The organism is Agrobacterium sp. MCAB5 (assembly GCF_052114365.1).
Taxonomy (GTDB): Bacteria; Pseudomonadota; Alphaproteobacteria; order Rhizobiales; family Rhizobiaceae; genus Agrobacterium; species Agrobacterium tumefaciens.
Genome location: NZ_JBFREP010000003.1, coordinates 509,246 through 564,996 on the forward strand (window position 1 = coordinate 509,246; position 55,751 = coordinate 564,996).

At 59.1% G+C, this 55,751-nt stretch carries 53 protein-coding genes and 1 other RNA gene; 28 read left to right on the top strand and 26 right to left on the bottom strand.

What is annotated here, in order from left to right; all coding sequences use genetic code 11:
- Positions 1-344 precede the first annotated feature (344 nt).
- Positions 345-1,631 carry a DUF2778 domain-containing protein gene (locus AB4Z23_RS10140; RefSeq protein ID WP_421477187.1) on the top strand — a complete coding sequence of 429 codons (1,287 nt, stop codon included), beginning with the start codon at positions 345-347 and terminating at the stop codon, positions 1,629-1,631.
- Positions 1,632-1,683: 52 nt separating this feature from the next.
- Here AB4Z23_RS10140 and AB4Z23_RS10145 read toward each other — a convergent pair whose 3' ends face one another.
- The 4 genes from AB4Z23_RS10145 to AB4Z23_RS10160 form a co-directional block, all read right to left on the bottom strand.
- Positions 1,684-2,109, bottom strand: coding sequence for a DMT family transporter (locus tag AB4Z23_RS10145; protein ID WP_003513163.1), 426 nt, complete (start codon positions 2,107-2,109; stop codon positions 1,684-1,686).
- Positions 2,106-2,588: a DMT family transporter gene (locus AB4Z23_RS10150; RefSeq protein ID WP_003513161.1), complete on the bottom strand. Its 483-nt coding sequence runs from the start codon at positions 2,586-2,588 to the stop codon at positions 2,106-2,108. The genes AB4Z23_RS10145 and AB4Z23_RS10150 overlap by 4 nt, the downstream gene beginning before the upstream one ends.
- Positions 2,589-2,698: 110 nt before the next feature.
- Positions 2,699-3,529, bottom strand: coding sequence for an alpha/beta fold hydrolase (locus AB4Z23_RS10155; protein WP_421477189.1), 831 nt, complete (start codon positions 3,527-3,529; stop codon positions 2,699-2,701).
- Positions 3,526-4,464, bottom strand: coding sequence for a choline ABC transporter substrate-binding protein (locus AB4Z23_RS10160; RefSeq protein ID WP_421477191.1), 939 nt, complete (start codon positions 4,462-4,464; stop codon positions 3,526-3,528). Before AB4Z23_RS10160 ends, AB4Z23_RS10155 begins: the two co-directional genes overlap by 4 nt.
- A 101-nt stretch (positions 4,465-4,565) precedes the next feature.
- On the opposite strand from AB4Z23_RS10160, the gene betI reads away from it, so the two are divergent.
- Entirely contained in the window at positions 4,566-5,162 is a 597-nt protein-coding gene (betI, locus tag AB4Z23_RS10165) for a choline-binding transcriptional repressor BetI (RefSeq protein WP_421477193.1), read from the top strand.
- A gap of 163 nt (positions 5,163-5,325) precedes the next feature.
- Here the strand turns inward: betI and AB4Z23_RS10170 are convergent, their stop codons facing one another.
- The 3 genes from AB4Z23_RS10170 to AB4Z23_RS10180 form a co-directional block, all read right to left on the bottom strand.
- Positions 5,326-6,138, bottom strand: coding sequence for a glycosyltransferase family 25 protein (locus AB4Z23_RS10170; protein ID WP_441360077.1), 813 nt, complete (start codon positions 6,136-6,138; stop codon positions 5,326-5,328).
- A gap of 103 nt (positions 6,139-6,241) precedes the next feature.
- Positions 6,242-8,716 (bottom strand): ATP-dependent helicase, encoded by a 2,475-nt coding sequence (locus AB4Z23_RS10175; RefSeq protein WP_025594016.1) that lies wholly within the window; start codon positions 8,714-8,716, stop codon positions 6,242-6,244.
- Positions 8,717-8,817: 101 nt separating this feature from the next.
- Complete coding sequence (locus AB4Z23_RS10180; protein ID WP_421477195.1) at positions 8,818-9,228, bottom strand: carboxymuconolactone decarboxylase family protein; 411 nt, start codon at positions 9,226-9,228, stop codon at positions 8,818-8,820.
- A 225-nt stretch (positions 9,229-9,453) separates the two neighbouring features.
- Between AB4Z23_RS10180 and AB4Z23_RS10185 the strand changes: the two genes are divergently transcribed.
- A complete protein-coding gene (locus tag AB4Z23_RS10185) occupies positions 9,454-10,620 on the top strand; it encodes an efflux RND transporter periplasmic adaptor subunit (protein ID WP_112673595.1) in 1,167 nt (388 codons plus the stop codon).
- Positions 10,617-13,766, top strand: coding sequence for an efflux RND transporter permease subunit (locus AB4Z23_RS10190; protein WP_421477198.1), 3,150 nt, complete (start codon positions 10,617-10,619; stop codon positions 13,764-13,766). Before AB4Z23_RS10185 ends, AB4Z23_RS10190 begins: the two co-directional genes overlap by 4 nt.
- A 54-nt stretch (positions 13,767-13,820) precedes the next feature.
- Here the strand turns inward: AB4Z23_RS10190 and AB4Z23_RS10195 are convergent, their stop codons facing one another.
- The gene (locus AB4Z23_RS10195; RefSeq protein ID WP_139104325.1) at positions 13,821-14,723 is read right to left on the bottom strand and encodes a hypothetical protein; all 903 of its coding nucleotides are present in this window, start codon (positions 14,721-14,723) and stop codon (positions 13,821-13,823) included.
- A gap of 295 nt (positions 14,724-15,018) precedes the next feature.
- On the opposite strand from AB4Z23_RS10195, the gene AB4Z23_RS10200 reads away from it, so the two are divergent.
- Positions 15,019-16,431 carry an FAD-binding oxidoreductase gene (locus AB4Z23_RS10200; RefSeq protein ID WP_038491558.1) on the top strand — a complete coding sequence of 471 codons (1,413 nt, stop codon included), beginning with the start codon at positions 15,019-15,021 and terminating at the stop codon, positions 16,429-16,431.
- A gap of 91 nt (positions 16,432-16,522) precedes the next feature.
- Positions 16,523-20,245 carry an AsmA family protein gene (locus AB4Z23_RS10205; RefSeq protein ID WP_441360078.1) on the top strand — a complete coding sequence of 1,241 codons (3,723 nt, stop codon included), beginning with the start codon at positions 16,523-16,525 and terminating at the stop codon, positions 20,243-20,245.
- Positions 20,246-20,364: 119 nt separating this feature from the next.
- Here AB4Z23_RS10205 and AB4Z23_RS10210 read toward each other — a convergent pair whose 3' ends face one another.
- From AB4Z23_RS10210 to ssrA, 5 genes are all read right to left on the bottom strand, one after another.
- Entirely contained in the window at positions 20,365-20,694 is a 330-nt protein-coding gene (locus AB4Z23_RS10210) for a hypothetical protein (RefSeq protein WP_141193292.1), read from the bottom strand.
- Positions 20,695-20,930: 236 nt separating this feature from the next.
- Positions 20,931-21,140, bottom strand: a complete 210-nt coding sequence (locus AB4Z23_RS10215; RefSeq protein WP_003513131.1) for a ribbon-helix-helix domain-containing protein — start codon at positions 21,138-21,140, stop codon at positions 20,931-20,933.
- Positions 21,141-21,256: 116 nt separating this feature from the next.
- Entirely contained in the window at positions 21,257-21,460 is a 204-nt protein-coding gene (locus AB4Z23_RS10220; protein WP_112682101.1) for a DUF4169 family protein, read from the bottom strand.
- A 44-nt stretch (positions 21,461-21,504) separates the two neighbouring features.
- A complete protein-coding gene (locus tag AB4Z23_RS10225) occupies positions 21,505-22,017 on the bottom strand; it encodes an SspB family protein (protein ID WP_003513127.1) in 513 nt (170 codons plus the stop codon).
- A 229-nt stretch (positions 22,018-22,246) separates the two neighbouring features.
- Positions 22,247-22,619: a transfer-messenger RNA gene (gene ssrA, locus AB4Z23_RS10230) on the bottom strand.
- A gap of 141 nt (positions 22,620-22,760) precedes the next feature.
- Between ssrA and AB4Z23_RS10235 the strand changes: the two genes are divergently transcribed.
- From AB4Z23_RS10235 to AB4Z23_RS10265, 7 genes are all read left to right on the top strand, one after another.
- Positions 22,761-23,069: a DUF2853 family protein gene (locus tag AB4Z23_RS10235; RefSeq protein ID WP_003513125.1), complete on the top strand. Its 309-nt coding sequence runs from the start codon at positions 22,761-22,763 to the stop codon at positions 23,067-23,069.
- Positions 23,070-23,162: 93 nt separating this feature from the next.
- Entirely contained in the window at positions 23,163-23,957 is a 795-nt protein-coding gene (locus tag AB4Z23_RS10240; RefSeq protein ID WP_013636479.1) for a thymidylate synthase, read from the top strand.
- Positions 23,954-24,481: a dihydrofolate reductase gene (locus AB4Z23_RS10245; RefSeq protein WP_019565314.1), complete on the top strand. Its 528-nt coding sequence runs from the start codon at positions 23,954-23,956 to the stop codon at positions 24,479-24,481. The genes AB4Z23_RS10240 and AB4Z23_RS10245 overlap by 4 nt, the downstream gene beginning before the upstream one ends.
- Before the next feature lie 143 nt (positions 24,482-24,624).
- Complete coding sequence (gene hflK, locus AB4Z23_RS10250) at positions 24,625-25,746, top strand: FtsH protease activity modulator HflK (RefSeq protein ID WP_003513120.1); 1,122 nt, start codon at positions 24,625-24,627, stop codon at positions 25,744-25,746.
- 1 nt (position 25,747) lies between these two features.
- Positions 25,748-26,671 carry a protease modulator HflC gene (hflC, locus tag AB4Z23_RS10255; RefSeq protein ID WP_003513118.1) on the top strand — a complete coding sequence of 308 codons (924 nt, stop codon included), beginning with the start codon at positions 25,748-25,750 and terminating at the stop codon, positions 26,669-26,671.
- Positions 26,672-26,933: 262 nt separating this feature from the next.
- Positions 26,934-28,478: a Do family serine endopeptidase gene (locus AB4Z23_RS10260; RefSeq protein WP_003513113.1), complete on the top strand. Its 1,545-nt coding sequence runs from the start codon at positions 26,934-26,936 to the stop codon at positions 28,476-28,478.
- Between the two features lie 89 nt (positions 28,479-28,567).
- Complete coding sequence (locus AB4Z23_RS10265; protein ID WP_441360079.1) at positions 28,568-29,317, top strand: SDR family oxidoreductase; 750 nt, start codon at positions 28,568-28,570, stop codon at positions 29,315-29,317.
- Positions 29,318-29,341: 24 nt separating this feature from the next.
- Here AB4Z23_RS10265 and AB4Z23_RS10270 read toward each other — a convergent pair whose 3' ends face one another.
- The gene (locus AB4Z23_RS10270; protein WP_421477204.1) at positions 29,342-29,914 is read right to left on the bottom strand and encodes a GNAT family N-acetyltransferase; all 573 of its coding nucleotides are present in this window, start codon (positions 29,912-29,914) and stop codon (positions 29,342-29,344) included.
- Complete coding sequence (gene serB / locus AB4Z23_RS10275; RefSeq protein WP_065687203.1) at positions 29,911-30,801, bottom strand: phosphoserine phosphatase SerB; 891 nt, start codon at positions 30,799-30,801, stop codon at positions 29,911-29,913. Before serB ends, AB4Z23_RS10270 begins: the two co-directional genes overlap by 4 nt.
- On the opposite strand from serB, the gene miaA reads away from it, so the two are divergent.
- Positions 30,800-31,696, top strand: coding sequence for a tRNA (adenosine(37)-N6)-dimethylallyltransferase MiaA (gene miaA, locus AB4Z23_RS10280; RefSeq protein ID WP_421477206.1), 897 nt, complete (start codon positions 30,800-30,802; stop codon positions 31,694-31,696). The genes serB and miaA overlap by 2 nt on opposite strands.
- Positions 31,697-31,705: 9 nt before the next feature.
- Here miaA and AB4Z23_RS10285 read toward each other — a convergent pair whose 3' ends face one another.
- Positions 31,706-33,712: an ATP-binding protein gene (locus tag AB4Z23_RS10285; protein WP_080580898.1), complete on the bottom strand. Its 2,007-nt coding sequence runs from the start codon at positions 33,710-33,712 to the stop codon at positions 31,706-31,708.
- A gap of 381 nt (positions 33,713-34,093) precedes the next feature.
- On the opposite strand from AB4Z23_RS10285, the gene AB4Z23_RS10290 reads away from it, so the two are divergent.
- From AB4Z23_RS10290 to AB4Z23_RS10305, 4 genes are all read left to right on the top strand, one after another.
- Positions 34,094-35,887, top strand: a complete 1,794-nt coding sequence (locus AB4Z23_RS10290; RefSeq protein ID WP_013636474.1) for an acetolactate synthase 3 large subunit — start codon at positions 34,094-34,096, stop codon at positions 35,885-35,887.
- Positions 35,888-35,906: 19 nt separating this feature from the next.
- Complete coding sequence (gene ilvN / locus AB4Z23_RS10295) at positions 35,907-36,479, top strand: acetolactate synthase small subunit (RefSeq protein WP_003513099.1); 573 nt, start codon at positions 35,907-35,909, stop codon at positions 36,477-36,479.
- Positions 36,480-36,612: 133 nt separating this feature from the next.
- Entirely contained in the window at positions 36,613-36,981 is a 369-nt protein-coding gene (locus AB4Z23_RS10300; RefSeq protein ID WP_003513097.1) for an ArsR/SmtB family transcription factor, read from the top strand.
- Positions 36,974-37,504, top strand: coding sequence for an SRPBCC family protein (locus AB4Z23_RS10305; protein ID WP_003513094.1), 531 nt, complete (start codon positions 36,974-36,976; stop codon positions 37,502-37,504). Before AB4Z23_RS10300 ends, AB4Z23_RS10305 begins: the two co-directional genes overlap by 8 nt.
- Before the next feature lie 154 nt (positions 37,505-37,658).
- Here AB4Z23_RS10305 and AB4Z23_RS10310 read toward each other — a convergent pair whose 3' ends face one another.
- Positions 37,659-38,504 carry an aldo/keto reductase gene (locus AB4Z23_RS10310; RefSeq protein ID WP_065662325.1) on the bottom strand — a complete coding sequence of 282 codons (846 nt, stop codon included), beginning with the start codon at positions 38,502-38,504 and terminating at the stop codon, positions 37,659-37,661.
- Positions 38,505-38,666: 162 nt separating this feature from the next.
- Between AB4Z23_RS10310 and AB4Z23_RS10315 the strand changes: the two genes are divergently transcribed.
- Positions 38,667-39,260: a LysE family translocator gene (locus tag AB4Z23_RS10315; protein ID WP_111783537.1), complete on the top strand. Its 594-nt coding sequence runs from the start codon at positions 38,667-38,669 to the stop codon at positions 39,258-39,260.
- A 62-nt stretch (positions 39,261-39,322) separates the two neighbouring features.
- On the opposite strand, the gene AB4Z23_RS10320 is transcribed toward AB4Z23_RS10315, so the two are convergent.
- From AB4Z23_RS10320 to AB4Z23_RS10330, 3 genes are read right to left on the bottom strand one after another with little or no spacing between them, the layout of a single operon-like run.
- Positions 39,323-40,111, bottom strand: a complete 789-nt coding sequence (locus AB4Z23_RS10320; protein ID WP_038491522.1) for an anti-sigma factor family protein — start codon at positions 40,109-40,111, stop codon at positions 39,323-39,325.
- Positions 40,108-40,665, bottom strand: coding sequence for an RNA polymerase sigma factor (locus tag AB4Z23_RS10325; RefSeq protein WP_162686695.1), 558 nt, complete (start codon positions 40,663-40,665; stop codon positions 40,108-40,110). Before AB4Z23_RS10325 ends, AB4Z23_RS10320 begins: the two co-directional genes overlap by 4 nt.
- Positions 40,649-41,029, bottom strand: a complete 381-nt coding sequence (locus tag AB4Z23_RS10330) for a COG4315 family predicted lipoprotein (RefSeq protein ID WP_080580913.1) — start codon at positions 41,027-41,029, stop codon at positions 40,649-40,651. The genes AB4Z23_RS10325 and AB4Z23_RS10330 overlap by 17 nt, the downstream gene beginning before the upstream one ends.
- Before the next feature lie 132 nt (positions 41,030-41,161).
- Between AB4Z23_RS10330 and AB4Z23_RS10335 the strand changes: the two genes are divergently transcribed.
- Positions 41,162-41,521, top strand: coding sequence for an ArsR/SmtB family transcription factor (locus tag AB4Z23_RS10335; protein ID WP_421477210.1), 360 nt, complete (start codon positions 41,162-41,164; stop codon positions 41,519-41,521).
- The gene (locus AB4Z23_RS10340; protein ID WP_421477212.1) at positions 41,518-42,000 is read left to right on the top strand and encodes an SRPBCC family protein; all 483 of its coding nucleotides are present in this window, start codon (positions 41,518-41,520) and stop codon (positions 41,998-42,000) included. The genes AB4Z23_RS10335 and AB4Z23_RS10340 overlap by 4 nt, the downstream gene beginning before the upstream one ends.
- A 6-nt stretch (positions 42,001-42,006) precedes the next feature.
- Here AB4Z23_RS10340 and AB4Z23_RS10345 read toward each other — a convergent pair whose 3' ends face one another.
- A complete protein-coding gene (locus AB4Z23_RS10345; protein ID WP_421477214.1) occupies positions 42,007-42,489 on the bottom strand; it encodes a DUF2269 family protein in 483 nt (160 codons plus the stop codon).
- Positions 42,489-43,775: an SDR family oxidoreductase gene (locus AB4Z23_RS10350; protein ID WP_421477216.1), complete on the bottom strand. Its 1,287-nt coding sequence runs from the start codon at positions 43,773-43,775 to the stop codon at positions 42,489-42,491. Before AB4Z23_RS10350 ends, AB4Z23_RS10345 begins: the two co-directional genes overlap by 1 nt.
- Before the next feature lie 124 nt (positions 43,776-43,899).
- Here AB4Z23_RS10350 and AB4Z23_RS10355 point away from each other — a divergent pair, with 124 nt between their 5' ends.
- On the top strand, positions 43,900-45,027 hold the full coding sequence (locus AB4Z23_RS10355; protein ID WP_003513075.1) for an ATP-dependent DNA helicase: 1,128 nt from the start codon (positions 43,900-43,902) through the stop codon (positions 45,025-45,027).
- A 106-nt stretch (positions 45,028-45,133) separates the two neighbouring features.
- On the opposite strand, the gene AB4Z23_RS10360 is transcribed toward AB4Z23_RS10355, so the two are convergent.
- Positions 45,134-45,829, bottom strand: a complete 696-nt coding sequence (locus tag AB4Z23_RS10360; RefSeq protein WP_026330785.1) for a MerR family transcriptional regulator — start codon at positions 45,827-45,829, stop codon at positions 45,134-45,136.
- A 233-nt stretch (positions 45,830-46,062) separates the two neighbouring features.
- Here AB4Z23_RS10360 and AB4Z23_RS10365 point away from each other — a divergent pair, with 233 nt between their 5' ends.
- Positions 46,063-46,818 (top strand): pyridoxine 5'-phosphate synthase, encoded by a 756-nt coding sequence (locus tag AB4Z23_RS10365; protein ID WP_003513071.1) that lies wholly within the window; start codon positions 46,063-46,065, stop codon positions 46,816-46,818.
- 71 nt (positions 46,819-46,889) lie between these two features.
- The gene (locus tag AB4Z23_RS10370; RefSeq protein ID WP_441360080.1) at positions 46,890-48,155 is read left to right on the top strand and encodes an NAD(P)/FAD-dependent oxidoreductase; all 1,266 of its coding nucleotides are present in this window, start codon (positions 46,890-46,892) and stop codon (positions 48,153-48,155) included.
- Between the two features lie 144 nt (positions 48,156-48,299).
- Here the strand turns inward: AB4Z23_RS10370 and AB4Z23_RS10375 are convergent, their stop codons facing one another.
- Complete coding sequence (locus tag AB4Z23_RS10375; RefSeq protein WP_003513067.1) at positions 48,300-49,346, bottom strand: NAD(P)-dependent alcohol dehydrogenase; 1,047 nt, start codon at positions 49,344-49,346, stop codon at positions 48,300-48,302.
- Between the two features lie 187 nt (positions 49,347-49,533).
- Here AB4Z23_RS10375 and AB4Z23_RS10380 point away from each other — a divergent pair, with 187 nt between their 5' ends.
- The 3 genes from AB4Z23_RS10380 (at position 49,534) to ilvC (ending at position 52,312) form a co-directional block, all read left to right on the top strand.
- On the top strand, positions 49,534-50,442 hold the full coding sequence (locus AB4Z23_RS10380; protein ID WP_003513064.1) for an AraC family transcriptional regulator: 909 nt from the start codon (positions 49,534-49,536) through the stop codon (positions 50,440-50,442).
- Positions 50,443-50,594: 152 nt separating this feature from the next.
- On the top strand, positions 50,595-51,248 hold the full coding sequence (locus AB4Z23_RS10385; protein WP_003513063.1) for a TetR/AcrR family transcriptional regulator: 654 nt from the start codon (positions 50,595-50,597) through the stop codon (positions 51,246-51,248).
- 44 nt (positions 51,249-51,292) lie between these two features.
- A complete protein-coding gene (ilvC, locus tag AB4Z23_RS10390) occupies positions 51,293-52,312 on the top strand; it encodes a ketol-acid reductoisomerase (protein WP_003507583.1) in 1,020 nt (339 codons plus the stop codon).
- Positions 52,313-52,385: 73 nt separating this feature from the next.
- On the opposite strand, the gene AB4Z23_RS10395 is transcribed toward ilvC, so the two are convergent.
- Positions 52,386-53,417 (bottom strand): endonuclease/exonuclease/phosphatase family protein, encoded by a 1,032-nt coding sequence (locus AB4Z23_RS10395; protein ID WP_112391983.1) that lies wholly within the window; start codon positions 53,415-53,417, stop codon positions 52,386-52,388.
- 109 nt (positions 53,418-53,526) lie between these two features.
- A complete protein-coding gene (locus AB4Z23_RS10400; protein ID WP_026330787.1) occupies positions 53,527-53,979 on the bottom strand; it encodes an RbsD/FucU family protein in 453 nt (150 codons plus the stop codon).
- Between the two features lie 265 nt (positions 53,980-54,244).
- Between AB4Z23_RS10400 and AB4Z23_RS10405 the strand changes: the two genes are divergently transcribed.
- Positions 54,245-55,489, top strand: a complete 1,245-nt coding sequence (locus AB4Z23_RS10405; RefSeq protein WP_421477221.1) for an aminotransferase-like domain-containing protein — start codon at positions 54,245-54,247, stop codon at positions 55,487-55,489.
- Positions 55,490-55,751: the final 262 nt, after the last annotated feature.

The following is a 55,751-nucleotide window of genomic DNA, read 5'->3' on the forward strand; positions in this document are numbered from 1 at the left end:
GTCCTGCCGCATTTACAGCAAATTTCCGGCAAAGTCGGAATTTACCTGACGATGCGGCGACGTAAACTTTAAAGGCCGATGACGCCCTGCGGGGCATTTTCCGGGAAAAGGCGATGCAGATGCATGCCCAGCCCGCGCAAGTCATTGTTTTGCCTTCGCCCGATAATGCGCAGACCTTAACGAATTATTTTTGCAGGGACTCGTAAACACTTTGGTTACCATAATTCGTCATGCTTCGAACCAGTCAGTTCCGAAATCGGCCGGGTGTCCACCCGCTGTTCGGATGCCCCAAAATCCCTCCGGCTTTGCCCGGGTGTGCGTGAACGGTTCGAGTAACGAGTATAATGGCGTATTCTGCTGCGGCTTATAATGGCGCCGGTCTTGCCGGTTCGTCTTGCCTCAAGAGAGGCAGATCCTTTTCTCTTGGCCGAATGTCCGCTCTGCTTGGCGGTGGTGCCTTTGCCGGTCTGTTCGCCTTCGCTGCCTTCGCCTCGCTTCACACGATGGCGGCCGCATCGCATGGTGTCGGGCAGTTTGAGAAGACGCTGGTGGCGAGGCTGGAGTCTGGCGAGGCTGCGATTTCCGGCGCGGCCGCACGCGATATCCACGTCCGCAAATTTTCCCGTCTGAGCGACCACAGCCATGGCCCGCAGAAGGCGGTTCGCCTTGCCGGCATCATGCCCGAAATCGGCGAGAAGGAGTTCCGCGAGCGTTTTGGCGCGGCTGCGAACGCGAAGGGGCAAGCGACAGTCAAGGAACTTGCAGCGCTGCGGCCCTCCGCCATCGTCGATTCGGCGCTTGGACGCACCACAGAGGTCGCCTATCAGAGCGCCGCATCGCAACATCCGGCATTTGAAGTGGCATTAGGGCGCCCGCAGATCGAGGAAGAGGCGAGCAGCCTTCTTCCGGACGACGTCCCTTTGCCAAGCTTCCGGCCCGAGGTTGCGGCTGCCGAAACGGTGGAGCCATCACCCCGCCCCGCCGTTCTAGCGAAGACCGATGAACACCCGGCAGCCGTTGCTTCCGCACCTGCTTTCGATGCGCCGGTGCCTGCGCGTGCACCCCAGCAGCCGCGGCAGGGCACGGCCGGCATGCTCGCCTTTGCAAAACCTGATAATCCGGTGCGCGAGCCGAGCAAGATGGATGCGGTTCCGTGGCCGGATCGCGGCAACGGCACGGCGATCTACGATATTTCCTCCGGCCTGGTTCATATGCCGAACGGCGAGAAGCTCGAGGCACATTCTGGCATCGGCAAGATGCGCGACAACCCGGACTATGTTCATGTGAGAATGCGCGGCTCGACGCCGCCCTCCAGCTATCGTCTGACGATGCGCGAGGCGCGGTTCCATGGCGTCGAAGCAATCCGTCTGACGCCGGAAAATGGCGTCAATCCGCATGGCCGCGACGGTCTTCTCGCCCACACCTACATGCTGGCGAAACGCGGTGAATCGAATGGCTGCGTTGTGTTCCGGGATTACTCCCGGTTCCTTGCGGCCTTCAAACGTGGCGAAGTCAAACGCATGGTCGTGGTGCCGAAGCTGAATGGTGGTCGCCCGACGCTCGCAAGCAGCGGTGGCAAGAGTGGCGGCAAGACCCTGCTCAGCATGTTCTCACGCGATAGCGATACCTGAGTTACGCTTTCCCGGACTAAAAACCGCTGCACATTTTTTCCGGAGAAATGCCCTAGCGGCCGCGTCGCTGGGTCAGCACCATGCCGGCGAGAATCAGCAGAATGCCGAGTGCGCTCGCCCAGAGTTTCGGCGGCTGATCGCTGAAAAAGTCGAGCACGACGCTTGAGACCATCTGGCCGCTGATGACGAGAAGTGCGGTATTGACCGCGCCGATGCGGGGGATGAGCCAGCTTCCCGAAGCGATGAAGACAACACCGATGGGGCCACCGATAAAGGCAAGCCACGGCGCGTCGGCCGCGCCCGGCGGAATGAGGCCGCCGACGATGAGGCCGATGACGGTCAATACCCCGAAACCGACGATATGGTTCCAGAACGAGGCGATCAGCGGTGAGTTCGACAGGCTGAGGCGGCCGTTGACCTGACGGCTCAGTGCCACAAAGACGCCGCCGGTAAACGCCATGGCTATCCAGACGATCATGCCGTTCTCCCGACAAGGATAATAAGTGCGCTGCCACAGAGAATCAGTGCCACCGCCGCCATGTCACGCAAATCCGGCCGCCGTTTGGGCAGGCCAAACAGGCCGAAGAAATCGGCCAGAAGGCTGAAGATCACCTGTCCGCCCAACCCGAGCGCGATGGTGCCGGAGAGGGCAAGCGGCGAATTGACGGCGGTGGAGGTGAGGATGACGATGGCCGCACCAATCACTCCACCGCAATAGGCCCAGAGCGGCGCCTTCGGTTTGGCCAGCGCACCCGCCTCCGTCTTCGGGCGCATGATCGCGAGATAGATCAGCGCCGCCACCGTGCCGGTGCCGTGTGCAGTCCAGGAGGAGAAAAGTGCGTTACCGTAGTGCGCAAGCTGGCCGTTGAAATGAACCATCAATGTCAGAAGACAACCGCTTGCGAAGGCGGCGGCAAGGTGCAACGGGTTCAGGCGGGGATGGGTCGTTTCTGTCATGGCCAGCCAAAATATGATTATTCAGCGAAGCGTTACAACATCGGCACCTGAATCGAAATCGATTTGTCAGTTGTTTCCAGAAACATGTGCAACCAGCGCACTCTACCTTCTTACTTAGCGCAGTCTGACATAACATCTGCGAAAAAATCGGCGATCAGCGTGGATACGCCCTTCGGGTTTTCCCAATGCGGATTGTGGCCATGCCCATCGAGCGTAACGGTTTGAGCCTCGGGAAAGGCGGCGGCCAATTTTCGACGATGCGACGCGCCGAAAAGGGGGTCTTCGAAGCCGGCGAGGCACAGTACCGGTTTTTTTATTCTGGACGCGCTGTGATGCAGGTTTGTATCCGCAAAGCGCTCAACGACGCCATGCCAGACGGCGGCCGGCATGTTGGCGGCATCCTGTTTCATTTTCGACAAAAAATCATCGTCGACTGGCTGGCTGCACGAATACCAGCCGCGCAGAAAGCCGCTATTGGGTCCGATCGGGTCCCGAAGTGCGAGAATATCTCTGGTCAACTGGCTTTCCGCGCCAAAATCCGGCTCAAGCGTTGCCGAGATGAGGGCAAGAGCCCGGATCGTGTCGCCTCGCCGGGCGGCAAGTTCGATAGTGGTCATCGCACCCATGGAGTGGCCGAGTAGAAACAGCCGTGAAATACCCAGGAGCGTTAGAAACCGATCGACCGTTTCGGCGAAATCAGCGACATGCAGGCTCTGTCCCGCCGAGGAAACCCCGTGTCCGGGCAGATCAGGAACGATGAGCCTGTATTCGCTGAAAAAAGGCTCCAGCATGGAGAAGCTGCGGCTGGTGTCCGAAAAACCATGCAGCATCAGCAGGACTGGGCCCGGACCGCCGGTGTCGATGAAAGCCAGCTGGCGACCGCGGGGCAATTCTACATATTGCTTCCGCTTCTCCCAATCATCCTGCAATATTGCCGTCACAGGCCGATCTCCGCCTTTACGGCAGTGAGACCATCCTGCCCGTCGAACGTCGATACGCCCTTCAGCCAAGCGTCCAGTCGTTGCGGCTCATCCTTGATCGCCTGCCTTGCCGCGTCTTCCGGGGACATTCCACCGTTCATGATATGGTCCATGCCCTTGTTCTCATACTCCACGTCGAATGCAAGATTGTCGAGCAGCTTCGCCACATTCGGGCATTCCTGTAGGTAGCCTTTGCGTACCTGCGTATCGACTGTGGCAGCGCCGAAGTCGGGCCCGTAAAATTTATCGCCGCCCGTCAGGTACTTGATGTCGAATTTGCTGTTCATCGGGTGCGGCGCCCACCCCTGGAAAACAATGAAGGACTTGTTGCGGGCGAAACGGGTTACCTGCGAAAGCATGCCCTGTTCGCTGGACTCGACCACTTCCCAATTGTGCAGTCCCAGTGCCGGATCGTTGACGGCATCCAGCATCAACTGGTTGGAGCCCGGTTCGATGCCGTAGAGCTTGCTGTCGAACTTGTCCGCGAATTTTTGCAGGTCGGAGAAATCCCTGACGCCGGCATCCCAAACGTAGGTCGGAACCGCGAAAGTGTATTTGGCGCCTACAAGATTGGTTCGGACTTTTTCGACCGATCCGTCTTCCTTGTAAGGCTTGTAGTAGTTCACCATTGCCGGGTTCCAATAGCCCAGAAAGACGTCGAGATCCTTGCTCTTCAGGCTCGTGTAGATGACGTCGATCCCGAGAAGCTGGCTTTGCGGCTCATATCCCAGTGATTTCAACAGCGACATGGCGATCCCGGTGGTGAAAGCAAGATCGTTCCAGCCCGGCTCGGCCAGTCGCACAACCTTGCAAGTTTCAGCATCCGATGCGAGCGCGGAAGTGCCGACGGTTGTCAAAACCATCGCGGCCGAAAAAACACCTGCCCATTTTTTCATTGTTCCACCTTTTTTGTCTATTGGGTCATTAGATTGACCGGTGGGACAATAATTGATCTTTACGGAAAATTTGTCAATATTGCTCACGCAAGGAGACAAAGATGCGACTGACCAAGATAAGCGATATTCGCCGGGCGGAGCTGAGGCGGGCTGCATTCGAAGTCCTTCAACGTGAGGGAATGTCGGGTGCCACGCTTGAAAGGGTGGCGGCGCAGGCAGGCGCCTCAAAAGGCATCGTGCTGCATTATTTCGCCAACAAGCAGGAACTGTTCGAGCACGCGATGCGCGAAGCCAATGTGAAGCTGAAGGAAGCCGTGGTGGCGCGCCTCAATCGGGCGGTCAGTCCGCGTGAACGGCTCGATGCGATTATCGAGGCGAATTTCGACGAGAGCTTCTTTCAGCCCTCGATCTGCCACGCCTGGCTGTCGCTTTGCGCCGAGGTTCCGCGTGAGCCGCAGCTCGCCAGGATTCAGAAGGTGATCCATGCGCGGATGCGCTCCAATCTTTTGTCGGCTTTGGTGCATCTCGTGCCGAGGCAAGACTGCGCAACTGTCGCGCTTGGGATCACTTCGCTAATCGACGGCCTCTGGTTGCGCTCAGGATTGCAGTCCGGTGGTTTGACGCGCGAGGAGGCAATGGAGCAGATGCGGGATTACCTGTCTCACAGGTTACCGCAGGCAAAAGCTGACAATCCGTAGGGAACCAGTACGCGCGCTTTGCATTATTCCACCATGAAGAAAACGACGCGCAAACCCTTGAACCGGATGACGATTTTCGTCATTTCGATTTTCACTCTCGCAGCAGTGATCGCGGCGGTCTATCTGGTTGGGTTCACGCCCGGCGAAGTGTAGGCCAGCGCAGTCAATTGCCGGTGGGAACGGTCTTGCTCTTGCCGCGCTCCAGCGCAACGGTCAGCTTGGCAACGGCAAACCGGAGGCTGCGCATGAGGAAACGGCTGGTTTCCAGAAAAGTGCGGTAGGGCAGCACGGTGAAGTAGCGCCAACGGGGCAGACGGTATATCCGCAGATTGTTCTGGATCTGGCTTTCCCCGTCCGCATCCTGCGTGGCGCAGAGTGGGTAAATGAAGGCTGCCCTCAGGCCAGCGAGATATTCCAGGTCGAAGGCAATATCGTAGGCAAGCCGCATGGGGATCAGCTTCGAGATCCATTTGCCGGCGCGGCGGTTGACGAGATATGCGCCCGAACCCTTTTCCCGCGTCAACGCAATTGCGAGTGAGCGCCCGCCAACGAGCTTGCGGAACGGAAACTTGCGACCGTTGCTGACCGTGGTCAGCCGAAGCAGATCCCAGTCGCTCCCGTTCACTATCGCCTCGTCGATTGCTTCCAGGAAATCCTTTTCGAAGACGACATCGTCTTCAAGAATGAGCGCGATATCGGCATCGCTGCCCATGAACCTGTTGGCACAGGCGACATGGCTGAGATAGCAGCCGATTTCCGGCGGCGAGGTGCGGCGGCCATGCATGAGCATGTAGGAGAACTCGCTGAATTCCGGGATAGGATAATTCAGTTCGCGGCCATTGACGCCCGGGACCCGCTCTGCCTTCAGCCCGATGGCGTCGAGGCGTGCGTTCATGTCCTCGAGGCGCTTGGTGGCGCTGTCCATATTGATCAGGAAAACGGCAAGCTTGCGCCCGCTTTTCGGTAAAATATGCAAAGCAGTCCTCGCCCGGTTTCTGCACCCTGTTGCAACTCCTTTATTGCAACGGCGTGACGCGGGCTACGGAAAAAGCTGCGTTCGTGCACTCATAGTTGCCGAATTAAACCTTTTCCACAAATCCATCCAGCACACGCTTTTGTCCGGCGCGGTCAAAATCGATGGTCAGTTTGTTACCCTCGATGGCGGAGATGTTGCCATTGCCGAATTTGATATGGAAAACGCGGTCTCCGACCACGAATTTCGACGGTGTGTCGGCAACCGATTTGGCCACCAGTTCGCCGTCGATCGTGCGGGCGCGGGGCCCGCTTTCGCCATAACCAATCCGCTCGACCGCATGGCCGGAGCGTGTGCCCCAGTTATCGCGGGTCGCGTCGGACTTGTTGGCCTGGGCACGTTTCCAGCCGGGGGTGGAGTAGTTGTTAGCGAAGGGCTCCGCCTTGTCGAAACGGGACTGGCCATAACCGCCGCGTCCGCCGTAACCACCGTAATTGCTGTCGGATGCCGCGACATCCACGTGCGCTGGCGGCAGTTCATCGAGAAAACGCGAGGGCAGGGTGGATTGCCACAGACCATGGATACGCCGGTTCGATACGAACCAGATATGGCATAGCTTCTTGGCGCGGGTGATGCCGACGTAGGCGAGGCGACGTTCTTCCTCCAGACCGGAGCGGCCGCCTTCGTCCAGCGCCCGCTGGTGCGGGAACAGACCTTCTTCCCAACCGGGAAGGAAGACGGTGTCGAATTCCAGCCCCTTGGCGGAATGCAGCGTCATGATTGAGACGGCATCGAGATTTTCGTTCTGCTCGGCATCCATGACGAGCGCGACATGCTCGAGGAAACCGCGCAGGCTCTCGAAGGCCTCCATCGAGCGGATGAGTTCCTTCAGGTTTTCCAGTCGGCCGGGCGCTTCCGCCGTCTTGTCGGCCTGCCACATGGCAGTATAGCCGCTTTCGTCAAGGATCTGCTCGGCAAGCGTGGTGTGTTCGGTGTTTTCCAGAAGCCCCTGCCAGCGGCGGAAATCCTGCACCACGTCGAACAGCGCCTTGCGCGCCTTCGGTTTCAGCTCGTCGGTCTCGATGATGTCGGTCGCTGCCGCCAACATCGGAATGTCGCGGGCGCGGGCGTAATCATGCAGATTGCGGATGGTCGTGTCGCCCAGGCCGCGCTTGGGGGTGTTGACGATGCGCTCGAAGGCCAGATCGTCGGCCGGCTGGCAGACAAGGCGGAAATAGGCCATGGCATCGCGGATTTCGAGACGCTCGTAGAAGCGCGGACCGCCGATGACGCGGTAATTGAGGCCTAGCGTGACGAAACGGTCTTCGAACTCGCGCATCTGGAAGGAGGCGCGAACGAGAATGGCCATGTCGTTCAGCTTGTGGTTCTTGCGCTGAAGCTGCTCGATTTCTTCACCGACGGCGCGGGCTTCCTCTTCGGAATCCCAGGCCGCATGCACCACGACCTTCTCATCGTCGGGGCTGCTGCGCTCGGTGAACAGGGTCTTGCCGAGACGCCCTTCATTATGGGCGATCAGATGGCCGGCGGTGCCGAGAATATGCTCGGTGGAGCGGTAGTTGCGCTCCAGCTTGATGACCTTGGCACCGGGAAAATCCTTGTCGAAGCGCAGGATGTTGTCCACTTCGGCGCCGCGCCAGCCATAGATCGACTGGTCGTCGTCGCCGACGCAGCAGACGTTTTGCGGCTCGCCTTTGGGGCGCTGGGCAAGAAGCCTGAGCCACATATATTGCGCCGTATTGGTGTCCTGATACTCGTCCACCAGAATGTAGCGGAATTTCTGGTGGTACTCCTTCAGAATATCGGGATTGCGACGGAAGATGCTGATGGGGTGCAGCAGAAGATCGCCGAAATCGCAGGCGTTCAGCGTTTTCAGCCGGTTCTGATAGGCCGTGTAAAGTTCGCGGCCCTTGCCATTGGCAAAGGCGCGGGAATCGCCCTCGGGAATATCCGGCGGCGTCAGCCCCTTGTTCTTCCAGCCGTCAATCATGCCGGCGAATTGTTTGGCCGGCCAGCGCTTGTCATCAAGACCTTCGGCCTGGATAAGCTGTTTGATCAGCCGCACCACATCGTCGGTGTCGAGAATGGTGAAATCAGACTTCAGGCCGATGAGTTCGGCATGGCGACGCAAGAGCTTGACACCGATGGAGTGGAAGGTGCCGAGCCAGGGCATGCCCTCAACCGCGCCGCCGACCAGAACGCCAATACGTTCCTTCATCTCGCGCGCGGCCTTGTTGGTGAAGGTCACGGCCAGAATCTGGCTGGGATAGGCGCGTCCGGTCGCCAGGATATGGGCGATGCGGGTGGTCAGAACGCGGGTCTTGCCGGTGCCGGCGCCCGCAAGCACCAGAACCGCGCCGTCCAGTGTCTCTACGGCTTCGCGCTGTTCCGGGTTGAGACCGGACAGATAGTCGGGCGTGGGCCGGGCCTGATCGCGTGCCGCCATTGCGCGCGCGGCAATGCCAAGCCCGCCGGCGTTGCCTGCATCGGCATTGTTCGTCGCCTTGCGCGGCGCCTCAGGTTCTTCGTCGAAGAACGGCATATCGTCAAAACTGTTGCTCATGCGGCCCAATGTAGTGATTCGGGATATAAAGGCTAGAACCGTGTTCTGCTTTTATTCCGGTATCATCCGTCAAAACGCCTATTCCAAGACGTTTTTTCGTCTCAGACCCGCCTGTCGGCATCAAAAGCCGTGTCCACCGGCAATTGCAGCGCCACGGCCAGTTGGTTGGTCTTGGCGGCAAGGGCGATGACGCGCATGAGATCGGCATGCTGTTCGCCCGTCATGCCCTTGGCTTTTGCAGCCGCGGTATGGGAGTGGGCGCAGTAGGAGCAGCCATTGGTGACGGAAACGGCGATATAAAGCATTTCCTTCACCAGCGGATCGAGCGCTGAAGGTGTGGCCATCACCGCCTTGACCTCGGCCCAGGTCTTTTCCAGAAGATCGGGGTCGAAGGCGAGGTAGAGCCACATATTGTTGATGAAATCCGATTTCCGCGTTGTGCGGATATCGTCGAACACAGCCTTGACGCGCGGGTTGGCTTCGGCATTTTCGGCTTTCGTTACGGTGCTCATGCATTCCTCCGGTCATGGCTATTTCAGCTGCAGATTACCGTATTGGCGAATGTTTGCGACAGAAATGGCCGTCAGTGCGCTTTCGACGACAATTCATCACAAATTACAATTATGTAAGGAACGGATTTGTGCGTTGCCTTCGTTAAGGCATGCGGGAATACTTCTACCGTTCCGAAAAGCACTTTTCGGGGCGGGTTTATGCTGTGCGGATAATCGGAGAATTGTATGCGGGTGTGGAAACAGGTGGGTGTCTGTCTTGCTGTGGCGGGAGCAGGACTCTGTCTTTGGGGGTTTTATTCACCCGAAGCGCGGAATCTGCTCGCGGGTATCGGCATCGGCAAAACACCTGTTGGCGCGGTCGAGGTTGCCGCATCCGGTGCCAGAACACCCGGTTCGTCATCCGGACAGAATGCCGGCGCCGCACGTCGCGATGGCAATGCGACCCTGGTGGCGATGGCCCCGGTCAAGCAGGGCACGGTCAATGACAGGCTGAACGCCATCGGCAGTGGCGAGGCCATCCAGTCGGTTGTCGTCATGCCGCAGACATCAGGCACGCTTTCGGAAATCCGCATTTCATCCGGCGCCCGTGTCGTAAAGGGGCAGGTGCTCGCGCGGCTCGATGACGAGGAGCAGGTGATCGAGCGGGACAAGGCGCAGGTTGCGCTACGCAGCGCCGTCGAAAAATCGAGTTCCTACAGTAACCTGAAATCCGTATCCCGCCTTGATGTGCTGGACGCGCAGATTGCCGAGGAAGCCGCCAAGCTTGCACTGAGCACCGCCGAGCTGAACCTCAGGCGCCGCGACATCGTCGCACCGATTGAGGGTGTTGTGGGGATCGTGGCCGCCAATATCGGCGACAATGTCACCACGCAATCAACGATCGTCGGCATTGATGACCGTTCTCAAATTCTGGTCAATTTCTGGGCGCCGGAACGGTTCGTAACTGCAATTACCGTCGGAATGCCTGTAGAGGCCACCTCGATTTCACGCCCCGGCGAGACGTTCAAAGGTGAGGTCGAGGCCGTCGACAACCGTGTCGACGCCGCAAGCCGTACCATCCGCATCCGGGCACGGTTTGCTAACGACAAGGATGAGCTTCGGGCCGGTATGTCCTTCGGCGTCACCATGCGTTTTGCCGGAGAGACTTATGCATCCGTCGATCCGCTGGCCGTACAGTGGGATGCCGAAGGTTCCTATGTCTGGCGCGTGGCCGACAATAAATCGGCCAAGGTGCGGGTGCAGATCGTGCAGCGTAACCCCGACGCCGTTCTCGTGAAAGCGGAACTGGCGGAAGGCGATCAGGTCGTGACCGAAGGATTGCAGCGGGTGCGGGAGGGGGGTGCCGTCCGTGTCGCAAGCCAGCCGAAGCCCGAGGAGGTTGCCAGCCAATGACGACTCAGTCGCCTTCGGGTCAGGATTCCAAGCTCGCCTTCACCGCACTGTTCGTTCGCCGGCCCATTCTGGCAGCGGTTCTCAATACGTTGCTTGTGGTTGCCGGCCTTGCCGCGCTGGTTGGCGTTGAGGTGCGCGAGTTGCCGGATGTGGACCGGCCGTCCATCAGCGTCAGGACGACTTATGAAGGTGCGGCGCCCGAAACCATCGATCAGGAAGTGACGCAGACCATCGAGGGGGCTGTTGCGCGCGTCAGCGGCGTCAAATCCATCTCCTCCAATTCGCAATTCGGCACCAGCCGCGTAACGATGGAATTCGGCGACAATGTCGATATGGCCGTCGCCGCAAACGATGTGCGCGATGCCATTGGCCGCGTAACCAACCAGTTGCCTGATGATGCTGACGAGCCGCAGATCATCAAGGCGGATTCCGACAGCCAGCCGATCATGCGTCTTGCCGTCACTTCGTCCACGCTCAGCATGGAAGATCTGACCAAGCTGGTGGATGACGAGGTCATCGACCGCCTTGCCGCCGTCGACGGCGTGGCGGATGTGGAGCTTTACGGCGATCAGGAAAAAGTCTTCCGCGTCGATCTCAATCAGGCCGCACTTGCCAGCCGTGGTCTGACGGTGACGGATATTTCGACCGCGCTGGCCAGTGCCGCGCTGGATGTGCCGGCGGGATCGCTGAAAAGTTCGACGCAGGACATCGTCGTGCGCGCGACCGCGAGCCTTACGAAGCCTGAGGATTTTTCCAACCTTCTGATCAAGGACAATATCCGCCTGCGCGATGTGGCAACCGTGATGCTGGGTGCGGATGACGAATCCACCTCGCTGCGGTCCAATGGTGTGCAGGGCGTGGGTCTCGGCGTCATCCGGCAGGCGCAGTCCAATACGCTCAATATCTCCACCGGCGTGAAGGCTGCCGTCGAGGCCATGTCGGCCAACCTGCCGCAGGGTACGCGCATCGTGGTGACCAGTGACGACGCCGTCTTCATCGAAGGCGCGTTGCACGAGGTGGAACTGGCGCTTGGTCTTTCCGCGCTCATCGTGGTTGTGGTGCTCTACCTGTTCCTGCGTGACTGGCGGGCAACCCTCATTCCGGCGATCACCATGCCGGTGGCTTTGATCGGCACGATCATCGCCATCTACATGGTCGGATTCTCGATCAACATCCTTACGCTGCTCGCCATCGTTCTGGCGACGGGTCTGGTGGTCGATGATGCGATCGTGGTGCTGGAAAATATCGTGCGCCGCCGTGCGGAGGGCATGGGGCCTCGCGCTGCCGCTGTTCTCGGCACGCAGGAAGTGTTCTTCGCGGTGATTGCGACGACGGCGACACTTGCCGCAGTGTTCATTCCGCTCTCCTTCCTGCCGGGCCAGCTGGGTGGCCTTTTCCGTGAATTCGGTTTCGTTCTAGCTTTCGCTGTCGGTCTTTCCTCCATCGTGGCCCTGACGCTTTGTCCGATGCTCGCTTCGCGGATGCTGAAAGACGGATTGAAGGAACCCACGGGACCGCTGGCGTGGTTCGGCAATGTCTTTGCCTCCACCTACAAGAAGACGCTTTCCGCCTGCCTCAACAACCCGCTCATCGTCATCATCGTTGCGCTCGTCTTTTCGGGCCTGTCTTGGATTGCCTTCGGCATGATCCAGAACGAACTGACGCCGCGCGAGGACCGCGCCTCGGTGATGATGCGTGTGACGGCGCCGCAGGGTGTCAGCCTCGACTATACGCGCGACCAGTTGCAGCGGATCGAAGAAAATCTCCAGCCGCTGCGCGACAGTGGCGAAATCCGCAATATTTACTCCATCACCGGCATGAACGGTTCCTCCAACACCGGTTTTCTGGTGCTGACGCTGGCGCCGTGGGCTGATCGCGACCGCACGCAGAACCAGATTGCCGCCGATGTTACCGCTGCCGCCAACAAGGTGCCGGCGCTGCGCGGCAACGCCATGCAGCCGAACAGCCTGCGCATTCGCGGTGCGGGCAACGGCCTGCAGATGGCAATGGTCGGCAGCAATTATCAGGCACTGACGGCTGCGACGCAGAAGCTACTGCTTTCCATGGAGGAAAGCGGCCTGTTCGAAACGCCGCGTTTGGACAACGAGCCCAACCAGGCGCAGCTATCCGTATCCGTCGACCGTGAGCGCGCCTCCGATCTAGGCATTGATATCACCGGCCTGTCACGCGCCATGCAATCGCTGCTGGAAGGACGTTCGGTTGTCGACGTCTTCGTGGATGGGGATGCAATCCCGGTCCGGCTGCTGTCCTCCACCCGGCCGATCAACGACCCGACCGATCTCGAAAACGTCTTCCTGAAAACGGGTGACGGCAAGATCGTGCCGATGTCGGTCATTGCCACCCTGAAGGAAAATGCGGTGGCGCCGCAGCTGAACCGCGAGCAGCAGCTTCCCTCCGTCGGCTTTACCGCCAATCTCAAGGACGGCGTTTCGCTCGGTCAGGCTTTGGAAAAGGTGAACGAGCTATCACAATCCCTCCTGCCGCCCGGCGCCCGCCTTCTGCCGCTCGGCGAGGCGGCGACGCTTGAGGAGAATTCGAGCGGCATGCTGCTGACCTTCGGTTTTGCCATCGCCATCATCTTCCTGGTCCTGGCCGCGCAGTTCGAAAGTGTCCTGAGTTCGATCATCATCATGTCGACGGTGCCGCTCGGTCTTGCCTGCGCCGTCATCGCGCTGCTCGTCACCGGATCGAGCCTCAACGTTTATAGCCAGATCGGGCTTGTGCTTCTGGTCGGCGTGATGGCGAAGAACGGCATTCTCATCGTGGAATTCGCCAACCATCTGCGTGACCAGGGCGCCACCGTGCGCGAAGCCATCGAAAAAGCCACCAGCATTCGCCTGCGCCCGGTGATGATGACAATGATCGCGACCATTTTGGGCGGCGTGCCGCTGGTGCTGGCGCAGGGAGCAGGGGCGGAAGCACGCATCGCGCTCGGCTGGGTCATCGTTGGCGGTCTGGGTTTTGCGACGCTGGTGACGCTTTACATCACCCCGGTCTCCTACCTGCTGATTGCCCGTTTCGCCAAACCGCAAGCCGATGAGGAAATCCGCCTCCACCGCGAACTGGAACTTGCTGCGCGTCGGAAGGCGCTGGAGGAGGACAAGCAGCTGCTTGCGGCGGAATAAAAATTTATGGGCAAGCCCGAGAGCGCGACGTGCTGAGCAGATTGTGGCAGCTGATTAACTCCTGTTTGGGCGATAAATCTGGACGCCTTTATACGATAGTTCAAAGGTGCCGACGCTTACCCTGCCGGTCGTGTCCGTTTCGATCAGATTTCCTGTTCTGCCATAACTATTGAACAGGCTGGAAATCGTCTGGTCGAGTTGGTCTTTAGCGCGCTTTTTCCAATAGTTATTGGTGTCTTCGAGCATTTTCAGAAGCGCCTTCTGTTTCTCCGTTAAAGTTTCCGGGTCGATGCTACTCGTTTCCACTTTGTGTGTGCTGTTATAAAAATCGATTGCATTTTGAAGTGTTTGTATGCTTCCGGGAACGCCCATGGCTGCATAGGCCTGGTTGTCCACAGCGGCAATATAGGCATCGAAATCGACGCCGAAGTATGCCCAACTCTCCTTCTGTTCGCGCTGTGAGGCGTTGTTGTATGCTTTACTTAGCTCAGCCTGATATGCCTCCGGTGTTAGGTCATACACGCTTTCTTTCGTCATGCCCTCGGGAACGAAATTGCGAACAATGTCTTCAGGCCGTACACCTAGGGTATGCATGGCCCGGCCGAACCGCAATTCCTCCCCCAACAAATCCCGAGTGCTGGAGGCCGCTGAAACATTGAGGCTGGTGGTTCGAATAACTTCTGCTGCCCAGTCTATAGCCATCTCGGGGCCTGAGCTGTTCTTTGCTTTGTCAACATCGTCGGCACCTTTCTCCGGCCTCCCGTCGATCCTGCCTCTCATGTCGTAGGTAAGGTCGCCCGTTTCGTTGTCCGCGCTGGAGGCAAGCAGTGCGGTCAGAGGGTCAACACCATTCGTGGCGCCGGAAGGGCTACTTGCCCGGTTTTTTTCGGGAATGTTTTCGGTCAGCAGTCGAAAATAATTCGATCCTGCAAAGGGCTGACTTATAATTGTAGTCATGTTGAAACCCTGATGTTTGAATACGGACCCGTTTCTAGCCCGGCTCCGCATTCCGGTTGTAATTTGTATGCATTTATGAGCATTAATGAAGAAATTCACGTATAGGATGTATACGAGCTGGAGCTTGCTCAGGGCTGGCAGTATGTGCATGCGGAAGGCCGTATGAGAGGAGGTTGTTCCTACCGTTCGGGCGGCTGACCGGCTGGACAAAGCCTCAACCTTATCCCATACCACGCACCGGAATTTCGTAACGGATCGAGTCCGTTACGGCGGTATCTTGCGGTGGAGATGGACGATGGCGCTGAAAGATGTGGTCGCGGGAAAACGCAACGAGGAAGGCATCGCGTCGGTGCTTGCGGCGCTGAAGCAGCAGCTGGGTGACAAGCTCCAGACTGGGCAGGCGTTTCGCGAGCAGCACGGCCATACCACCACCTATCTGACCTTGCAGGCGCCCGACGGTGTCGTTTTTGCCGAGAGCGCCGATGACGTGAAGGCCGTGGTGAAAGCCTGCGCGCTCTATAAGGTGCCGGTCATTCCTTTCGGTACGGGGTCGTCGCTGGAAGGGCAGGTCAATGCGCCTGATGGCGGAATATGCATCGATTTCAGCCGGATGAATCGCATCATTGAGGTAAACGCCGAAGATCTTGACGTGACGGTGGAGCCGGGTGTGACGCGCGAGGACCTTAACGTCTATCTGCGTGATACCGGCCTGTTCTTTCCGATCGATCCGGGTGCCAATGCCTCTATCGGCGGCATGGCCTCGACGCGAGCCTCCGGCACCAATGCCGTGCGTTACGGCACGATGAAGGACAATGTGCTGGCCGTTACCGCCGTTGTTGCCAATGGTGAGGAAATCCGCACTGCTCGCCGTGCCCGCAAGTCGTCGGCCGGTTACGATCTGACGCGGCTTTTCGTCGGCGCCGAGGGCACGCTTGGGGTTCTGACCTCGGTTACGCTGCGGTTGCAGGGCATCCCGGAAAAGATCGCCGGTGGCGTCTGCACCTTCGACAGTATTCAGGCGGCCTGTGACGCTGTTATCATGACGATCCAGATGGGTGTTCCGGTTGCGCGCATCGAACTGCTTGATGAAGTGCAGGTGCGGGCCTGCAATGCCTATTCCGGCCTGAACTACGCGGAAAAACCGACGCTGTTCGTGGAGTTCCACGGCACCGAAGAGACGGCGGCCCTTCAATCGCAGCAATTTGCAGAGATCGCGGCGGAATGCGGCAGCGTCGATTTCCGCTGGACCAGCGATGCGGCCGAGCGCAACAAGCTGTGGAAGGCCCGGCATGACGCTTATTGGGCCTCGCGGGCGCTCGCGCCGCATCTCGACGGTTTGTCCACCGATGTCTGCGTGCCGATTTCGCGGCTGGCGGACTGCGTGGTGGAAACGCAACGGGATATCAAGGAAAACGGCTTTCTGGCGCCGATCGTCGGTCATGCCGGCGACGGCAATTTCCATGTACTCATCCTGTTCGATGGCAAGGACGCCGAAAGTGTCGCCAAAACCGAAGCTTTCGTTGCGCGTCTCAATCGCCGGGCCATCGCCATGGACGGCACCTGCACCGGAGAACACGGCATCGGCCAAGGCAAGATGAGTTTTCTGGCCGAAGAAGCGGGAAATGCGCTGGATGTGATGCGCGCCATCAAAACGTCGCTCGACCCGGATAACATCTTCAATCCAGGCAAACTGTTCCGTCTTGTCTGATCATTCTCACAATTGATTGGTACAAAAGGCTGCTTGCCGTTAAGGCAAATAAGAATAGGTTTGCAGCGTTCGCGAAGGGAGAAGCAGTTCAGTGCTCGGGCGTATTCTGGTTTTTCTGGGCGGACTGCTGGCCGTGGTGCTGTTTTCAGCGCTGCTCATTCCCTATTTCGTTGACTGGACGGATTTCCGCCGCGATTTCGAAGATCAGGCAAGCCGCATTCTGGGCAAGAAGGTGGTGGTGCACGGTCGCGTCGAAGCCCGGCTTCTGCCTTTTCCTTCGGTGACGCTGCATGACGTGCGCGCCGGAACGGATGCGGACGGATCGCCGCTCATTCAGGTGGCGCGTTTTTCCATGGATGCCGAGCTGGCGCCTTTCCTTTCCGGTGAAGCGCGTATCTTCGACATGCGCATCGAGGAACCCAAGGCCAAGATCCGGCTTTTGAAGGACGGCACTCTGGACTGGATGCGCGGCAGCCGGGCGGAAATTCCAGCCCGCACCGTGGTTCTGGAAAGTGTGCAGATCGAAGGCGGGCAGATCGAATTCATCGATGAGCAATCCGGCCGCAACCGTGTTGTGACGGGTCTTAACGCCGACATGTCCGCCAATTCGCTGGCCGGACCATGGAAGGCGGAAGGGCGCGCCGCCGTTGACGGGCATCCAGGCTCGTTCTCGCTGTCGAGCAGCGAGCCGGATTACGCCAATGGGCGCATGGGCCTGCGGATTCGCGTGGTGCCGGATGAACATCCGGTCGAGGTCGATCTGGACGGTGCGATTGCCGCGACTGCGGGAAAACCCGCCTATAGCGGTTCCTTCGCCTTCAGTTTCCGTGAAGACCAAAAACAGAAGCAGCAGGCCGGGCAATCGCTGTTCTCGTCGCCGCGCACCCGCGGCAGCTTCGAACTGACGAATGAAAGCGTGCGCATACCGAGCTACCGCATGGAGCTCGGCGGCAACGAAAATCCTTACGTTGTGACCGGCGAGGCAACGCTGGATACCGGGGCCAAGCCGGAATTTCTGCTCACGGCGGATGGCCAGCAGATCGACGTCAATCGTTTCGCACCGCCAGTCGTGCAGACCGGCAAGACCTCGCGCCAGCCCACCGCCTCCGTGCGCCAGCGCATCGAGGCATTTGCCGCCATGGTCGCCCGCATTCCGGTTCCGCCGGTCCCGGGCAAGGCCAGCATCAGCCTACCGGCGCTGGTTTCCGACGACACGACCATTCGTGACATCCGGCTGGACGTGCGCCCTGATGGCAGCGGCTGGCAGGTGGTTAACGCCGTGGCAACGCTGCCCGGCAGGACGCAGCTGGAAGCCAAAGGTTCCCTGACGCTGCTGGATGGTCCCGCTTTCAACGGCAATCTGCTCGTTGCCTCCAACCAGCCATCCGGGCTGGCAAACTGGCTTTCCGGTTCTGTCGATCCGGCGATCCGCCAGCTCAATGCCGCCGGTTTTTCCGCCGACGTCTCGTTGACGACGCTGAACCAGCGTTTCGACAATCTCGAGCTTGCCATTGGCGATGCCTCTCTGAAGGGGAAGCTGGAACGGCGCTCTGACGGCAAGGCCTCCAATCTTTCGATCGATCTTGCCGGTAACGAGATCGATCTCGACGCCCTGAAGGCGCTTGGCAGCCTGGCGCTCGGCGATCAGGTCGGAAGTTCTGTTCTCGACCATCGCATCGACGCCAAGTTCAAGGCCGACCGGTTCAACATGGCCGGTGTGACTGCAAATCATGTGGAAACCGCCTTCACCATGGCGGGCGGCGTTCTCTCGCTTGAAAAGATGACGGCTGGCGATATCGCCGGTGCCGAAGTCAAGGCGAAAGGGCAGTTGCAGGGGTCGTTGCTGAAATATGCGGGCAAGGGCACGGTGAACCTGCATGCGACGGACATGCAGCCGTTCTTCGCTATGCTGCAGCAGAAATTGCCTGGTCATCCGTTCCTCAGCCGTCTGGCGGCGAGTTCGCCGTGGTACGCCAATTCCGACCTTGCCATGGATGTTTCGGTCAACAGCGAAAATGGCGGCGCCAATGTCGCCGTTTCCGGCACAGTCAACGGCAGCCGTCTGTCTGCCGTGGCTAAGATGCCGGATTTCCTGTCCATCACCGATGATACGGCGATGTCGCTGGAAGGGGTTTTGAAAAACCAGTCGACGGCGATCCTGTTCGGGCAGGCAGGGCTTGATCCCCTGCCGTTCGATGCCGACGGCGAAGGGCTGCTTTCCGTCAAGCTCAACGGCACGCTCGGTTCTCCCGTCCAGACCGATATCCGTTTCTCGACGGAGCGCACGCATTTCTCGATGATCGGATCCTTTGCCGTTGCCGCCGCCAATTTCGGCGAGGGTAGTGCGGATCTGGCGCTCGAAAGCGCTGATATCGAGCCCTATCTCATCATGAACGCCGTTGGCCTGCCGCAGCTTGGTGGTGGCATGGCGCTGAAGGCGAACGGAAAAATGGCGGTGGATGCGCAGAAGATTGCGTTTTCCGCCCTCGGCGGGCAGGCGGGCGGCAACCCCTTCTCGGGCAGTCTGGCGTTCCAGCGCGCGGCCCCCCATTCCGTCACCGGTGATCTTGCCCTTCGGACCGTCGATCTTGCCTGGCTCGGAGATGCGATCTACGGACCGGTGATCGACCCGGAAACGGGCGCGCTCAACGCCAAGCCGCTGGCCATGCCGGCTTTCCCGCAACTCAAGGCCGCGCTGTCGCTGAAAGCGGAAAGTTTCGAGGCCGGTCCCTTCGGTACGGTCACGGGTCTTTCGACCAAGGTCACGCATGATGATGGCAATCTCGCGCTTGATGATGTCGCCGGCACCTTCATGGGCGGAAAGCTGACCGGGCGGCTTGCCATGTCCACAGGCGAGGGAGCGGGCATTTTCCGCACCAAGATCGCGGTGAACGACGCCAATCCCGAGTCGATATTGTGGGCGAATGCCAACGGCCCGGTCGCGACGGGCCGGGTGGCGATCGATCTGACCGCCGAATCGACGGGCAAAAGCGTTGGTGAAATTTTGAAATCGGCAGGTGGCTCCGGGGAAGTGCGCGCCAGCGGGCTTGTGCTCAAAGGGCTTAATCCCGGCGCCTTTCCGCCGATCCTGCAGGCGGCGGAAGGCTTGCAGCAGCCGATCGACGCGCCAAAGGTTCGGCCGCTGGTGGATCAGAGCCTGTGGCAGGGCGAAATACCGCTCGGCAACGTAGCCCTGCCATTCACCCTGAATGGCGGCGCGCTGCACTTCCAGAATTTGCGCGCCGGGATCGATCCGGTGACGCTTACCGGAGATGCGACGGTCGATATTGCAGCATCGACCGTGAATGGCGATCTCGATCTTATCTTCAATCCCGGCACCGAAGTGGTTGCTGGCGCCGAACCGTCGCTGCGTCTCAACTATAACGGTCCGCTCGCCGCACCTGCTTTGACGACCGATGTTTCGGCGCTCGGCAATTATCTGTCACTTCGGGCTTTCGAAAAGGAACGCCGTCGCGTCGAGGCCATGCAGGCCAGCGTTCTCGAAAAGCAGCGCCTGCGTCGTGAAACGGCGCTTTATCGTTCTCAGGCGGCTGAACGTCAGGCTGAAAAGGAACGGGTGGAGGCGGAAGCCAAGGCCAAGGCCGAAGAGGAGGCGCGCCTTAAGGCGGCGGCAGAGGAGCGTCTGCGGCAGGAAAAGGAACAGCAGGAGCGGTTGCAGCAACAGCAGCAGCAGCAGCAGCAGCAGCAGCAGCAACCTGTTCCCGAGCGGCAATCAACGCCGGCCCTGACGGTGCCTCCAACGGAAGATGCGATCAGGCAACTGGCGCCCGAAAACGCTCCGGCCAATCCGTAAGTTTGCTGCGACGACGGCGCGTTTTGGGGAGAGGTTAGAGCCCGTGTCTCAGGGCGAATTTTGACGCGGTCCGGACAGCTGCCGCTTCGACCACTTTGCCAAAATTATCCGTTAGCCTGTTAAATCCAGGCTTCACGCTCGCCGAAGGGCGTGTCGGCATCAAAATTCTTGGTACCGATCCTGCTGCTTTCCCCCGACAGGCTGGACTTGTCCGCGCTGTTGCTTGAGGAAGCCGATTTGTCGGAGCTGTTTTCGAGTGCCTCGAGCTGCGCTTGCAGCGATGCAATAGTACTCTTCAGTTCTTCCTGTGCTTTCGCTTCCGAGGTCTGGGCGAGTTCTGACTGCTTTTCGGCAATCTGCGATTTCAGTTCGGCAACGCTTGAGGACGAGGTGGATGAAGAGGAGAGGACGGAAACAGCGATGCTCGTTCCCGAAGCGGCGGAAACCATGGGTCGCCTCGTGGCGTGCGGATGGAAAGGAAAAGCTTGAAATACAAATCTGGAAGCAAGGCTACGCAGTACTGAAGCGCCTTGCAGTACAAATTAGCGCGCTAATGTTTAATGAATGCTTTCACGACATTATGAGTTTTCGGCAAGAATGTTTGTAGTCGGAGAATGGCTGGATATGAGCCGGCGAAAATGCGCGCCGCTGTGGTACCATCCTTCGATGCCACCTTGCAGAAAGCTCACCTGCTCTTCAGCCAATTCAGCACATGGACCCGAAGGGATGAGGACAGATTGCTGTCGGCTGGCCGGTTGTCGTCTATTTCCGCAAGCAGGGCGGCGAAACTGATCTTGCGCTTTTCGGCGATGATTTTCAGCTCGTCCCAGAAGGCATCCTCGAGTGAAATGCTGGTGCGGTGGCCGTGCAATGTCGTGGAGTGCTTGCGGATCATCAGATCAATCTCTCCGGCTGGTCCGGTTGGGAATCTGAATCATGTCGTGCCTGCAAGCCTCTGTTTAGCGGTGTTTTTTCCGGTCTTCCGAAAGCTTGCCCGGGCAGGCCGGCTCTTCAATCCCTGTCGGTCCTGTCATCGTCCTTTTCAAGCCGCCCCTGATCGAGTGCCTTTTCGGCTTTTTCGTTAAGGGCCGATGTGAGGTTTTTTTCCGACTTGGTGCGACCGAAAAACAGGCGGTTCTGATCCGCCTGTTTTTCTTTTTCGCTACGGGCTTTCTGCTTCCGGAACTGACGCAGATTGACGATATCGGCGGCCATGCGGATATGTCTCCTTGAGCTTCGCGCGGTCGGGCAAAAAGCCGTTATTGCTTCTTGCGGAAGGCGTCCAGAGAAACGACAGAGCCTTCCTTCTTTTCCTCGCCGGACTTGGGCGTCTCCGACGTTGTAGCCGGCTTTGCCTCATGGGAAACGGGATAGGCGGTGATTTCGGCCTCTTCCAGCTCTTCCTCGTCTGCCAGGGGCACATCGAACTCAAGCTCGAAATTGACGGAAGGATCGTAGAAACCTCTGATGGCGTTATAGGGAACAACCAGCTTTTCCGGCGTATCCGAGAAGGACAGGCCGATTTCAAAGCCGATCTCCGTCACCTTCAGGTCCCAGAACTGATGCTGGATGACGATGGTCATCTGCTCGGCATATTTGGACTTGAGGTGCTGCGAAATCCGCACACCGGGCGCGCCGGTCAGAAATGTTATGAAGAAATGGTGGTCGCCGGGCAGGCGGCCGGTTGCGGCCACTTCACCCAAAACTTTGCGAATAACGCCGCGAAGGGCATCCTGTGCGAGAATGTCGTAACGGATATGATCCTGCCCCATGCGGTCCTGTCTTTCCCTTATTCGAACGTCTTTTAAAGCGCTGCGCACCAAGTGCGCCAAGGACGCTGTAACACTTTGAATCTTTGCGTAATCCGCAAGCCGGGATCAATTTCGATCCTGGCGGCTACGCATTACCCAAGTATACGCAATGTCCTGAACGGCAGCAACGGAAAAGCCGATGCTGTGTGCAAGTCAGCTATCATATAACCAATTCAGGCAAAATGGAGAAGGTGGAGGTTTCTGTTGCCAGGTACCTCCGAACCCCGCCTCACGGGGCTAACCGTGAGGACTTTAGAGCGGAATTCCCGCACCGCCATTAGGCAGCGAGAGCGTATTCCTTAGCGTTGTTGTCATTTGCAACTACACTTGTGACCCGATAACGGCGGTATCATGCCGAGCAAAAGTTCGATCTTTACGCCCTTGTCGATCCTATTTCGCCCCCATCAAAAGCCGGCCTTCATCTTGAAAAGCCGCCGGTTTTTGGTGGAGGCGCCGGGTACCGCCCCCGGGTCCAATAGGTTTATTACACCGACCGTTTATCGCCATAGCCGGGTTGCCCCGGCAAGGTTCATATAGGCGTTTCCCTTGGCCGAGAAAAGGGGCCGATGACAATTCCATGAAAAGATTTCGTGTTTGCCGCCCACAATTTAGACAATTCTTGACGACGAGGGATTGCTGACACATTCTCCCTACAACCGGTCACCACAAGCAACACCGGGCCGGGGACACACGAAGGAGTGGACATGACTGACTATCTCGCAGATGTGAAGAAATACGACGCAGCAGCCGACGAAGCGATTGTCGGCAAGATCGTCAAACATCTCGGCATTGCCCTGCGCAACCGGGATTCATCGCTGGTGTCCGCTTCCGATCCGGAAGAGCTTGCACGTGTGAAGGCGAACTGGTGCGGCAAGAAGCTTGGCGTGACCGATGACAGCGCCGACAAGGCGATCGATGCAACCGCCAAGGCCATGGCCGCAGACCGCTCCAAGTCGCGTGTGACCTTTTATTATCTGGTGGCCAAGGAACTGGGCAAACTCCAGTCGCTCTGATTTTTTCGCGGGGATAAGCGACCCGCTGGTGATTGGTTCTGTCGCCCTGTGTTATTATATTCCCTTGATATCAGGGAATCGGCGGCAGAACACATGAAACAATATCTCGATCTTCTCCGGCATGTGATGGACACCGGCTCCGACCGCGGAGATCGCACCGGCACGGGTACGCGTTCGGTCTTCGGTTACCAGATGCGTTTCGATCTTGCGGAGGGTTTTCCGGTTCTCACCACCAAGAAGCTGCATCTGCGCTCGATCATCCATGAACTCCTGTGGTTCCTGAAGGGCGATACCAATATCGCCTATCTCAAGGAAAACGGCGTTTCCATATGGGACGAATGGGCCGATGAAAATGGTGATCTGGGTCCGGTTTACGGAGCACAGTGGCGTTCCTGGCCGGCGCCCGACGGCCGCCACATCGACCAGATCGCGCTTTTGATCGAGGCCCTCAAAACCAATCCCAATTCCCGCCGCCACATCGTTTCGGCCTGGAACCCGGCGCTGGTGGACGAGATGGCGCTGCCGCCCTGCCATTGCCTGTTCCAGTTCTATGTTTCGGATGGAAAGCTGTCCTGCCAGCTTTACCAGCGCTCGGCCGATATTTTCCTCGGCGTGCCTTTCAATATTGCTTCCTACGCACTTCTGACGCTGATGGTGGCGCAGGTCACGGGGCTGAAACCCGGCGATTTCGTCCATACGCTTGGTGACGCGCATATCTACGCCAACCATTTCGAGCAGGCGAAATTGCAGATGACGCGGACCCCCAAGGCCCTGCCGACGATGCGCCTCAACCCGGATGTGCGAGACCTCTTCTCCTTTAAGTTCGAAGACTTTACGCTGGAGAACTACGAGGCGGATTCAACCATCAAGGCACCGATCGCGGTATGAGCGAGCCGCGCATCACCATCATCGTCGCGGTGTCGGAAAACGGCGTTATCGGCCGCGATCTCGATATGCCTTGGAAGCTTTCCACTGACCTCAAGCGCTTCAAGGCGATGACGATGGGCAAACCGCTCATCATGGGCAGGAAGACATTTCTCTCGGTGGGCGAGCGTCCCTTGCCGGGCCGGCCGCACATCATCGTCAGCCGCAATGCCGATTACAGGCCTGATGGCGTGGATGTCGTGTCGTCGCTTGAAGACGCCCTCGCGCTTGGCAAAAGCAAGGCTGCGGAACTGGGTGTGGACGAGGTTTTCGTGGCCGGTGGCGGGGAAATCTACCGTCAGGCCATGCCGTTTGCCGATCAACTTTCCGTCACCCATGTGGCCGTTAAGCTTGATGGCGACACTTTTTTTCCGGAAATCGATCCCGCCGTCTTTGAAAAAATCGAGGAAAATGCCGTTCCCGCCGGGGAAAAGGACAATTATCCGGTTCTGTTCACCACTTATTTGCGCAGAGCCGCGTCAAAGTGAACTATTTACCCTGATTGGGTATTTAGTTACCACCTCTGCGTTGAAACGCACGCTTCTCCTTCTTATAACGGGTCCATATTCCCGCCGCACGCGAGCAATCGCTTTCGAACGGGATCGGGAGAGGCTTTTATAAAGAGGTATTGATGCCCTGGAGCAATCAGAATGGCGGCGGCGGCCCTTGGGGCGGCGGCGGTGGTGGCGGAAACAACCAGGGCGGCGGTGGCGGCCCATGGGGGCAGGGACCTAACCGGCCTCGCGGCGGTGGCGGCGGCAATGGCGGCCCGCCCGATCTGGAAGAGATCATCCGGCGCAGCCAGGACCGCTTCAAGAATGTCCTGCCGGGCGGGTTTAATGGCGGCGCGATTGCGATCGTCGCTCTCGTCGTTCTGGTTTTCCTCGGCATTCAGTCCATCTACACCGTCCAGCCGGACGAGCGCGGCGTGGAGCTGCGTTTCGGGCGTCCGAAGGATGAGATTTCGATGCCCGGCCTGCATTTCCATCTGTGGCCGATCGAGACGGTTGAAATCGTCAAGGTGACCGAACAGCAGCAGAATATCGGTTCGCGCGCTTCGTCTTCCTCCGCGAACGGCGTGATGCTGACCGGTGACCAGAACATCGTCAACGTGCAGTTCTCGGTGCTCTATACGGTTTCCGATCCGAAATCCTACCTGTTCAACGTCGATAGCCCGGCTGAGACCTTGCAGCAGGTTTCCGAAAGCGCGATGCGCGAAATCGTCGGCCGTCGTCCCGCACAGGACATTTTCCGTGACAACCGTCAGGCGATCGCGGCGGATGTGCGCACCATCATCCAGTCCACCATGGACGGATACGGGGCCGGCATCTCCATCAATGCTGTCGCCATCGAAGACGCTGCGCCGCCACGCGAAGTGGCCGACGCCTTCGACGAAGTGCAGCGTGCCGAGCAGGACGAGGACCGCTTCGTGCAGGAAGCCAACCAGTACGCCAACCAGAAGCTGGGTGCCGCACGTGGTCAGGCAGCACAGATCATCGAAGAGGCGAACGCCTACAAATCTCGTGTCGTCAACGAGGCAGAGGGTGAGGCACAGCGCTTCATCTCCATCTACGATCAATATCGCACGGCACCTGACGTGACCCGCCAGCGCATGTTCCTGGAAACGATGGAACAGGTCCTCAAGGGTTCCAACAAGGTCATCATCGACGAAAAACAGGGTGTGGTGCCTTATCTGCCTCTGAACGAGATTATGCGCGGCAATCCGGGCGCGGCACAGCAGGGAGGCAACTGATATGAGCAACCGTCTTACGGCCGTTCTCGTCGGTCTCGCCGCCGTGCTTTTCCTGGCCTATTCGTCGATCTTCGTCGTCACCGAGCGCCAGCAGGCCATCGTTGTGCGCTTCGGTCAGATCCAGGACGTGAAAACGGCGCCGGGCCTCTACTTCAAGCTGCCCTTCGCCTTCATGGATGCCGATCGGGTGCAATATATCGAGAACCGGGCGCTGCGCTTCGATCACGACAACATCCGTGTTCAGGTTTCCGGCGGCAAGTTCTACGAGGTTGATGCCTTTGTGGTCTATCGCATCACGGATGCCCGCCGCTTCCGGCAGACGGTCTCCGGTGACCAGATGTCGGCGGAATCGCGTCTACGCACTCGTCTCGACGCATCGTTGCGCCGGGTCTACGGTCTTCGCGGCTTCGAATCGGCGCTTTCGGATGCGCGTGCATCGATGATGCAGGAAGTACGTGACGATCTGCGTCCCGATGCGGAATCGCTTGGCGTCAGCATCGTTGATGTCCGTATCCGTCGCACCGATCTCACGCAGGAAGTCTCGCAGCAGACCTTCGAGCGCATGAAGTCGGAACGTCTGGCCGAAGCCGAACTGATCCGCGCCCGCGGTAACGAGGCGGCACAGCGTCGTCGCGCTATTGCCGACCGTCAGGTCGTGGAATTCGAATCCGACGCCCAGCGTCAGTCCGAAGTCCTGCGCGGTGAAGGCGATGCGGAGCGTAACCGGGTCTTCGGTGAAGCTTTCCAGCGCGACCCGAGCTTCTTCGAGTTCTATCGTTCCATGGCGGCCTATTCCAGCGCGCTGTCTGGAACCGGTACTACGCTGGTCCTGTCTCCCGACTCGACCTTCTTCCGTTATTTCAACGACATCAATGGTGCTCCATCCACGGCTCCGGCCGCACCTGCCGCACCGCCGGCAAATTGATAACGGATCGAATGATTTTGGAGGGGCCGGTTTTAACCGGCCCTTTCTTTTTGAACGAATGGCTGGGTGGCAGCAAAACGAAAAGGGGACAAAATCCTGTTGTCTCGCGCCCGGAAAGGGATATCCGTTTTCGCGCCGATGCTGTAGGCAGTGAGCAAGGCAGCCGGTGCTGTTCACGAAAAGGTATTTTTACACTTCATCATTCCGCCTTATGCTTTGACGATATATGCAGGGAATGACGATTTGAAACGCGAGGACGCTTATGGCCGTGACCCTTCTTTCGCCTTTTCGCAGCAGCATTGCCGCAGTCGCGGGCTTCGCACTTGTGGCGGGTAGCCTTTCGGCACCGGTTGCGGCATGGGCGCAGAGCCATGGGCCGGCATCGGTCGCCGATCTTGCCGCACCGCTTCTTGATGCGGTGGTGAATATTTCGACGTCGCAGAACGTCAAGACCGAGGGCAAGGGGCCTGTGCCGCCGAAACTGCCGGAAGGTTCGCCTTTCCAGGAGTTCTTCAAGGATTATTTCGACAACCAGAAACCGGAAGGCGGCGACAAGGTCAGTTCGCTGGGATCCGGCTTCGTTATCGATCCGGCTGGCTACATCGTCACCAACAATCACGTCATTGAGGGCGCAGACGCCATCGAGGTGATTTTCCCGAATGGTTCGAAGCTGAAGGCAACGCTGGTCGGCACTGATACCAAGACCGATCTTTCCGTTTTGAAGGTAGAGCCGAAGGCTCCGCTGAAGGCAGTCAAGTTCGGCGATTCGCGCAGCATGCGCATCGGTGACTGGGTCATGGCCGTTGGCAATCCCTTCGGCCTTGGTGGATCGCTGACCGTCGGCGTCGTTTCCGCGCGCGGGCGTAACATCAATGCCGGTCCCTATGACAACTTCATCCAGACGGATGCGGCAATCAACAAGGGCAATTCCGGCGGTCCGCTCTTCAACATGAAGGGTGAGGTGATCGGCATCAATACGGCGATCATTTCGCCGAGCGGCGGTTCGATCGGCATCGGTTTCGCGGTTCCGACGGAACTCGCCCAGAATATCGTCGAGCAGCTCATCCAATTCGGCGAAACCCGCCGTGGCTGGCTCGGCGTGCGCGTCCAGCCGGTTACCGACGACGTGGCCGCAAGCCTTGGCATGGAAGCGGCAAAGGGTGCCTTGATTTCCGGCGTGGCCAAAGGTGGCCCGGTGGAAAACGGCCCGATCCAGGCCGGCGATATCGTACTGAAATTCGACGGCAAGGATATTCACGAGATGCGTGACCTCTTGAGGATCGTGGCGGAAAGCCCGGTCGGCAAGGAAGTCGATGTCGTGGTCTTCCGTGACGGCAAGGAAGAGACCGTCAAGGTAAAGCTTGGCCAGTTGCAGGATGCGCCCGATGAAAAGGCCGCAACCGACGATCCGCAGGCCGAGGACGGTGACGGCGGCATGGTCGTGCCTGATGACAAGGGCGGTTCCGACGATCAGGCGCAGGACCAGACGCCGGAGGTGCGCGAAGCGCCGCAGCGCGTGCTCGGCATGAACCTCGTAGTGCTGAGCAACGAGTTGCGGACGGAGAAGGGCATTGCCGAAAGCGTCGAAGGCGTGCTTGTCGCCAGCGTCGATCAGGGTTCGCCGGCCGAACAGAAGGGCATGAAGGCGGGTGATGTCATCGTCGAGGTCGGACAGGACTTCATGGAGGTTCCGGGCGACGTGCTTGTGCGTGTCAACGGCCTGAAATCCGAGGGTCGCAAGAATGCGCATATGATGGTTGCCGATGCACAGGGCAATCTGCGCGTCGTGGCGCTGCCGCTGGAGTAAAGCTTCTTTCGCCCGGTTCGGCAGGAATCGGGTGGCTGTGGTTCGGCTTGCTCTCTATTCCTCGGTCTCCGGCAAAGGAGGCCAAGGATATGAAATTATTAGAAAACAAGGTTGCGATCATCACTGGCGCGTCATCCGGCATCGGCCGGGCGACGGCAAGCCTGTTTGCCGAACAGGGCGCGGCCGTCATTATCAACGCGCGTGGTGCCGAGGCACTCGAGGATGTGGCTTCCGCCATTCGCCAGGCCGGCGGTCGCGTTCACCCTGTCGTGGGTGACGTCACAGTTGTGGAAACCCATGCCCGTCTGACGGATGCGGCCATGACCGTCTTTGGCGGTCTCGATATCGCCGTCAACAATGCCGGTGCCGTTGGAGCAACAAAACCGCTTGCGGAGATTTCGGTAGAGGAATGGGATCACGTGATCACCGCCAACCTCACTTCCGCATTTCTCGGCGTGCGCAGCCAGATCCCTGCGATGTTGAAGCGGGGAGGCGGTTCGGTCGTCTTCATCTCCAGCTTCGTCGGCACCAGCGCCGGCATACCCGGCATGGCAGCCTATGGCACCGCCAAGGCGGCGCTGATGGGGCTGGTGAAGGGCATTACTGCCGACTACGCCTTCAAGGGAATTCGCGCCAATGCGCTGCTTCCCGGCGGAGTCGATACGCCGATGGCGGGAGATGCGGCCCAGAAGGAGTGGGCTGCAGGGCTGCATGCGATGAAGCGCATTGCGGAACCGGAAGAACTGGCGCAGGCCGCCCTTTTCCTCTCCAGCCCGATGTCGAGCTTTGTTGCCGGATCGGCCCTGTTTGCCGACGGCGGAAATGCGGCGGTGAAATAATTGCCGAACTGGCGGGCGAGGTTGCTACTGCGCCTGTCGTTCCCGCCACTCCGCGAGCGTCAGCGCATAGGTCACATGCGGGCGCAGATGCGGATGGGTGTCTTCCGGGACACGCGGGTGGTCGAAGTCTCGTGACGGGTCACGCTTGAGGCCGATACGTTCCATCACCCGCGTCGAACGCTGGTTGTCATGGACGGCAAAGGAGACGATTTCCGGCGTTTCCTTCTCGTCAAAAGCCATGACGAGCAGCGATTGCGCGGCCTCGGTGACATATCCGTGACCCCAGAAGCGGCTGGCGAGCCGCCAGCCGATTTCCATGGTTCCGAGCGGGAAGGGCGGATCGAGGTTCATGACCGGCGATATGCCGCAAAATCCCATAACCTCGCCGGTTTCGCGCAGTTCCATGGCGTAGAAGCCGTAACCGCTGCCGCGGATCATGCCATTGATGGTTTCGAGAACCGCATCCGCTTCCGCATGGCTGCGGCGGAAGGGAAAAAATTCCATGACCTTTTCGTCGGCGTTGATTTCGCGGAACAGATTGCGGTCGCTCTCCTTCCACTCGCGCAGAATGAGCCTTGATGTTTCACGGATGATCATGGAACGACAAAATCCGTCTTGCGGTAACCCTGAATGTAAAGGAGTGCGGTCAGGTCGCCATGGTCGATGCGCATCTGCGCCTCGGCGGCGACGGCGGGCTTGGCGTGCAGGGCAACGCCCGCGCCGGCCAGATGCAGCATGCCGAGATCGTTGGCGCCATCGCCGACCGCCATTGCCTCGTCCGGCGAGATGCCGAGCTTTGCGGCGATATCGTTCAGCGCATCCACCTTGGCCTGTTTGCCGAGGATCGGTTCGGCAACGGTGCCATCCAACTGGCCATCAGCCTCGCCGAGAAGATTCGCGCGGTTTTCATCAAACCCCAGCATCGCCGCCACCCGGCCGGTGAAGACCGTGAAACCGCCGGAAACGAGGGCGGTATAGTAGCCTTTCGCCTTCATGGTGGCGATCAGCTCCTTGCCGCCTGATGTCAGCGTGATGCGCTTTTCGATGACGTCATCGATGACGGAGACCGGCAGGCCCTTCAGCAGCGCCACGCGCTCGCGGAGCGCCGGCTCAAAAGCGATTTCGCCATTCATGGCGCGAGCGGTAATCGTGGAAACCTTGTCCTTCAATCCCACTTCGGCGGCCAGCTCGTCGATGCATTCCTGACCGATCATGGTCGAATCCATATCGGCGATCAGAAGCTTCTTGCGGCGCTTGTCCTGTTCCTGAACGACGATATCGATCGGCTGGCCCGAAAGCACGTTGGCAATCGCGTCACGTGCCTGTTCGGCATCGGTGCCAGAGGGCAGAGCAATATCGCAGGCGATGCCATCGGCCAGCCAGTATAGACCGGATGCGTTTACGGCATTGGCGGCCGCTTCGCCGAGGGCCGGTGTCAGAACAGGATTTGACGGATTGGCGATAAGCGTGGCAACGAAAGCCATGATGAAAAACCTTGATGAGAATTTTGATGCGATCCTGATAACCGGCCCGACGGCAAGCGGCAAGTCCGCGCTTGCGCTTCGTATGGCGCGGGAGCGGAACGGTGTCGTGATCAATGCCGACAGCATGCAGGTTTATGACACGCTGCGGGTGCTGACCGCCCGGCCATCCGAGGAAGAAATGGCAGGCGTGCCACATCTGCTATACGGCCATGTGCCGGCAAGCAGTTCCTATTCAACGGGTGAATGGCTGCGGGACATTTCCGCCCTGCTTGTGGATTTGGGTAGGCAGCAGCGTTTTCCGGTCATCGTTGGCGGTACGGGGCTTTATTTCAAGGCGCTGACGGGCGGCTTGTCCGATATGCCCGACATTCCTGACGACATACGCGAGAGGCTGCGCGCCCGGCTGATCGAAGAGGGGTCAACGGTCCTGCACGCGGAACTGTTGCGGTGCGATCCCTTGATGGCGCAGGGGCTTCAGCCGGGGGACGGCCAGCGGATCGTTCGGGCGCTGGAGGTCATGGAGGCGACCGGAAAGTCAATCATGGAGTTCCAAAAAGCCAGTGGTCCGATGATTGTTGATCCGGACCGAGCGGAGAAATTCGTGGTCCTGCCGGAACGGCCGGTGTTGCACGACCGCATCAATCGGCGGTTCGAAACCATGATGGAGAGTGGTGCTGTGGAAGAGGTGAAAGCTCTTCTCGCCCTGAACCTTGCGCCTGATGCCACAGCGATGAAGGCGATCGGCGTTTCCCAGATCGCCGACATGCTGGCTGGCGGTATGAGTGAGGCAGAGGTCATCGAAAAATCGGCGGCCGCGACCCGCCAATATGCCAAGCGGCAGATGACCTGGTTCCGCAACCAGATGGGGCCGGACTGGGCACGTATCCAGCCGTAGGGGCCGCGCTCAGTCCTTGCGGTAAAGGCTGCCTAGCGGCTTTTTCATCAGGCTCTCCCGCAGCGAAGGGCGTGTCTCTGAAGGAGGCGGGCCACTCTGTGCCTGCATCTGGAAGCCGACCTTACGCAATTCGTTGACAGCGCTGGTATCCGTTGCCGTTGCGGGCGACTGCGGCGCTAAGGTTGTGCGTCCGGGCAGCATGTCGGGGCGGTAAGGTTCGTATCCCTCTGTCGCCGCCGTCCCCAGTTCGCGTTTCCAGCGATCGACGTCGTCCGCCTCTCTGGGAGCGGACATCGGTTCCTGCATATCGGAGAAGGCCGCTTCGACGCTTTGCTGGAAGCCGGTGATGACCGGCTTGGCTACCGCGCGCATGCGGCTGACGATGGTGTTCAGATCGACTGTATCGGGCGTTTCGTGGGGCGTATGGCTGACTGCGCCGTTTGCCTTCGGCAATTTTGCCGTGGAGACGCGGTCGAAGCGCATGCGCATCGGTACGCCCACCGCCTCGCCAAAGGCGATTGCCTCGCCATTGCCGATGGACGAGAGGAAACTGGTGGTCGAGGTTGAGGCGTTCGGTACGGCGGACAGAATGATCTTCTGGTCGATCTCGTTCGTCAGCCGCATGGCAAAAACGGTCGAGCACTGCGACAGGATGGTCTGGTCCAGCTCACTCGGACGTTGGCTGATGACGCCAAGCGAAATACCGTATTTGCGGCCTTCCTTGGCGATCTGCGCGATCGCCTGCCGGGTCGGGAAAAATCCGCGCTCAGGGTCTGCCGGAACATAACGGTGCGCTTCTTCGCAGACGACAAGCATATGCAGCGAGCCGCGCGCCAGCACCGCGAGTTCGAAGGACATGCGGCAAAGGACGGAGACGACCGAGTTCACTACTTCCGAGGGGATGCCGGACAGCTGGAAAACCGAAATCGGCTTACCTTCTCCTGGAATACGGAAGATATGCGCCACCGTTTCCAGAATGGTGTCGCTGATCGTATTGCTGGAGAACATGAAGTTATAGCGCGTATCGTTGATGGCCGAGAGAATGCGGCCCTTGAGGGAGCGCAGGGTCGGCTTTTCGCCGCGCCCTTCCAGCCGCCCGATGCGCTCGTCGATGAGGGCGAGAATATCGGCCATGCGGTAAGGTACCGGCGTATCCGGCGTGATCGCGCTCTTGTCGGACGTGCGGCGAACGGCGGAGCCATCTGTGCCGCGAAATGCCTTTTTCGCTTCCGGAATGATGTCGCGAAGGACATCCATCTCTTCCGGTACGGGCTTGCGTCCGCGGAAAATCACTTCCGCGAATTCTTCGAGGCGCATCAGCCAGAAGGGAAGGTCGAGCGTGTCGGTGTCGATGACGACAGAATGATCGGGAAAGGCGGCCGCAAATTCATTGTGCGGATCGAGAATGAGGACACGCAGCTTCGGGTCCGTCTCGATCGCCTTGTTCAGAAGAAGGGAGACGGCGGTGGTTTTGCCCACGCCCGTCGAGCCGACGACGGCGAAATGTTTCGCCAGCATCTGCTGGATGTTGATGGCCGCGCCAATCGTGTCGTCCTGCGTCAGCTTGCCAATGACGCATGTGTCTCGCTTGCCGCTGTCATAGATCTTGGAAAGGTCTCCCGTGCGGATGCGATGCGCGACCGCGCCCAGGTAGGGGTAACGGGAAATGCCGGTGGAAAAACGTTCGCTGCCATCTTCGGTGCGGTAGACTTCGCCAACGAGTTCCACGTCGATCAGCAGCCTGTTCGGCTTGTCCGACGACCAGTGTTCTTCGCCCGTGCGCATGGCATATACCAGTGCGGCGACACGGCTCGTTCCCATTTCGATCGAGATCAGGCGGCCGACGGACCAGAGCTGCGCGACATCGGTTGAACCGATTTCAGTTTCTGCGGCGATTGTCGCATGGGCGCCATCACAGGCGATGACGCGGCCGAGCATACGGTTAGCCGGCTGCTGGCCGGATCGCCGTTCGTTTTCGTCCATGCGGGACGCTCTATGAAACTCGTCACTATTCACGTCTTATCCCGGTACATGCGGATGATCGCGGTGGTTCGGGCATTATCTGCATCTTTGATTGTAAAAGATTATATTTAACAACCTGTGTATCTGTTGCGTTCGAAAATTTCGTCCATGGTGCCTTACGGGTAATAAAAGAAGCCGACGCCGATTTTTTCCGCAATATGCGTTGACGACTGGCGCTTTTCTGGCTAACACTCCGGCCCATGAAAAATCTTAACGTACTTATCGTGGTGGGACGGCGCATGGGCAGGATGGTGTAACCATCCGGCGAAAGCACCCATGCGCTGAACGAGGCTCCTCTAGGGGCCTTTTTTTATGTCTTCAAACAGGCCCTCGGGCTCCTCGATATCCAAAGCCAAAGCGGGATGGAAACAGGCAATGACGGATAAGGATAATACGGAAAACAGCAATAGCATGACAGGTGCGGAGATTGTTCTGAAGGCGCTGAAGGACAACGGCGTCGAGCACATCTTCGGTTATCCTGGTGGTGCCGTGCTTCCGATCTACGACGAGATTTTCCAGCAGGAAGACATTCAGCATATTCTCGTACGTCACGAGCAGGGTGCCGGCCATGCTGCCGAAGGTTATGCCCGCTCCACCGGCAAGGTCGGTGTCATGCTCGTTACCTCCGGTCCCGGCGCCACCAATGCGGTCACCCCGCTGCAGGATGCGCTGATGGATTCCATTCCGCTCGTCTGCCTTTCCGGCCAGGTTCCGACATCGCTGATCGGCTCCGACGCATTTCAGGAATGCGATACCGTCGGCATTACGCGCCCCTGCACCAAGCACAACTGGCTGGTAAAGGACGTCAACGAACTGGCGGGCATCATCCATGAGGCCTTCCGCATCGCACAGACTGGTCGCCCCGGCCCCGTCGTCGTCGATATTCCGAAGGACATCCAGTTCGCCACCGGCACCTATACACCGCCTTCCGCCGCCATTCAGCAGAAGAGCTACAAGCCGAAGGTTCAGGGCGATCTCAACGCCATTCACGCGGCCATCGAATTGATGTCTAAGGCAAAGAAGCCGGTTTTCTACACCGGTGGTGGCGTCATCAACTCCGGCCCGGAAGCGACACGGCTGCTGCGCGAACTGGTAGAGCTGACCGGTTTCCCGATCACCTCGACGCTGATGGGTCTCGGCGCCTATCCGGCTTCCGGCAAAAACTGGCTCGGCATGTTGGGCATGCACGGTTCATACGAAGCCAATATGACAATGCATGATTGCGACGTGCTGGTCTGCATCGGCGCGCGTTTCGACGACCGTATTACCGGGCGCCTGAATGCGTTTTCGCCGAATTCCAAGAAGATTCACGTCGATATCGATCCGTCCTCGATCAACAAGACCGTACGCGTCGACGTTCCGATCATTGGCGACGTCAGCCATGTTCTGGAAGATATGGTTCGCCTGTGGCGCGCTTTGCCGAAGAAGCCGGAAAAAGCCCAGACCGCGGACTGGTGGCTGCAGATCGAGCGCTGGCGCGCCCGCAACTCCTTCGCCTACAAAAATTCCAACGATGTCATCATGCCGCAATATGCATTGCAGCGTCTTTACGAGGCATCGAAGGGGCGCGAGACCTTCATCACCACCGAAGTTGGCCAGCACCAGATGTGGGCGGCGCAGTTCTTCGGCTTCGAGGAGCCGAACCACTGGATGACCTCGGGCGGTCTCGGTACCATGGGATACGGCCTGCCGGCAGCTATCGGCGTTCAGGTCGCGCATCCGGAAGCGCTGGTTATCGACATTGCCGGTGATGCCTCGATCCAGATGTGCATTCAGGAAATGTCCTGCGCCATCCAGTACGGTCTGCCGGTGAAGATTTTCATCCTCAACAACCAGTATATGGGCATGGTGCGGCAGTGGCAGCAGTTGCTGCACGGCAACCGCCTGTCCAACTCCTATACCGAAGCCATGCCTGACTTCGTCAAACTGGCGGAAGCCTATGGCGCGGTTGGCATGTATTGCGACGATCCGAAGGAACTGGACGACAAGATCGCCGAGATGATTGCGGTCAACAGGCCGGTCATCTTCGATTGCCGCGTTGCCAATCTCGCCAATTGCTTCCCGATGATCCCATCTGGTAAAGCCCATAACGAGATGCTGTTGCCGGATGAGGCGACGGATGAAGCTGTTGCCAACGCCATCGATGCCAAGGGCCGTCAGCTAGTCTGAGCCGGGAGAGGAAAAGGACATGAACGCACACCTACAACCCACCGGCTCCGCCTATTTCATCCAGAAGGAAACGGCTGCCGTCGAAAATCACACGCTGTCGGTTCTCGTCAGCAACGAGCCGGGCGTTCTCGCCCGGGTCATCGGCCTGTTTTCCGGCCGGGGTTACAACATCGAAAGCCTGACGGTTTCGGAAACCGAGCATGAGGCGCATCTGTCGCGCATCACGATCGTAACGCGCGGCACACCTATCGTGCTGGAGCAGATCAAGGCGCAGCTAGAACGCATCGTTCCTGTGCACCGGGTGCTCGATCTTACCGTTCGCGCCCGCGAACTCGGGCAGGAACGGCCGATCGAGCGTGAAGTAGCGCTGATCAAGGTCGCCGGTTCGGGTGAAGCCCGCGCCGAGACGCTTCGTCTTGCGGATGCGTTTCAGGCCAAGGTGGTGGACGCGACAGTCGAGCATTTCATCTTCGAAATCACCGGCAAGTCGTCCAAGATCGACCAGTTCGTGGCCATCATCAAACCGCTCGGCCTGATCGAGATCTGCCGCACGGGTATTGCAGCCATGAACCGCGGTTCGCAGGGGATGTGATCCTCCGCCTTTCGAATATCCTTGTAATACCAAGCCCGCGGTTCGCCGCGGGTTTTTTTATGGGCTGCGCTCCGGTGAATTGATATTCAACCATATGGTTGACTTTTTAGTGTGGTGGCCTATATTCAACAACATGGTTGAATTATCTGTTCCACATCTCGACACTGTCTTTCATGCCCTTGGCGATGCGACGCGGCGCACGATGCTGCGCGATCTATCCCGTGGCGAGCGAACGGTGAGCCAGCTGGCCGAGCCGTTCGACATATCGCTGGCTGCGGCATCCAAGCACATCAAGGCGCTCGAAAACGCCGGGCTTATTCGCCGTGAGGTGAGGGGGCGTACCCATGTCTGCCGCCTTGCGCCGGAACGGTTGGCAGAGGCGCATGAATGGCTGGATTTCTACCGGCAGTTCTGGAACAGCCGCCTCGATATTCTTGAGCAGATGCTCAGGGAGGATGATCAGGGAAAATCCCCTGCAGATGGAGGAAATGACAATGGCTGATATTGCAATGCCTGACGCCTATGGCCGGCTCGTCGAGCCGACAACCCTGAAGATAGAACGGCTCCTGCCGGGACCAATCGAGCGGGTCTGGGCCTATCTGACACAGAGCGAACTTCGCCGCCGGTGGCTGGCGTCCGGCGAGATGCGGCTCGCGCCCGACGCACCATTTGAACTCGTCTGGCGCAACGACGAGCTTTCCGACCCGCCGGGCAGCCGCCCGGAAGGTTTTTCCGAAGAGAACAGGATGACCTCACGCATCATTACCGTCGTTGCGCCGCATCGCCTCGTCTTCACCTGGGGTGAGAGCGCAGAGGTGTCGATCGAGCTTCAGGCTCTGGGCAAGGATGTGCTTCTGACACTGGTTCACCGCCGGCTTGCGGATCGCACGACCAAGCTCAATGTCAGCGCCGGCTGGCATGCGCATCTCGACATTCTCGCCGCCCGTCTTCAGGAAAAGGAGCCGGGGCCTTTCTGGGATAGCTGGCTGGGGCTTAAAGAGGAATATGAGCGCCGCATACCGTAACTGGGTGCAGCATGTCTGGGAGACTGACGGCGCGGTTCGCTGCGCCGTTATTGAATTGAAATGGTGCAGCCCAAAGCATCAGTTCGCAGGGCTCACATTTCGATTCAATTGCTTGAGTGCCTGAGTCCGAAAAACATCTTAATGCTTTGTTAAATCACAGCATTTCCAGCGCCGTCTTGCGTGTCGGTGGTGGGAAGGCGGCATCCAGTGCGGCCCAGTCCTCATCGGTGATTTCGAGATCGGTGGCACCTCGGTTCTCCTCCACGCGTGCGGCGCTGGCGGATTTTGGAATGGCGATAACGCCTTCTCTTTCCAGAAGAAAGGCCAGTGCCAGTTGCGCAGGCGTAGCCTGATAGGCCTTGGCGATGCGGATGAGTTCGTGGTTGTTGAGGATGCGCCCCTGTTCGATTGGTGAATAGGCCATCAGCGGCACGCTGTGCCACTGACACCAGGGCAGAAGCGAAAATTCCGGTCCACGCCGGGAGAGATTGTAGAGCACCTGATTGGCGGCGCAATTCTTACCGTCGGGAACAGCGAAAAGCTCCTCCATGTCGTCGGTGTCGAAATTCGAGACGCCCCAGTCGCCGATCTTGCCGGCTTTTTTCAGCTTTTCGAAAGCGGCCACCGTTTCGTCCAGCGGGTGATCACCACGCCAATGCAGTAGATAGAGATCGAGCCGGTCGGTGCCGAGCCTTGCGAGGCTGCGCTCGCAGGCCTCAATCGTGCCTCGGGCGCTGGCGTTCCAGGGATAGACCTTGCTGACCAGAAACACCTCGTCGCGCCGGCCGGCAATCGCCGTGCCCACCACTTCTTCGGATCGGCCGTCTGCATACATTTCGGCCGTGTCGATCAGCGTCATGCCGAGATCGATCGCCTTGCGAATGCTCTCGACTTCCTGCGGAGCCGATGATCTCATCTCGCCCATGTTCCAGGTGCCGAGGCCAAGGGCTGGTATCTCTTTTCCGGATGGCAGGGTGACGGAAGGAATGTCGTCATACATCGGTTCGCTCCAGCGGTTGTTGACGGAGAATAGCCCTTTGTTCCGACTTCTCAAACCCGGCATGGAAAGGATCGATCCATCAAAAAATTTGACTACGCCTATCGGTTGATCGGACTGGTTTGATGGTGGTTCGGCGGATAGGGTCTTTTCACAGGAGAGATCATGACTGTCGAAACCCTCGTCGCGCTGGTGCTGTTTGCCTTCACAACCTCCATTACGCCCGGCCCGAACAATATGATGCTTTTTGCCTCCGGCGTGAATTTCGGGTTCCGCCGCACGATCCCGCATATGCTGGGCATCGGGGCGGGGTTCCTGTCCTTGCTGATCGGCGTCGGATTTGGGCTTGGCGCGCTGCTGCACTCCGTGCCCTTGCTCTATACCGCGCTGAAATTCGCGGGCGGACTTTATCTCGTCTGGATCGCGTGGAAGATCGGCACGTCCCGCAGCCTGAACGAGGGTGCTGCCGCATCGGTGCCGATGAGCTTTCTTGCCGCCGCAGCCTTTCAGTGGGTCAATCCCAAGGCTTGGGTGATGGCCGTGACCGCGATGGCGACCTATACGGATGAGCGGCAATATCTCGTCACCGTTTTGATCGTCGGCGTGGTTTTCGCCGCCGTCAATCTTCCCAGCGTTTCGACCTGGGCGGGCTTCGGTTCGGCCCTGCGTGACTGGCTTTCCGTTCCCGTGCGGCTCAAATGGTTCAACATCACCATGGCCGTCCTTCTCGTCGTCAGCCTCTGGCCGATGTTGAAATAGGTGTTCTCCCTTCGTCATCCCTGTGCCTGTCGCATGGATGTGGGGTGGGGGTATAGGTTATTCTACGCAGGGAACTGGCGGTAACATTCCTCGGCGATCTTCTGCACCTCGGCGCGCGTCAGTTCGGCAGAAACCGCATAGCCCAGTTCGTTGTCGATCCAGTAAAAGGTCTCGACGCCATCGGCGCTCGCCATGCGGAAGCTGGTGGTGCGGTTTTCCTCGTTGTGGCCAACCAGCACCGTTACCCGGCGGCCGGTCTTGTCCTGATACATCAGCATCGCCCCTGGCTTGCCGCTGACGGGGATCAGGCGCCCGCCGACGAGATCATATCCGATCTTGGAAAGATCGGGGATGGCGAAGGGATAACCTAGCCTTTTGCCGAGCCATGTTGCAAGGTGCTGCTGCTGTTCGGCTCCAACTTCAACGGGGTGGCGCACCTCGCTTGCATAGATGAGATAGGCCGATTTCGCCTGCGCGGGAATGTCAGTCGTCAACGATGCCAGAACCACGTCCTGCGGCGTGGCGAGCGGCGGCGGCACAAGCCTTCCGGCTGCCGCACCTGCCGCGAAGATCAGCAACACAGCTGCCGTTCGCAGAAGAACCGGTTTCAGCCGCCACGCGGGTGCCTGTTTTCTTTCGGCAAGCATCGCGGTGTCGTGCGGATGTTCGGCGGCATAGGCGGCGAATGCGGCTCGCAGGGTTTCAGCCTGTTTTTTCCAGTCTTCCACACGCTCCCGCTCCTGCGGCCTTTCGGTCAGCCAGGCCTCGACAGCCGCGCGGTCGTCGTCGGACAAAAGCCCATCGACATAAGCGTGCAGATCGTCTTCGGTAATGGCATCGGGCCTTTTCATCGTGGTCTCCGCAGGGGAATGATATTGTCCACCGCCAGGTGCTGGCGCAGGGTTTCGCGGGCGCGGGAAAGTCTGGACATGACGGTACCCACCGGGATCGACAATGTCTCGGCTGCCTCCTGATAGCTGTAGCCTTCCACCGTCACCAGCATCAGCACCGCCCGCATCTCTGGCGAAAGCAGCCCGAGCGCGACGTGCAGCCTATCGTTTTCCAGCGTGTCGCCGAGTGTGTCGGCAACGGCCAGGCTCTCATGGCCGTCGAGACTTTCGGACGGGTGACGTTTCGCGGCGCGGTGGCGGTTGCGATAAAGATTCGTCATTATCGCGTAAGCCCATGATTTCAAAGCCGTTCCGTGCCATTGCCTCTTGTTGGTCAGCGCCTTTTCCACGCAGTCCTGCAAAAGGTCCTCGCCATCGGCGTCGGAGCGGGAAAGGCTGCGGGAATAACGCCGCAGCATGGGTATCAGCGCCAGCATCTCCGCCTCGAAGGAGCCGGCTGCGGGGGAGAGGCTCCCCCGCGTCTTGCCATTCATGCCATCATGGTTTTGCGGCATCCCATACACCGTTCATACCGTCGCCGGTTGCATCGCCTTTTTTCATGTCCTTGGCCCAGTAGTAGAGCGGCATGCCGTCCTTTGCCCACTGCATCTTGCCGTCCTTGCGCGTCACGACGGAATAGGCGCCTTCGGCCTTGTCGCCAGTAGCCGCGAAGAACGGCGGCCAGTTGGTGGCGCACTTGTCATAACAATTGGATACGCCCTTCTTGTCGTTCTTGAAAGTGTAGAGCGTCATGCCTTTTTCGCCCGCAAGCACATTGCCTTTGGCGGTCTTGACCGTTTCGACCGCGGGTGCCGCATAGGCCGTTCCGGCAAATGCCAGAACGAGGGCGGGAACGATAAAGCGGATTTTCATGGACATATCCTCCTTGGTTCGGGCGGCTTCTGCCGCCAGCACATCAAAAGACACCGCAGGTCACTGCTTTATTCCCTCCGCCGGTACGATTTTAAACTTATCCGTTGAGCTAAGTGTTTCGCCGTGATAGTTAGTCTTATGGATAACTATTTAGCCCCGCTTGACGATATCTTCCAGTCCCTTGCCGATCCGACACGAAGGGCCGTGCTTTTGCGGTTGGGCAGCGGGGATGCGAGCGTCGGCACGCTTGCCGAACCTTTCGCCATGGCCCTGCCGTCGTTCATGAAACATATCCGCCAGCTGGAAGGAGCGGGGTTGATCGTGACGCGCAAGCAGGGCCGGGTGCGGTTCTGCTCGCTGGAGAAACAACGGTTTTCAATGATCGAGGGCTGGCTTTCGCAACAGCATGCCATCTGGGAAGGCCGGACGGACCGGCTTGAACAGTTCGTCATGGCGCAACAGGACAGAACCTCCGATAAAGGGGAGAATGACAAATGAGCGACACTTTCAATCCCGATCTCGATCTGAAGATTTCAAGGATCATCAGGGCGCCGCGCCAGCTGGTCTGGAACGCCTGGGTCGACAAAAACAGCCTCGAACAGTGGTGGGTGCCGCATCCCGGCAAATGCCGTGTCGAGAAAATGGAGCTTTTCCCCGGCGGCGCTTTCGAGACCCGCTACAGCGAAGACGGTAAGGCATTTGGCGATCACATAAGCGGATGTTTCCTGGCGGTGGATGATGAGGAGCGGCTGATCTTCACCGACGCGTTGACGGCAGGCTTTCGGCCGTCGGCCCGCCCATTCCTCACCGCGGTGATGAGCTTTCGCGATCATCCTGAAGGAATGGAGTATGTGGCCTATGCCATGCACAGAAACCCTGAAGATCGCGACAAGCACGCTGAGATGGGCTTTTTCGACGGCTGGAACACGGTTGCCGAGCAACTGGCGCAGCTTGTAGAAAGGCAGGCCGAGACTTGAGGCGCATCAACCGAAGAGGGGAATTTCCGGCTTGGTCAGCATCAGCCAGATGATACCGAGAACCGCGAAGAAAGCCGGAAAACCGCAGGCAAACCAGATGCGATAGAGGCGGAACCATTGCGGCGGCAGGGGCTCGTCCGCAGCGACACAATCGCGGGCGATGTCGCGCAGTTTGATCTGGATCCACACCACCGGCAGCCAGAAAATGCCGGTGAAGACATAAAGGCAGAGCGAAAGGGCGATCCAGCCTTCGCTCAGCGGCCAGCCGATGATGCGGGCGAGGAAGTAGCCGGTGACCGGCTGGATGATCGCCGCCGTGGCGGTGAAGATGGTGTCGGCGATGACGACCGTGCCCGAAACATGGGCGATCAGCGCTGGGTTTGCCGTCCGCCGCGCCATCACCATGAAAAACGCTATGCCTGCCCCGGTGCCGAACAGCACGGTTGCGCCGATGACATGGGCGAGCCGCAGAAGGTCTTCAGGTGTCATCAGCGTTCATCCAATGTGGCAAGGGCGACAAGTGTCAGGGCGATGGAGGGCAGGACCTTGACGAGGGGGCCGAGCGGATCGAGCCACAGACCCGGCTCCAGCAGACTGCCACCAGTCAGATAGGCGGCGGTGACCAGGAGCATGGAGACCAGCGCTTTTCTGGCAAGCGGTCTTATCAGGACGGTGGCGCCCAGGGCGATATCGATGATACAGGTGGCGAGTGTGAGGGTGACGGCCGGCACTTGCGGCATGAAGGGCAGGAAATGCGCCGCCGAGCTGTCGATATCAAGCAGCGGTACGAGGCCGGACAATAACCAGAACAGCGACAGGCAGAGAATGAGGACGGGTTTGAGCAGATATGATCTGGCAAACCACAGGTCCTGCACGCCGGAAGGGTGAGCTGCCAGCGTGTCCCTCAAGCTCTTGAGCGACGTCGTCGCTTTTGGCGCGCTGTTCTCCGTCACGATACCTTCCGACATCACCCTCATGGCGGTTGAGCGCAACGGCGACCGCCAGCCGAGCTTTCCCGCAATATCCGCCGTGAGGGCGACGGGGCGCATGAAGGCAGTCGGAAGATTTAGCGCGGGAGCAGGGGCGAGGCCGAGCCATTGCCGGTGCGCAGCGACCACGCCTTGCAATGTCAGCGTTTCGTTTGCTGCCAGCTCGATATCGCTACCTGACGGGATTTCGCCATCTATTGCCGCGCTGACTGCCAACGCGACATCTTCGACTGCTACGGTCTGTACAGGCATCTTGCCGTTTACGAGCGGCACAGCGAAGGGGAAGCTTGCAAGCGCGCGCACGAGTGCTGTGCCGCCATGGGCGTTGCGGCCGACAACCAGTGCGGGGCGGAGAATGACAAAGCGCAGACCGCTTGCGGCAAGTGCCATATCGGCGCGGCGTTTGGTGGCGAGGAAGGGCAGTTGGGAAGCGGCTCCGGAAGTGCGAGCCGATATCTGGATCACCAGCTTGCCACCCGCATTTACCGCTGCCTGGTAGAGCGCCAGCATCGCCTTTTCCTGCGTCGCGGCAAGATCATCCGACAGGCCGTCCTGAAGCGCACCTGCGCAATTGACGACGGCGTCATGGTCGCTAACGAGTGCCGCCCAGTCGGCAGCGCTGGTCATACGCGAGAGATCGGCCGGAACCCAGCTGGCGAAAGGCCATTTATCTTTAGCTCGCGCAATGGTGCGAGCCAGCCCAGTAACGGTGTGACCTTTGCCGTGAAGGCTGTGGATCACTTCGGAACCGATGAAACCCGTTGCGCCCAGAATCAATATCTTCATGCGCGGCATGATAGCCGCCATGGTTTAAAAACCAGCCGTGTTTTATTGCCGCATTCTGATGGTGTGATTCATCTTTCGTTCTTTTTCTGTTGCGCACGGTGCTCGAATCCTGCGATGAGGGCGCATGTTATTTTCACCGCAACAGGACGAAGCGCTCAAGGCTGTTTCCCGCTGGCTGAAGGAAGGCCGGACGCCGGTTTTTCGGTTGTTCGGTTATGCCGGAACCGGAAAGACAACGCTTGCCAAACATTTCGCGGAAAATGTCGATGGCGAAGTGCTGTTTGCGGCCTTCACCGGCAAGGCGGCGCAGGTGCTGCGCTCGCGCGGGGCGACCAATGCCCGCACCATCCATTCGCTGATCTACCGCCCGCGCGGCGAAGAGACCGTGGAAGACGAGGAAACCGGCAAGACCTCGGTCGCACCGATGTTTTCCATCAACCGCCAGAGCCCGCTCGCCAAGGCGGCACTCATCATCATCGATGAATGTTCGATGGTGGATGAGCAGCTCGGCAAGGATCTGATGAGCTTCGGCACACCTATTCTGGTGCTCGGCGATCCCGGGCAGTTGCCGCCGGTTTCAGGCGGTGGCTTCTTCACGGAGCAGGAGCCTGATTACCTGCTCTCCGAAATTCACCGGCAGGCCAAGGACAATCCCATCATCCATCTGGCCATGGATGTGCGGGAAGGCCGCGAGATCATGCGTGGCGATTACGGTGCCGCGCAGGTGATTTCCAAGTCCGAGGTGACACAGTCGCTCGTGCTCGATGCCGATCAGGTGCTCGTCGGCACAAATCGCACGCGCCGCCGTTATAACCAGCGGCTTCGCGAGCTGAAGGGATTTACGGCCGATTATCCGCAATCCGGCGACAAGCTGGTTTGCTTGAGGAACGATCCGGCCAAGGGCCTGCTGAACGGCTCTCTCTGGCAGGTCATGAGTTCGTCGCGCGAGACGGTGAAACCCGGCATCAACCTGATGATCCGGCCTGAAGACGACGATATGGATCGCGGCGCGGCCAAGATCAAATTGCTGAAGGCGGCTTTCGAGGATGTGGAAACGGAAATTCCGTGGACCACCCGCAAGCGTTATGACGAGTTCGATTTCGGCTATGCGCTGACCGTGCACAAGGCGCAGGGTTCGCAGTGGAACAATGTGGTTCTCTTTGACGAGAGCTATGCCTTCCGCGATTCGCGCGAGCGGTGGCTTTACACCGCCATCACCCGCGCCGCAGAAACACTCACAATCGTTCGCTGAGATAGAGCATTTCCGGTGAATAGCGGGCACCTTCAATGCTCCAATTCTTTTGTCTGCGCATTGTCCGGACGGAAAACCGCTGTGCAGTTTTCGTGGAAATGCTTTGTCAGGCGCGGATGACACCGAGCAGAACCGCTTTGGCAACCGCCTGAAAGCGGTTGCTGGCACTGAACTTGCCGATGATCTTCGCCTCCAGTTCGTTGAGGTCGTTACCTGAAAGGCCGAGAGCGCGCGCGAGCCTTACCGGGGCGTACCCCTCCGCCATCAGTTCCAGGCATTTTCGCTCGTTGTCTGTCAGCGCGATATCCTTGCCCGGTCCCCGCTCAGCGGCGTCGAGGCCATCAGCATCGTTATCGGTGGCGAGCAGTTCTTCGATCTGCTGGGCCTGGCGCTGAAGCGTGGAGCGTTCCGCGGTCAGTTCTCTTTTTCGCTGCCGCAGCGCGGAGTGGAATATCTCGTCCGCTTCTTCCTGCGAGAGAGAGCGGGCAAGTTTTTCCATGATGTCTGTAATGGCTGCGACGGAAATGCCGACTTCGCGACAGACATTTATCACCGCCATGCGTTGCACGTTGCGGTGGGAATAAACCCGCATCTGGCCGATGCGTTTCGAGGTCAGCAGCGCCTTTTCTTCGTAAAAATGCAGGGTCCGGTGCGTTACGCCGAAAATGTTGGCCATGTCGGCGATGGGAACCGGTTCGGCGGGCAGGGAGGAGGGCAGGCTTATATCCGGTAAAAAGCTGCTGATCCTTAGATTGGGTTTGTCCTCGTCGCCGTGTTCAAACGGCATCCTGCCATTCTGCATCGTTTCCCCCTTCGCGCGTTTTGACAGTGTGCCTGCTTTTTATGGCATTCGTTACTTGTTCCCCACCGCAGATCTGTCTTCTGATCAAGACATTTTGCCGATGCTGCATGAGAACCGTAACCTGTATTGCCTGCTTTCGTTCCCGTATCCTTAAAAAATTTTATCGGCCTCCTTGCGGTCGGCGTCAACCTGCGTGAAACAGGATGTCAATTCCGAACCGGAGCCTCGATGTCATGCCCGCAAAACTTTCCGTCAATCTGAACGCAATTGCCATGCTGCGCAACCGTCGCGATCTCCCATGGCCGGATGTCGCGCATTTCGGGCATATTGCACTCGCTGCGGGTGCTAGCGGGCTGACTGTACACCCTCGACCGGACCAGCGCCATATCCGCTTTTCGGACCTGCCGGTGCTGCGTGCGCTCATCGATGACAGTTTCCCAAGCGCGGAATTCAACATCGAAGGTTATCCGACGGAGGATTTTCTCGTTCTGTGCGAACAGACCCAGCCTGAGCAGGTGACGCTGGTGCCCGACGATCCGTCGCAGGCGACATCAGACCATGGCTGGGATTTCCGCAAGCACGCGGTTTTCCTGAGAGAAGCCGTTGGGCGCCTCAAGGCTGGCGGTATGCGGGTTTCGCTTTTTGCCGATGGTGACGGCGAGCGCGAAGCGGTGGAGCTGGCGGCTGAGACGGGTGCTGCCCGCATCGAGCTCTACACCGGTCCCTATGGCGGCTGTTTTGACGATCCGCAAAAGGGTGACGCGCTTCTGGAAAAACTCGGACAGACGGCGGACTACGCCGCAGCGCTCGGGCTTGCCGTCAATGCCGGGCACGACCTGACTGTAGCAAACCTGCCCAAGCTTATGAAACGTATACCTTATCTTGCAGAGGTCTCCATCGGTCACGGGTTGACGGCGGATGCGCTGGAATATGGCATGGCTGAAACAGTCCGGCGTTTTTGTCGCGCCTGCGGTCAGGCTATTTCATAACCAAAGTCAATTTTTTTGCCTATAATCTGCTTGCGCATGCTCCGTGCGCGAGCTTTTAAAGGCAGAGACACATGCAAGAACATCACGTTGTCGTCGTGGGTGGAGGCTTCGGCGGCTTACAAATGGTACACGGGCTGGAGGGGGCCCCTGTCCGCATCACATTGATTGACCGCCGCAACCATCATCTATTTCAGCCATTGCTTTATCAGGTTGCGACGACGGCTCTTGCGACATCCGAAATCGCCTGGCCGATCCGCCATCTTTACCGCGACCGCAAGGAAGTGACGACGCTGCTTGCGGAAGTGAACGGCGTAGACCGTGACGCCCGCACCGTGCATCTGAGTTCCGGTCAGGTCATCGGCTTCGATACGCTGGTGCTGGCCACCGGCGCCCGTCATGCCTATTTCGGCCGTGACGAATGGGAGCGTGCGGCTCCCGGCCTCAAGACGCTCGAGGATGCAACGACGATCCGCCGCCGCCTGCTTCTGGCTTTCGAGCGTGCGGAACTTGCCAGCAGCGAAGACGAACGGCAGGCGCAACTGACCTTCGTCATCATCGGGGCAGGCCCGACGGGCGTGGAAATGGCGGGCATGATCGCCGAGCTTGCCCACAAGGCGCTGCCGCCGGAATTCCGCAATGTGGATACCAGAAAGAGCCGCGTGCTGCTTGTCGAGGCAGGTCCGCGCGTTCTGCCGGTTTTCACGAACGATCTTTCCGCCTATGCCAAGCAGGCGCTTGAAAAGCTCGGCGTCGAGGTTCTGCTCGGCACACCGGTGACGGCCTGCACCGATGAGGGCGTGACGGTGGGTGAGACCTTTTATCCGTGCCGCACGGTGGTCTGGGCCGCTGGCGTGCAGGCGTCTCCCGCTGCAAAGTGGCTGAATGCTGCTGCCGACAGGGCGGGACGCGCTATCGTCGGGCCGCATCTCAATCTGGAAGACGACCCCAATATTTTCGTCATCGGCGATACGGCCGCCGTCAATCAGGAAAACGGCAAACCGGTGCCGGGCATTGCGCCTGCAGCCAAGCAGCAGGGCGCCCATGTGGCAAAGGTCATCAAGGCGCGGCTATCCGGAGAGCCGGAGCCCGCGCCGTTCCGCTACAGCCATCAGGGTAATCTGGCGACAATCGGCAAACGCGCGGCGGTGATCGATTTCGGCAGGTTCAAGCTCAAGGGCGTGCTTGCATGGTGGATCTGGGGGCTTGCCCATATCTATTTCCTGATCGGAACGCGCTCGCGGCTGGCCGTGGCGTGGAGCTGGCTGTGGATTTACCTCAGCGGCCAGCACAGCGCGCGGCTGATCACCCAGAAAGAGACGTTGAAGGACGAGGCCTGAGGGCAGGGCGGGTAAAGGAAAGCGCGGGAAGCATTGGCTTCCCGCGCTTGCTTATGGTCAGTGCGCCAAACCACTTCTCCGTCACGCCGTATTAAGTGCGGGGTGACGGAGTGCGGATGTGGCGAGCTTGTGCCAATCTAGGGCTCAAGCGTCGAGCGATGCCATGTCGATGACGAAGCGGTAGCGAACGTCGCTCTTCAGCACGCGCTCATAGGCTTCGTTGACATCCTGGATGTTGATCGTTTCGATCTCCGAGACGATGTCATGCTCGCCGCAGAAATCCAGCATTTCCTGGGTTTCCTTGATCGAGCCGATCATCGAGCCGGAGAGGCTCTTCGCACCGATGATGAGCGAGAAGGCGTGGACCGGGATCGCATGTTCCGGTGCACCGACCACGACCATGCTGCCCTTGGGCTTCAGGAGGCCGAGATAGGCGTTCCAGTCGATTGCGACACCTGCCGTGCAGATGATCAGGTCGAAGGTGCCGGCCAGCTTTTCGAAGGTCGAGGCGTCGCTGGTGGCGTAATATTCCTTCGCGCCGAGCTTCAGTCCGTCTTCCTTCTTAGACAGGGTCTGGGAAAGAACTGTGACATCCGCGCCCATGGCAGCGCCGAGCTTGACGCCCATGTGGCCAAGACCACCCATGCCGACGATTGCGACCTTCTGACCGGGACCGGCGTTCCAGCGGCGCAGCGGCGAGTAGAGCGTGATGCCTGCGCATAGAAGCGGCGCGGAAGCGTCGAGCGGCAGGTTGTCCGGGATCGACAGGACATAACCTTCCTTGACCACGATCGAGTCGGAATAACCGCCATGGGTGGCTGTCTTCGTATTCGGATCGACATCGTTATAGGTCTGGACGAGGCCGGGCATGTAGTGTTCGTTGTCGAGGTCGCGGGTGGCGCAACCGACGCAGGAATCGACGAAGCAGCCAACGCCGACATGATCGCCGACCTTGAATTTCGTGACTTTGGAGCCAACGGCTTTCACGACACCGGCAATCTCATGGCCGGGAACGATCGGGAAGACGGCATTCTTCCATTCGTTGCGGACGGTGTGGATGTCCGAGTGGCAGATGCCGGCATATTTGATATCGATGACAACGTCGTCATCGTTAGGCTCGCGGCGTTCGAAGGTGAACGGGGTAAGCGGCTTCGACGCATCGGTCGCAGCATAACCTCTTGCAATGGCCATCTGAATATCCTTTCGGGAGTTGGGGACGGCGGAATATGCAATGGAAGGGTGCCGCGGCGTTAGAGCGATCCTCCGAGCTTTTTGCACGATCCTGCAAAAAATTGCGGTGGGCTATTTGCGGAAACTGGCCCGGCTTTCTAGATAATGCAAACAGACACGCTGCTTCCTTCCCTAAAGGGTTTCCCAGATGACCATGCCGTTCAATCTCTATCAGGAGATCGCCTCCATCGCCGCACGGCATGCCACCCGCGATGGCGAGGTCCAGACGGCAATCGAAACCCTCGGCATCAGCCGCCGGTCTACACCCAGCGCGCCGTGCCACGGCAGCTATCGTCCCTGTTTGGCAATGGTGATCCAGGGGTCGAAAAGCGTTCAGCTGGGAACGGACACCATTAATTACGGGGCCGGCGACTATCTTCTGACCTCGCTCGACCTGCCGGTTGCCTGGCGTGTGGTGGAAGCGAGCGAGGAAGTACCGCATTTTTGCATCGGGCTTGCGATCGACAGCGAAAAGCTGCTCGACCTTATGAGCCGCATGCCGATCGAGCGCCCTCAGGAGCCGGTAAGCGGCCAGCGCGGCATCGTGGTGAACGCCGCCACACCGGAGCTGCTTGATGCGGCCATTCGGCTGATGCGCCTGCTTGACCGCCCGGCGGACATTGCGGCCATGGCGCCGCTGATCGAGCAGGAAATCCTCTATCGAATCCTGACGGGACCAGCGGGTGGGCAACTGATGAACATCGTCGCTGCCGGAAGCCATGGCAATCGGATCGCCCGCGCCATCTCCTGGCTGCGCGAGAATTTCGCGCGCCAGCTGCGTATCGAGGAACTTGCGGAGCATATCGGCATGAGCGTGTCGTCTTTCCATCACCATTTCAAGACGATCACGGCCATGACCCCCATTCAGTACCAGAAGCAGTTGCGGCTGCATGAGGCGCGCCGGCTGATGCTGCTGGAGCGCCTGGATGCAGGCACGGCCGGCCATCGTGTCGGTTACCAGAGCCCTTCGCAGTTCAGCCGGGAATACAGCCGCTTTTACGGGATGTCGCCCTCACGCGACGTCGACGCCTCGCGTGAGATAAGCGCGGCCGGATAAAGCGGCATTATGGTGCGGCGCATCCTGCTGCCGCATCGCGTCAATTCGTACATCACTGTGAAGAAAGCGCTTGACGGGCAAGCTGCCTCCGCTTAAATGGCGCTCGAACCGTACCGTACGGTACATTAATCGAGCCTCTGGAGTGGAAATAAGTGGCCTCCGACCCGATCACAGCGCAGGAATTTTCGCCGCGCCAGAACGCCGTTCTGGATCAGGCATTGCGTCTTCTGGTCGAGGGTGGCGAGAAAGCGCTGACGACCTCCGGTCTTGCGCGTGCGGCCAACTGTTCCAAGGAAAGCCTCTACAAATGGTTTGGCGACCGGGACGGCCTGCTGGCTGCGATGATCACCTTCCAGCAAAGCAAGGTTCGCACCTTCGAGAAGGCGGGCGACCGCGTGTCTGCGCCGCAGCTTGCCGATCATCTCGAGGTTTTCGCACATGATCTGCTTGATGTGCTGGCGGGCGATGTGTCGCTGGCGCTCAACCGTCTGGCGATAGGGCAGGCGAGCCGTGATGGTTCCAAGCTTGGCGATCTTCTTCTGGAACGTGGCCGTCGCCAGATCGACCGCCGCGCCCGCGGGTTGATCGAGGCGGGTCGCCGTTCGGGTTACCTGCGTTTCGATGACGCCGAAGAGGCGTATCGCAGTTTTTACGGCCTCATCGTTTCGGATCTGCATGTGCGCATGCTGCTGGGCGAGGCGCCTGACAAGGATTTTTCCGCCCGGGCAAAGAAGGCGGTGGTCGCCTTTCTAACACTCTACGGCACGGAAAAGGTACATTCGGAACTGGGCGGCAAGGTCGCCTGAGGTTCCGGTTCACACAGAGACAAGCATTAGGGAAGGACCATAAAATGCGCGTTTATTATGATCGTGATGCGGATCTCAATCTCATCAAGTCCAAGAATGTCGTCATCGTCGGCTACGGTTCCCAGGGCCGCGCCCATGCGCTGAACCTCAAGGATTCCGGCGCCAAGAACGTCGTTATTGCTTTGAAGGCCGGTTCGCCGACCGTCAAGAAGGCGGAAGCCGACGGCTTCAAGGTCATGACCGTTGCTGAAGCCGCCAAGTGGGGCGACCTTTTGATGATGGCGACGCCTGACGAATTGCAGGCCGACATCTACAAGGCCGACATTGCCGGCAACATCCGTGACGGTGCGGCGATTGCTTTCGCACACGGCCTCAACGTTCACTTCGGCCTCATCGAGCCAAAGGCTTCGCTCGACGTCGTCATGATCGCACCGAAGGGCCCCGGCCACACGGTTCGCGGCGAATACCAGAAGGGCGGCGGCGTGCCCTGCCTCGTTGCCGTTCACCAGAACGCTTCCGGCAACGCACTTGAACTCGCTCTCTCCTACGCCTGCGGCGTTGGCGGCGGCCGTTCTGGCATCATCGAAACCAACTTCAAGGAAGAGTGCGAAACCGACCTCTTCGGCGAACAGGTCGTTCTGTGCGGCGGTCTCGTAGAACTCATCCGCGCCGGTTTCGAAACCCTGGTCGAAGCCGGTTACGCACCGGAAATGGCCTATTTCGAATGCCTGCACGAAGTGAAGCTGATCGTTGACCTGATCTATGAAGGCGGCATCGCCAACATGAACTACTCGATCTCCAACACGGCCGAGTGGGGCGAATACGTCACCGGTCCTCGCATCATCACCGCTGACACCAAGGCTGAAATGAAGCGCGTTCTTCACGACATCCAGACCGGCAAGTTCACGACCGAGTGGATGCAGGAATGGAAGGCCGGCGGCGCACGCTTCAAGGGCATCCGTCGCAACAACGACGCCCACCAGATCGAAGAAGTCGGCGCAAAGCTGCGCGGCATGATGCCCTGGATCGGCAAGAACAAGCTGGTCGACAAGGCCGTCAACTAAGCTTCATTGCTTGACAGAATATTGGAAGGCCGGGGCGAGAGCTCCGGCCTTTCTGCATTGGGCCTGGCTAGGATCACACGATGGCGTCGGCTTCCTCGATAATGACCGATACGGGAAAGTGATCGGAGAAACCACCGAGATTGACGTTTTTGACTGCATCGCCTTTCGACAGGCCGAAGCGGATCGGCCCCTCATTCTTGCTGTGGCTGACCATGGCGGCAATGGCTTCAATTTTCGCGGTTTCCTCGCGCACCGCGAAGCCGCTGCTCCCGTTCAGAAGCGATCTTGAGACGAGGATCTGGTCGAAGATATTGGCGTCGCCGTTGAAATAGAGCGTACCGTAGATCGTTCTTGCCGTACCGACTGAATCCACTACCTGCTGGCGCAGGTAGTTCCAGGTGAGATTGTAGAACATTGCCGATTGCGAGCTTTCGACATCGTCGCGCTCGCGGGTGGAATTGGCGTGATAGCGTAGCGATGCATCGGAAGGGTCGTCGTTGAAATCGCCGAAGGCGACGACGGCGATGTCGTTTCCTTTTTCTTCCCTGATCCGCTGGTGCCAGTAGCCAAGCGTCTCACCGGCGGTCATGCGAAAACCGGCGCTTTCCACCGCGCCGCCGGAGCGCGACGGCCAGTGATTGGAAAGGGCGATAAGCTGGCGTCCGCCCTTGGTGATGAAGGTGCATTGGGTAATGTCGCGGGTACCGGTGCGGCGCATCACGAAATGGCTGAAAATCTCGTTTTCGTTGATCAGTAGCTTCTTGCTGTCATAGATGAAGGCCGTATCGATGCCGCGCTGGTCCTTGCTGGAATCTGCATGCACCACACGGTAGGCGCGCTCAGGCATGAGGTCGTTCAGATGTTCCGCAAGCGTCTCCAGAACGAAACGGTTCTCGACTTCGCACACGCCGAGCAGATCCGGCCCGGCGCCGCCGATCTGCCTTATGATCAAACCGAGTTGCCTGAGCTTGGTCTTGAACAGATCTTCGGTCCAGCCTTTGAGATCGTTCTTCAGCCGCTCGGCAATCCAAGGTTCGCGCGCTGGATAACCCTCCGGCGCAAACAGGTTTTCGACATTCCAGAACGCCAGGACATATTGGGTCATGATACCTCACACCTCCGGTTGGTTTTACAAAACCTAGTGGAAGTTTTTGCCACAACAACTTGAAATTGTCATGACGGGTTTAGCACGCGACCCAATTTGCCGTTCGATCTTATTTGCCCGGAGGGATGACGCCCTTCGTCAGCAGGAAGCAGCCGTAAAAACGGGTCTCGCCTGTTGTGATGACGCAATATGCTTTTTTAGCCTGTTCATAGAAGGCGAAGCGTTCGATACCATACATGGGGGTGGATTTTCCCTCCGCCGCGTCTATTTCCTTCTGCACTTCGACCTGTACGGGTTCCAGCTGGTCCGGTGCGCCCATCACTTCCATGCGTCCGACCGAAGGCTGCAGCGGCGTGTCGAGTGGCAGCACCGAGAGAATCGCCTGCATGGCGCGGGCGGCGGAAATGTTGTCCATGCGCAGCACCTTGCCGACCGTTGTCTGGCGAGCCACCGAATCGGAAGGGAAGTTGGTGTCGGAAATCACCAGCGTATCGCCGTGACCCATGGCGCGTAGCGCGTGAAGGACATCGGCATTCAGCGCCGGGTCGATATTTTTCAGCATGTCGTCAAACTCCCATGATGCTTTCGCCGTGTCGCGGCGCGTGGCCGCAATCCAGCCGGAAAACCTTGCCGCGTCAATCGCAAACGGAAGATTGTGAAGCTTTGCGCAAGGGTGTATTTGGCTTTGTCCGCCAAAGGCGGGCCCAAATGCGGGTAACGTGCAGGGAGGCAGAAATAATTCGAAAAACTGATAAGTCAGTATTGCTGACGTATCGACATTTCTGTAAAGATGCACGCATAAAAACGACACAAGAGGAAACGTACCCATGCTTGATTGGGAACAAATTTTCGCCACGCGCTCGTCGCGCATGAAAGCGTCTGAAATCCGCGAGCTGCTGAAGCTGCTCGAGCAGCCCGATATCATCTCCTTTGCCGGTGGCATTCCGGACCCGGCTCTTTTCCCCGCAGAGGAGTTTCAGCAGGCTTATGCGGAAATTTTTTCGGGTTCGCAGGTCAACTCGGCGCTGCAATATTCGGTGAGCGAGGGTTACAAGCCGCTGCGCGAATGGCTGGCGGGCGAAATGGCCGAGATCGGCATCGAATGCACAGCCGACAACGTCTTCATCGTTTCCGGTTCGCAGCAGGGTCTCGACTACCTCGGCAAGCTGTTCCTGTCGCCGAAGGATACCGCGCTGGTAACCTGGCCGACCTATCTCGGCGCACTTTCCGCCTTCAACGCCTATGAGCCGAATTACGACCAGCTCAATCCCGGCGGCAACCGCACGCCCGAAGCTTACCGCGAAACCGCGGCAAAGCTCGGCGGCGCCGTGAAGTTCGCTTATCTCTCTGCCGATTTCTCGAACCCGACCGGGGAAACCGTTGATCTTGCCGGCCGTGAAAAGGTTCTGGCGCTGGCTGACGAGCTGGATATCGCCGTCATCGAAGACGCCGCCTATCAGTCACTGCGTTACGACGGCGAGGCGGTTCCGCCGATCATGGCGCTGGACATTGCCCGCTCGGGCGGCATCGAGAACATCCGCACCATCTATTGCGGCAGCTTCTCCAAGACGCTCGCACCCGGCCTTCGCGTCGGTTACATCGTTGCGTCCGCGCCAGTTATCCGCAAGCTGGTGCTGATGAAGCAGGCCGCAGACCTGCATTCCTCGACGATCAACCAGATCGCCATCGAACGTGTCGCTTCGCGCGGCTTCGACAAGCAGGTCGCCAAGATCAAGGCTGCCTACAGCGCCCGCCGCGATGCGATGCTGGCTGCGCTCGACAGATACATGCCGAAGGGCACGCGCTGGACCAAGCCGGAAGGCGGCATGTTCATCTGGGTCACCCTGCCGGAAGGCATGGATGGTGCCGCACTGCTGGCAAAATCCATCGCAACGGAGAAGGTCGCCTTCGTTCCGGGTCGCGCCTTCTTTGCGGATGGCTCGGGCACGAACACGCTGCGCATCAGCTTCTCCTGCGCCAACGAGGCGATGATCGAGGAAGGCATGAAGCGGCTTGGCCGGTTGATCGCGACGGCGCAGGCGGAGACGACCGAAGTGGTTCCGGCGATTTGAGGGTTGCGAGGTTTTCGGCAGCGACGGGGGGTGCGTCTTACCCCCCCTCTGTCCTGCCGGACATCTCCCCCACAGGTGGGGAGATCAACCCGTGGTGAGGTTTCGCCCATCTCAACGTTCGAAAATTAAGTGACGAAAGAGCGTCTTGCCGATCTCCCTCCTTGTGGGGAGATGCCCGGCAGGGCAGAGGGGGTAGGCCCCGGTCTCCACCTTGGCCACCGAGATCACCCCCCCCCTAAAATCCTGCCTGTCACATACATGT

Bases quoted from the DNA above. Each gene is read 5' to 3' on its own strand.
- AB4Z23_RS10140 (WP_421477187.1), top strand. From the start codon at position 345: ATGGCGTATTCTGCTGCGGCTTATAATGGCGCCGGTCTTGCCGGTTCG.
- AB4Z23_RS10145 (WP_003513163.1), bottom strand. From the start codon at position 2,109: ATGATCGTCTGGATAGCCATGGCGTTTACCGGCGGCGTCTTTGTGGCA.
- AB4Z23_RS10150 (WP_003513161.1), bottom strand. From the start codon at position 2,588: ATGACAGAAACGACCCATCCCCGCCTGAACCCGTTGCACCTTGCCGCC.
- AB4Z23_RS10160 (WP_421477191.1), bottom strand. From the start codon at position 4,464: ATGAAAAAATGGGCAGGTGTTTTTTCGGCCGCGATGGTTTTGACAACC.
- betI (WP_421477193.1), top strand. From the start codon at position 4,566: ATGCGACTGACCAAGATAAGCGATATTCGCCGGGCGGAGCTGAGGCGG.
- AB4Z23_RS10175 (WP_025594016.1), bottom strand. From the start codon at position 8,716: ATGAGCAACAGTTTTGACGATATGCCGTTCTTCGACGAAGAACCTGAG.
- AB4Z23_RS10180 (WP_421477195.1), bottom strand. From the start codon at position 9,228: ATGAGCACCGTAACGAAAGCCGAAAATGCCGAAGCCAACCCGCGCGTC.
- AB4Z23_RS10185 (WP_112673595.1), top strand. From the start codon at position 9,454: ATGCGGGTGTGGAAACAGGTGGGTGTCTGTCTTGCTGTGGCGGGAGCA.
- AB4Z23_RS10190 (WP_421477198.1), top strand. From the start codon at position 10,617: ATGACGACTCAGTCGCCTTCGGGTCAGGATTCCAAGCTCGCCTTCACC.
- AB4Z23_RS10195 (WP_139104325.1), bottom strand. From the start codon at position 14,723: ATGACTACAATTATAAGTCAGCCCTTTGCAGGATCGAATTATTTTCGA.
- AB4Z23_RS10200 (WP_038491558.1), top strand. From the start codon at position 15,019: ATGGCGCTGAAAGATGTGGTCGCGGGAAAACGCAACGAGGAAGGCATC.
- AB4Z23_RS10210 (WP_141193292.1), bottom strand. From the start codon at position 20,694: ATGGTTTCCGCCGCTTCGGGAACGAGCATCGCTGTTTCCGTCCTCTCC.
- AB4Z23_RS10215 (WP_003513131.1), bottom strand. From the start codon at position 21,140: ATGATCCGCAAGCACTCCACGACATTGCACGGCCACCGCACCAGCATT.
- AB4Z23_RS10220 (WP_112682101.1), bottom strand. From the start codon at position 21,460: ATGGCCGCCGATATCGTCAATCTGCGTCAGTTCCGGAAGCAGAAAGCC.
- AB4Z23_RS10225 (WP_003513127.1), bottom strand. From the start codon at position 22,017: ATGGGGCAGGATCATATCCGTTACGACATTCTCGCACAGGATGCCCTT.
- AB4Z23_RS10235 (WP_003513125.1), top strand. From the start codon at position 22,761: ATGACTGACTATCTCGCAGATGTGAAGAAATACGACGCAGCAGCCGAC.
- AB4Z23_RS10240 (WP_013636479.1), top strand. From the start codon at position 23,163: ATGAAACAATATCTCGATCTTCTCCGGCATGTGATGGACACCGGCTCC.
- AB4Z23_RS10245 (WP_019565314.1), top strand. From the start codon at position 23,954: ATGAGCGAGCCGCGCATCACCATCATCGTCGCGGTGTCGGAAAACGGC.
- hflK (WP_003513120.1), top strand. From the start codon at position 24,625: ATGCCCTGGAGCAATCAGAATGGCGGCGGCGGCCCTTGGGGCGGCGGC.
- hflC (WP_003513118.1), top strand. From the start codon at position 25,748: ATGAGCAACCGTCTTACGGCCGTTCTCGTCGGTCTCGCCGCCGTGCTT.
- AB4Z23_RS10260 (WP_003513113.1), top strand. From the start codon at position 26,934: ATGGCCGTGACCCTTCTTTCGCCTTTTCGCAGCAGCATTGCCGCAGTC.
- AB4Z23_RS10265 (WP_441360079.1), top strand. From the start codon at position 28,568: ATGAAATTATTAGAAAACAAGGTTGCGATCATCACTGGCGCGTCATCC.
- AB4Z23_RS10270 (WP_421477204.1), bottom strand. From the start codon at position 29,914: ATGATCATCCGTGAAACATCAAGGCTCATTCTGCGCGAGTGGAAGGAG.
- miaA (WP_421477206.1), top strand. From the start codon at position 30,800: ATGATGAAAAACCTTGATGAGAATTTTGATGCGATCCTGATAACCGGC.
- serB (WP_065687203.1), bottom strand. From the start codon at position 30,801: ATGGCTTTCGTTGCCACGCTTATCGCCAATCCGTCAAATCCTGTTCTG.
- AB4Z23_RS10290 (WP_013636474.1), top strand. From the start codon at position 34,094: ATGACGGATAAGGATAATACGGAAAACAGCAATAGCATGACAGGTGCG.
- ilvN (WP_003513099.1), top strand. From the start codon at position 35,907: ATGAACGCACACCTACAACCCACCGGCTCCGCCTATTTCATCCAGAAG.
- AB4Z23_RS10300 (WP_003513097.1), top strand. From the start codon at position 36,613: ATGGTTGAATTATCTGTTCCACATCTCGACACTGTCTTTCATGCCCTT.
- AB4Z23_RS10305 (WP_003513094.1), top strand. From the start codon at position 36,974: ATGGCTGATATTGCAATGCCTGACGCCTATGGCCGGCTCGTCGAGCCG.
- AB4Z23_RS10310 (WP_065662325.1), bottom strand. From the start codon at position 38,504: ATGTATGACGACATTCCTTCCGTCACCCTGCCATCCGGAAAAGAGATA.
- AB4Z23_RS10315 (WP_111783537.1), top strand. From the start codon at position 38,667: ATGACTGTCGAAACCCTCGTCGCGCTGGTGCTGTTTGCCTTCACAACC.
- AB4Z23_RS10320 (WP_038491522.1), bottom strand. From the start codon at position 40,111: ATGAAAAGGCCCGATGCCATTACCGAAGACGATCTGCACGCTTATGTC.
- AB4Z23_RS10325 (WP_162686695.1), bottom strand. From the start codon at position 40,665: ATGCCGCAAAACCATGATGGCATGAATGGCAAGACGCGGGGGAGCCTC.
- AB4Z23_RS10330 (WP_080580913.1), bottom strand. From the start codon at position 41,029: ATGTCCATGAAAATCCGCTTTATCGTTCCCGCCCTCGTTCTGGCATTT.
- AB4Z23_RS10335 (WP_421477210.1), top strand. From the start codon at position 41,162: ATGGATAACTATTTAGCCCCGCTTGACGATATCTTCCAGTCCCTTGCC.
- AB4Z23_RS10340 (WP_421477212.1), top strand. From the start codon at position 41,518: ATGAGCGACACTTTCAATCCCGATCTCGATCTGAAGATTTCAAGGATC.
- AB4Z23_RS10345 (WP_421477214.1), bottom strand. From the start codon at position 42,489: ATGACACCTGAAGACCTTCTGCGGCTCGCCCATGTCATCGGCGCAACC.
- AB4Z23_RS10350 (WP_421477216.1), bottom strand. From the start codon at position 43,775: ATGAAGATATTGATTCTGGGCGCAACGGGTTTCATCGGTTCCGAAGTG.
- AB4Z23_RS10355 (WP_003513075.1), top strand. From the start codon at position 43,900: ATGTTATTTTCACCGCAACAGGACGAAGCGCTCAAGGCTGTTTCCCGC.
- AB4Z23_RS10360 (WP_026330785.1), bottom strand. From the start codon at position 45,829: ATGCAGAATGGCAGGATGCCGTTTGAACACGGCGACGAGGACAAACCC.
- AB4Z23_RS10365 (WP_003513071.1), top strand. From the start codon at position 46,063: ATGCCCGCAAAACTTTCCGTCAATCTGAACGCAATTGCCATGCTGCGC.
- AB4Z23_RS10370 (WP_441360080.1), top strand. From the start codon at position 46,890: ATGCAAGAACATCACGTTGTCGTCGTGGGTGGAGGCTTCGGCGGCTTA.
- AB4Z23_RS10375 (WP_003513067.1), bottom strand. From the start codon at position 49,346: ATGGCCATTGCAAGAGGTTATGCTGCGACCGATGCGTCGAAGCCGCTT.
- AB4Z23_RS10380 (WP_003513064.1), top strand. From the start codon at position 49,534: ATGACCATGCCGTTCAATCTCTATCAGGAGATCGCCTCCATCGCCGCA.
- ilvC (WP_003507583.1), top strand. From the start codon at position 51,293: ATGCGCGTTTATTATGATCGTGATGCGGATCTCAATCTCATCAAGTCC.
- AB4Z23_RS10395 (WP_112391983.1), bottom strand. From the start codon at position 53,417: ATGACCCAATATGTCCTGGCGTTCTGGAATGTCGAAAACCTGTTTGCG.
- AB4Z23_RS10400 (WP_026330787.1), bottom strand. From the start codon at position 53,979: ATGCTGAAAAATATCGACCCGGCGCTGAATGCCGATGTCCTTCACGCG.
- AB4Z23_RS10405 (WP_421477221.1), top strand. From the start codon at position 54,245: ATGCTTGATTGGGAACAAATTTTCGCCACGCGCTCGTCGCGCATGAAA.